35 protein-coding genes and 3 pseudogenes are annotated in these 42612 nt (G+C 73.5%); 20 read left to right on the top strand and 18 right to left on the bottom strand.

Translation table 11 applies throughout. The features are described 5' to 3' along the window. Nucleotides 1-14: 14 nt before the first annotated feature. Both ACFVFS_RS19450 and ACFVFS_RS19445 read right to left on the bottom strand, forming a co-directional pair. Complete coding sequence (locus tag ACFVFS_RS19450) at nt 15-278, bottom strand: hypothetical protein (protein ID WP_380625726.1); 264 nt, start codon at nt 276-278, stop codon at nt 15-17. Continuing rightward, nucleotides 275-805: a hypothetical protein gene (locus tag ACFVFS_RS19445; protein WP_380625725.1), complete on the bottom strand. Its 531-nt coding sequence runs from the start codon at nt 803-805 to the stop codon at nt 275-277. The genes ACFVFS_RS19450 and ACFVFS_RS19445 overlap by 4 nt, the downstream gene beginning before the upstream one ends. Before the next feature lie 526 nt (nt 806-1331). Here ACFVFS_RS19445 and ACFVFS_RS19440 point away from each other — a divergent pair. Continuing rightward, nucleotides 1332-3572 (top strand): hypothetical protein, encoded by a 2241-nt coding sequence (locus ACFVFS_RS19440; RefSeq protein ID WP_380625723.1) that lies wholly within the window; start codon nt 1332-1334, stop codon nt 3570-3572. 46 nt (nt 3573-3618) lie between these two features. Next, nucleotides 3619-4920, top strand: a complete 1302-nt coding sequence (locus tag ACFVFS_RS19435; RefSeq protein WP_380625721.1) for a hypothetical protein — start codon at nt 3619-3621, stop codon at nt 4918-4920. Nucleotides 4921-5063: 143 nt separating this feature from the next. On the opposite strand, the pseudogene ACFVFS_RS19430 reads toward ACFVFS_RS19435, so the two are convergent. Together ACFVFS_RS19430 and ACFVFS_RS19425 are read right to left on the bottom strand one after the other, a co-directional pair. Further along, nucleotides 5064-5300, bottom strand: a pseudogene (locus ACFVFS_RS19430) (oxidoreductase C-terminal domain-containing protein); the annotation flags it as partial. 528 nt (nt 5301-5828) lie between these two features. Beyond that, a complete protein-coding gene (locus ACFVFS_RS19425; RefSeq protein ID WP_380625719.1) occupies nt 5829-6101 on the bottom strand; it encodes a hypothetical protein in 273 nt (90 codons plus the stop codon). A 174-nt stretch (nt 6102-6275) separates the two neighbouring features. Here ACFVFS_RS19425 and ACFVFS_RS19420 point away from each other — a divergent pair, with 174 nt between their 5' ends. From ACFVFS_RS19420 to ACFVFS_RS19410, 3 genes and pseudogenes are all read left to right on the top strand, one after another. Continuing rightward, the gene (locus ACFVFS_RS19420; RefSeq protein WP_380625717.1) at nt 6276-6911 is read left to right on the top strand and encodes a hypothetical protein; all 636 of its coding nucleotides are present in this window, start codon (nt 6276-6278) and stop codon (nt 6909-6911) included. After that, nucleotides 6908-7899: pseudogene (locus ACFVFS_RS19415) on the top strand (IS5 family transposase). Before ACFVFS_RS19420 ends, ACFVFS_RS19415 begins: the two are co-directional and overlap by 4 nt. An 88-nt stretch (nt 7900-7987) precedes the next feature. Then, a complete protein-coding gene (locus tag ACFVFS_RS19410) occupies nt 7988-10246 on the top strand; it encodes a M48 family metalloprotease (protein WP_380625715.1) in 2259 nt (752 codons plus the stop codon). 101 nt (nt 10247-10347) lie between these two features. Here the strand turns inward: ACFVFS_RS19410 and ACFVFS_RS19405 are convergent, their stop codons facing one another. After that, complete coding sequence (locus tag ACFVFS_RS19405) at nt 10348-11709, bottom strand: tetratricopeptide repeat protein (protein ID WP_380625712.1); 1362 nt, start codon at nt 11707-11709, stop codon at nt 10348-10350. Between the two features lie 127 nt (nt 11710-11836). Between ACFVFS_RS19405 and ACFVFS_RS19400 the strand changes: the two genes are divergently transcribed. The 3 genes from ACFVFS_RS19400 to ACFVFS_RS19390 are packed head-to-tail and all read left to right on the top strand — an operon-like array spanning nt 11837 to nt 15144. Further along, on the top strand, nt 11837-12910 hold the full coding sequence (locus tag ACFVFS_RS19400; protein WP_380625709.1) for an NAD-dependent epimerase/dehydratase family protein: 1074 nt from the start codon (nt 11837-11839) through the stop codon (nt 12908-12910). Nucleotides 12911-12928: 18 nt separating this feature from the next. After that, nucleotides 12929-13984 carry an NAD-dependent epimerase/dehydratase family protein gene (locus ACFVFS_RS19395; protein ID WP_380625707.1) on the top strand — a complete coding sequence of 352 codons (1056 nt, stop codon included), beginning with the start codon at nt 12929-12931 and terminating at the stop codon, nt 13982-13984. A gap of 8 nt (nt 13985-13992) precedes the next feature. After that, on the top strand, nt 13993-15144 hold the full coding sequence (locus tag ACFVFS_RS19390) for a DegT/DnrJ/EryC1/StrS family aminotransferase (protein ID WP_380625705.1): 1152 nt from the start codon (nt 13993-13995) through the stop codon (nt 15142-15144). Between the two features lie 23 nt (nt 15145-15167). On the opposite strand, the gene ACFVFS_RS19385 is transcribed toward ACFVFS_RS19390, so the two are convergent. Continuing rightward, nucleotides 15168-16046, bottom strand: coding sequence for a glycosyltransferase family 2 protein (locus ACFVFS_RS19385; protein ID WP_380625704.1), 879 nt, complete (start codon nt 16044-16046; stop codon nt 15168-15170). A gap of 29 nt (nt 16047-16075) precedes the next feature. Between ACFVFS_RS19385 and ACFVFS_RS19380 the strand changes: the two genes are divergently transcribed. From ACFVFS_RS19380 to ACFVFS_RS19365, 4 genes and pseudogenes are all read left to right on the top strand, one after another. Beyond that, nucleotides 16076-16846: a hypothetical protein gene (locus tag ACFVFS_RS19380; protein WP_380625701.1), complete on the top strand. Its 771-nt coding sequence runs from the start codon at nt 16076-16078 to the stop codon at nt 16844-16846. Then, a complete protein-coding gene (locus tag ACFVFS_RS19375; RefSeq protein ID WP_380625699.1) occupies nt 16836-18200 on the top strand; it encodes a hypothetical protein in 1365 nt (454 codons plus the stop codon). The genes ACFVFS_RS19380 and ACFVFS_RS19375 overlap by 11 nt, the downstream gene beginning before the upstream one ends. After that, nucleotides 18170-18745 (top strand): AAA family ATPase, encoded by a 576-nt coding sequence (locus ACFVFS_RS19370; protein WP_380625697.1) that lies wholly within the window; start codon nt 18170-18172, stop codon nt 18743-18745. The genes ACFVFS_RS19375 and ACFVFS_RS19370 overlap by 31 nt, the downstream gene beginning before the upstream one ends. A gap of 48 nt (nt 18746-18793) precedes the next feature. Continuing rightward, nucleotides 18794-19060 (top strand): annotated as a pseudogene (locus tag ACFVFS_RS19365) (oxidoreductase C-terminal domain-containing protein); the annotation flags it as partial. 91 nt (nt 19061-19151) lie between these two features. Here the strand turns inward: ACFVFS_RS19365 and ACFVFS_RS19360 are convergent. Further along, nucleotides 19152-20777: an alpha/beta hydrolase gene (locus tag ACFVFS_RS19360; protein ID WP_380625695.1), complete on the bottom strand. Its 1626-nt coding sequence runs from the start codon at nt 20775-20777 to the stop codon at nt 19152-19154. Nucleotides 20778-21034: 257 nt separating this feature from the next. On the opposite strand from ACFVFS_RS19360, the gene ACFVFS_RS19355 reads away from it, so the two are divergent. Next, nucleotides 21035-21709, top strand: coding sequence for a response regulator (locus ACFVFS_RS19355; RefSeq protein WP_380625692.1), 675 nt, complete (start codon nt 21035-21037; stop codon nt 21707-21709). Between the two features lie 23 nt (nt 21710-21732). Here the strand turns inward: ACFVFS_RS19355 and ACFVFS_RS19350 are convergent, their stop codons facing one another. After that, nucleotides 21733-22935: an MFS transporter gene (locus tag ACFVFS_RS19350; RefSeq protein ID WP_380625690.1), complete on the bottom strand. Its 1203-nt coding sequence runs from the start codon at nt 22933-22935 to the stop codon at nt 21733-21735. 586 nt (nt 22936-23521) lie between these two features. Here ACFVFS_RS19350 and ACFVFS_RS19345 point away from each other — a divergent pair. Both ACFVFS_RS19345 and ACFVFS_RS19340 read left to right on the top strand, forming a co-directional pair. Then, nucleotides 23522-25801 carry a molybdopterin cofactor-binding domain-containing protein gene (locus ACFVFS_RS19345; protein WP_380625688.1) on the top strand — a complete coding sequence of 760 codons (2280 nt, stop codon included), beginning with the start codon at nt 23522-23524 and terminating at the stop codon, nt 25799-25801. 47 nt (nt 25802-25848) lie between these two features. Beyond that, nucleotides 25849-26319, top strand: coding sequence for a (2Fe-2S)-binding protein (locus ACFVFS_RS19340; protein ID WP_380625686.1), 471 nt, complete (start codon nt 25849-25851; stop codon nt 26317-26319). Nucleotides 26320-26389: 70 nt separating this feature from the next. On the opposite strand, the gene ACFVFS_RS19335 is transcribed toward ACFVFS_RS19340, so the two are convergent. After that, a complete protein-coding gene (locus tag ACFVFS_RS19335; protein ID WP_380625684.1) occupies nt 26390-26701 on the bottom strand; it encodes a hypothetical protein in 312 nt (103 codons plus the stop codon). A 59-nt stretch (nt 26702-26760) separates the two neighbouring features. Next, the gene (locus tag ACFVFS_RS19330) at nt 26761-27774 is read right to left on the bottom strand and encodes a zinc-binding dehydrogenase (protein WP_380625683.1); all 1014 of its coding nucleotides are present in this window, start codon (nt 27772-27774) and stop codon (nt 26761-26763) included. 97 nt (nt 27775-27871) lie between these two features. Here ACFVFS_RS19330 and ACFVFS_RS19325 point away from each other — a divergent pair, with 97 nt between their 5' ends. Both ACFVFS_RS19325 and ACFVFS_RS19320 read left to right on the top strand, forming a co-directional pair. Further along, nucleotides 27872-28540, top strand: coding sequence for a TetR/AcrR family transcriptional regulator (locus ACFVFS_RS19325; protein ID WP_380625681.1), 669 nt, complete (start codon nt 27872-27874; stop codon nt 28538-28540). Nucleotides 28541-28682: 142 nt separating this feature from the next. Further along, nucleotides 28683-29906, top strand: coding sequence for an alpha/beta hydrolase (locus ACFVFS_RS19320; RefSeq protein ID WP_380625679.1), 1224 nt, complete (start codon nt 28683-28685; stop codon nt 29904-29906). A gap of 25 nt (nt 29907-29931) precedes the next feature. Here ACFVFS_RS19320 and ACFVFS_RS19315 read toward each other — a convergent pair whose 3' ends face one another. From ACFVFS_RS19315 to ACFVFS_RS19290, 6 genes are all read right to left on the bottom strand, one after another. Then, complete coding sequence (locus tag ACFVFS_RS19315) at nt 29932-30561, bottom strand: TIGR03086 family metal-binding protein (protein WP_380625677.1); 630 nt, start codon at nt 30559-30561, stop codon at nt 29932-29934. A 171-nt stretch (nt 30562-30732) separates the two neighbouring features. After that, nucleotides 30733-31491, bottom strand: coding sequence for an SDR family NAD(P)-dependent oxidoreductase (locus tag ACFVFS_RS19310; RefSeq protein WP_380625675.1), 759 nt, complete (start codon nt 31489-31491; stop codon nt 30733-30735). A gap of 236 nt (nt 31492-31727) precedes the next feature. Further along, the gene (locus ACFVFS_RS19305; protein ID WP_380625673.1) at nt 31728-32534 is read right to left on the bottom strand and encodes a transglycosylase family protein; all 807 of its coding nucleotides are present in this window, start codon (nt 32532-32534) and stop codon (nt 31728-31730) included. A gap of 664 nt (nt 32535-33198) precedes the next feature. Next, entirely contained in the window at nt 33199-33867 is a 669-nt protein-coding gene (locus ACFVFS_RS19300; RefSeq protein WP_380625671.1) for a response regulator, read from the bottom strand. Nucleotides 33868-33952: 85 nt separating this feature from the next. Continuing rightward, on the bottom strand, nt 33953-35734 hold the full coding sequence (locus ACFVFS_RS19295) for a sensor histidine kinase (protein ID WP_380625669.1): 1782 nt from the start codon (nt 35732-35734) through the stop codon (nt 33953-33955). A gap of 133 nt (nt 35735-35867) precedes the next feature. Beyond that, nucleotides 35868-38333, bottom strand: coding sequence for a SpoIIE family protein phosphatase (locus tag ACFVFS_RS19290; protein ID WP_380625667.1), 2466 nt, complete (start codon nt 38331-38333; stop codon nt 35868-35870). 156 nt (nt 38334-38489) lie between these two features. Between ACFVFS_RS19290 and ACFVFS_RS19285 the strand changes: the two genes are divergently transcribed. From ACFVFS_RS19285 to ACFVFS_RS19275, 3 genes are all read left to right on the top strand, one after another. Next, complete coding sequence (locus ACFVFS_RS19285; protein WP_380625665.1) at nt 38490-38828, top strand: DUF4326 domain-containing protein; 339 nt, start codon at nt 38490-38492, stop codon at nt 38826-38828. A gap of 136 nt (nt 38829-38964) precedes the next feature. Continuing rightward, a complete protein-coding gene (locus ACFVFS_RS19280; protein WP_380625663.1) occupies nt 38965-40260 on the top strand; it encodes a hypothetical protein in 1296 nt (431 codons plus the stop codon). 61 nt (nt 40261-40321) lie between these two features. After that, nucleotides 40322-40957, top strand: a complete 636-nt coding sequence (locus ACFVFS_RS19275; protein WP_380625661.1) for a uridine kinase — start codon at nt 40322-40324, stop codon at nt 40955-40957. A gap of 43 nt (nt 40958-41000) precedes the next feature. Here ACFVFS_RS19275 and ACFVFS_RS19270 read toward each other — a convergent pair whose 3' ends face one another. Both ACFVFS_RS19270 and ACFVFS_RS19265 read right to left on the bottom strand, forming a co-directional pair. Continuing rightward, a complete protein-coding gene (locus ACFVFS_RS19270; protein WP_380625659.1) occupies nt 41001-41840 on the bottom strand; it encodes a DNA-formamidopyrimidine glycosylase family protein in 840 nt (279 codons plus the stop codon). Nucleotides 41841-41888: 48 nt separating this feature from the next. Continuing rightward, entirely contained in the window at nt 41889-42377 is a 489-nt protein-coding gene (locus ACFVFS_RS19265) for a universal stress protein (RefSeq protein WP_380625657.1), read from the bottom strand. Between the last annotated feature and the right edge of the window lie 235 nt (nt 42378-42612).

The raw sequence follows: 42612 nt of genomic DNA, 5'->3' as shown, positions 1-42612 counted from the left end.
CAGTTGCACACGGGTCACGCACCACGGTCTACCAGATCAGGGGCAACCGCGAGGGCGAAACCCGCAAATTGATCACAACCGAATACGCGCCCTAGGTAGACCAGCACCGTGGCCACCAGTAGCGCCGCAGGACCGACCAGCGACGCAAGGGCCGGGTCGACACCCGTACTCACCAGGGTCAGCCGGGACGCGAAGGAGGCACTGCCCATGGCGGCGACGGCCATCACCAGGAACCTGCTGGTCGTGGCGGTCGGGACTCCGATCGGTTTGCCGCTCACTCGGCTTCCTCGGCAGCGCCGACCACACCGTCCGCGTTGCCCTGCTGGTGCGCCAGGAGGACGGCGACGACTTCCACGATGAGCTCGTTCGCCGCATGCGGCGGCACGTCGTACCTCTCGACGAAGGCTGCGGCGATACCCCGGACCTCCTCCAGCAGTTCCGGTGTCAGGCCCGGCAGTGCGGCCGACTCGGAGGCGGGGGTGGGACGCCGACGCGTGATCCACGCCCAGATCCTGGACCCCAGGGACTCACTCGCCTTCCCGATCAGGTGATCCAGCACCTGATCGAGTAGCGCCATCGCATACGGCGACACCGCCGCCAGGACAACCGCAGCGCCGGGGTCGAAGTTGGTGGCGCCACCGCCGCGCCCCTTGGCGACGGCACCGGGGTGCGTCTTGAAGTACTCCCTGCGCTCCCCGTACCGCCTGAAGATCTGCCCGTATGTGCTCTGCTGCGCGAGTTCCCGGGGAGCCACCCGGCCGACGAGGCTGTCACTGAGAGTCCGGTGCAGTTCTTCGCGATTCATGACGCCTCACCCATGCCTTGTCGATCCGGGATGGTCGATGATGGCGCAAGCGCCAATCCCACGTCTACACAATGTACTTGACAATCCGTCAGTTATCTGATGGGTGCACAAAGGGGCCGGATGCTGCCCTCCGGCGACCGTCCCCGCACCTGACCGAGGCGGTATCATGTGCTCCTCGACCAGCCCGGGACGGCTCGTCCCTCAGTGGCTCACTGACGTGGGCGTCATGATGCCCTCGTTGCTTCGCGCATGCCGCCCGGCCGCAGCACCGGATCCGGGGCCACCGGCGCCAGCAGCTCCCCCTCCATGTGGTGACCGGACGCCGGCCTGTCACCCGCTCGCGCGGTGCGCGGTCACCACGTAAGCACCACCACGACCGATGGCACCGGATCACCGTCGCCGAAAGCCCACTGCTGGGCCTGAGCATCGTGCAAATGTCATCCGCCGCGCCCCACCGCGACGGTTTTCGGGTCGGCTGTCAGCGCCCCCGGCTAGGCTCACAAGCCGAGACTGATAGGGGAGTTACGTGCTCGACAGCCCGCTCACAGCCGACGTTCCGCTTGGCCCGTACCAGGATGCGCCCATCACCGTTCGTTCAGCCCGAAGTAAGAATGCCAAGCTCCACGCCGGTACGACCTGCACCCAGCTGCGCACCCGAGACATCACGACGACCCAGCTGCCGCTGAACACCCAGACGATCGGCCGGATGTGCTCGCGCTGCGCGGAGTTCGGACAGTGGGCACCGCCGGACAGCGGACTCGGCATCTTCCTGCGGGCGCTGGGCGGCCTGGGGCTCCTTTACCAGTTGCAGCAATTTACGGCACCGAACCCGGACGACTGCTGGGAGCAGGACGAGGTCCAAACCGCTGCCAACCTGCTGCGCGCCGAGCCCGTAGAGCCGCCCGCCGCTGCCTCTGAGGACGACGAAAAGCCGGAGGAGGACTGGGAAGCGCGCGATGAGGCGAAGCGCCTGTGGGAGAGCGTGCTGTCCACCTGGCGCGGCGCGGCTACGAGCCTCCACCTGGCCCAGGCCAGCGTTGCCCTGTTCCCCTGGTTGGTGTCGTGGGCGGAGCCGAAGCTCGCCGCGAAGCAGCAGTACCTGGAGGTCCTGCGGGCTCAGGCCGCGCTGTTCGTCGACTCCGAAGGGCTCGTTGTTGCCGCTGCCGCGGCGGCTATGGAAGAGCCCGAACTCACCGGCGAGGAAGTGGCGTTCAGGGCCATAGGGACTGGCACGGAAGTCGGTGTGCGGCTGAAGGCGCTCTGGCATGAGTGGCAGGGCGAGGCCGGGCGCGGCTGGGAGGGGCCAAGCGCACGCACCTACCTTGCCTACGGCCCCACTCATGGCATCCGCCCCAACCGGAAGGGGTACGCCGAAGCCCGCGCCGCGGTCGACGGACTTGTCGCTACCTGGGAGAACCAGGCCCGGGAGGCGGCAAGGTCCTCGGCGCACGACGCTCTGCAGTGGGTGTCCGTCCGCCTGCCCGAGGTCAAGGAAGACTCCACGCCGCCCTGGCGTGAGCACGGGTTCCTCCGGGACCTGGACGACTGGACGACCGGCGTGCTGATCACCCATCTTGCCGACGCCGACTGGGCGGCTCGCACCCTCACCCTGCGCGTACCCAAGCTCATCGCCGACCGGCTCCTGTCCCGCTCCCACCACCTCCACTGCGAAGCCCACCAGGACAGGCCCGCCCTCGCCGTGTCCGTACCCCCGGCGAGCCCGATCCGGCCCGGGATCTTCGACGACACCCCGGTCCACGGGCGCCAGCCGCTCACCGCGCAGCATCTGCGCCTGCTGCGCTCGATGCGGCCCGCAGCCGCGGACGAGCTGTACATCGTCTTTTCAACGGACGGCGGAGCCGAGGTCCTGCCACTGCCAGTGATCGAGAAGCGCCTGGCCCGCGGATGGCAGTGCTTCCTCCTCGCCGGCGCCTCGGACCTTCCCGCCGACGTGATCGAACCATGGGTCCGGGAAGTCGGTCCCAGGCCTGAAGGCCGGGAAAGCCTCTGGCCGCAGTACCCGCGCAATGCGCACGACCCGCTCTTCGGTGAGGACCTCGGCCTGGCACAGGGCGCCACACGGGCGGCCTGGCTCGGGTACGAGCACGAGAACGCGGAACGCAGCCTGCGTCTGCTCGCCATGGCCCGCGGCGTGCAGGACCTGCGGACACTGGACGGCGGGTACGACGACCACGGCCGCTCCCGCAGCCTTCCTCGCCCGGTGTGGCTGGGGCTGCTGGCCCATGCCGAGGACCTCGACCTGGAGCCGTTCGAGGCCCCGGACGCCGACCGATGGCGCAGCGGCGGCAGCGGCATCCCGCTCGGCGTCCTCGCCGACGTACAGGTCTACACGACCAACGCCAACCCCCGGATCCAGGGCAAGGGCCACTCGCCGTTCTGCCCGCACCCCAGGGAACGCGGCGTCGTCGCCGCCGACGACCTGCTGACGGTCGCCGACCTGCTCGACGACGACAGCTACGACTGGTGCAGCAAGTGCCAGGGCTACGCCATCCGCCGCCTCACAGACACCCAGCTGTCCTACTACCGCGCCGCCCACCGGCTCCACGACATCGCGCAGGAACTCGACCCCGGGCGAGGCGGCCACGACCGCCTCGACACCGAAATGATCATCCGACAGCTCCGCGAACTCGCTGACTGGCGACCGATCGGTGAAGACCACTGGTACACGAGCGGAGCGCGGCGCTGGCGGCGCATCGTCCACGAGTTGCATGCGAAGGCCGAAGCAGCCGGACGCGACACCCCGTGACAGCCACCACTCACGCGCCCGCACGCGACCGTACTGAAGGCCACCCATGAACAGCGCACCGCCCGACAACCTGTCACCGCACGCCACCGGCCTCCGGCTGCTCGCCCGACTCACCGCGCCGCTCCGCCACGCCGGCTGGACCGAGAACGAACCCTGGGACGAGAACGACGAGGACGACGAGGACGACGAGCCCGGCACCGGTCCGCTGTACCGGGAGTACTCACGCTCGAACTTCCACCTCAGCGTCAGCTGGGACCCCGCCCACGCCCAGCTCACTGTCGACGATCCGACCGAGCACTGGGACTGGTGCGACAGCCTGCCCCCGCTGTGCCAGCTCGACCAACCCCTCACCGTCGACCTGAGCTCACACCCCACCCAAGCCGCCAAGGCCGAGGCCACGCGCCGAGCCTTCGCCGAAGCCGGACTCCTCGACGCCACCCGCATCCACGTCCCCGAACAAGCCCGACCGTCGCGCCACGACCTGGTTCTGCTGTTGTGGGCGGACACCATCCACGACGCGATCGACCGGCACCGGCGCGACGGTGACGGGAGTGAGGCCATCGCAGCGCTGGGCGAGGAGTTCTCCTGGCGGATGGGCGCCGGGCTGCGCACCCACCCGCTGATCGTCCCGGACCCGGTTCCGTCGTCGGCGGCCCGCGGCATCGCCGAGTGGTGCTGGCGTCGCGAGAGCGATGTCGAGGAGTGGCACTTCAAGATCGGCGACATCACCATGGCCCGCGCCAACATCGCCGCGACCCGCGCCGTCATGCCCCACGTCCACACTGAAGGCGTCGACTGGCCGGCCGTACGACTCGCCCTCACCGCACCCGCTCGCCGGCTCGCCGACGGCCAGGCCCTCGCCGACATCTTCGAAGAGGGCTGGACACTCATCCTCGCCTCCATCCACCGCCAGATCGACCTCTGGCAGCGAGCCGACGAGACGCTTGGTCCCGAAGCCGTCCTGCGCATGCTCACCCTGCACGGCTCCCGCACCGAATCCATCGGCGAATGCTGGGGATCCGGCTGGTACGAGACCGCCACCCGCCGCGCGATCGCCCGCGCGGTGAGCAGCGGCAGCCTGCCCGCCGCGGTGACCGCCGCCTTCCCCGACACCGAGCACCTGGCCGACACGGCGGCCGGCCACCCCGACCTCCTCGACGACGACACCTTCGCCTGGATCACCGAAGCCGTCTTTAAGGAGGGATCCCTCCGGCGCCAAGCCGGACTGCCGGTCCCACCGGCCACAACCCTCCCGGACTGGGCAGCTCACGACCTCCTCGACAACCTCCGCGCGGACCTTGATCACAACGAGACCCCTGCTGACAACGCGAGGCTCGGGCGTCTCTGACTGGCGTTCCGGGCCTGCTGCTCCGGGTGCTGATCATCGCCGCAACCATCCAGGACTACGCTGCGAGCAGGCAGTTGCTCACCCAGACCGCCACCGCAGAGACCCACGGTGAACGTGACCTCAGAAGTCAGGAAGACGCCCAGTCAGGCCTCGCCGAGGGGGATGTTCGGGTTCGCCAGGCGGTCGGCGTCCACTGCGCGCTTGGAGACGATCAGGTTGCGGATCGGGTCGGTGACGTCCCAGATGTTCATGTTCATGCCGGCGAGGACCCGGCCGTCCTTGAGCCAGAACGCGATGAACTCGTTGGCCTTCACGTCGCCCCGGAACACGACCCGGTCGTAGCCGTCGGGCTCGACGTAGCCGAGGTATTCCATGCTCAGCTTGTCCCGCGAGGCCACCGGCTCGTTAGGATGCCGGGGTGTCCACTCGGCATCGGGCCAGGACCCGGGAACACCCTCGCGAGGGGACGACGTGCCTGTCGCTGGTCAGTGTCAACTCCACGACCGTGCGCGCCCACCACGACGCTGCTGGGGTGCTTACAGCGAGGACGACATGACGGCCTTGGAGGAGGCCGCGCGCGAGTAGGAGACAGAGGGCCAGCCGGTGAGCCTGCGCAGCGTCGAGCACTACTACAACGACCTCTAGGACCTGTTCCCGCTCCCCAGCTAGGAAGACCAGGAGCAGCTCCGGCCGGAGAACGCCGGGGTCTGACCCGCCCTCTACGATGACGGTCCGGCACCCGCGGGTGCCGGACCGTCATCGTAGAGGGCCGTGGCTGTTGGTGGCCGGGGACTACCGGCTCAGCTGCGCCCGGCCGGGCCGGTTGGCTGTGCTGGATCAGGGGTGGCGGATACCGCGTCACGGGTGCGCGGGGTGAGGCTTGCCGGGGCAGGCGCCCGGTTGTGGCGTCAGGCTTCGCTGGGCTGGTTGACCCCATGAAGCGGTGAGTCCTGATCCTTCGAGCTAGCGGAGACGACAGTGTGTGGCACAGGAAGGGGTCCCATGCCGGGCGAGGGGACGGAGCGGAAGGCGCGCCGGGCGGCCGCTCGGAGTTCAGCGACGGCCTTGAGCAGTGGGATGCACGCCCGGACGACCTCGGCTGCGGCAGTCGGCAACCGGGCGATGGCGCCGAGCAGAAGAACCAGGCCGCCGATGGCGGCGAGGAGGGTAGTGAGGTCCATGAAGCTGCCTCTCCTGGTGAGCGGGTGATCTGACAGGAGTCACCATGGGCCGTACTCAAGTGTCGCTTCCCGCCGCCGACTCGTTCCGCCGAAAGAGGGCCTGGTCGGGGCGATACATTTTGGTTTCCGGTCCAGATCGGGAGCGGCTGCCAGAACCATGGGGGGATTGGCTGCATGGGTGGGGTGGATCGCGATGGCGACTCGCAGCAGGACTTTGCGGCACGGCTGAAGGTCCTGCTGAGGGCCTCCGGCTTGTCGCAGACGGACGCGGCCCGGGTTGCGAGCGGCCGGTCGGTGGTGATGGGCCGGGAGCCGGTCAGGATCACGAACGGGCAGATCAGTGCCTGGGTAGCCGCCAAGAACCGGCCCGCGGACCTCGCCCTGCGACAGCTGGTACGGGTGCTGATTGAGGCTGCACGCCGGATTGACGCCCGGTTGGTGGCTGAAGGCCGACCTCCGCGGCAGTTACCTGACGGCCTGCTCGACGAGCAACGCTGGCCGGACTGGCTGAATGCGGCCAAAGGTGGGCACGGCTCGCCGCCTGCACCGACGGTGCGTGCTGCAGGACCACTGGCTCTTGGCATCCACCGCTCTGTTCTCCCCGACAGCGTCCGCGACGGCGGCCGCGCCGTGGAGCAGCGCCCGCTCCTCACCCCGTATCTGGTGCGGGCGCACGACCTTCGGCTGCGGGCGCTCGTGGCCGGTGCAGTGGGGGGTGGGCCCTCCGTACTAGGGCGCGTATTCGGTTGTGATCAATTTGCGGGTTTCGCCCTCGCGGTTGCCCCTGATCTGGTAGACCGTGGTGCGTGACCCGTGTGCAACTGACCGACAGTGAGTGGGAGTTCATCGAGCCGTACTTGCCGATCGGCAAGTACGGCCCCTATCCCGAACGGCTGCGCCAGCAGTTCGAGGGCGTGATCTGGCACTTCAGGACCGGCAGCCAGTGGCGTGAGATTCCCCGGGAGTTCGGTTCCTGGTCGGCCGTCCACAACCGTTTCCGGCAGTGGAGGGACGCCGGCGTCTTCGAAGCCCTGCTGGAGGGCGCGATCGCGGAAGCCGCCAAGCGGGGCGAGGTGGACTTGTCCCTGGTCAGCGTGGACTCCACCACCGTCCGGGCCCACCATGACGCCGCGGGGATGTACCTGGACCCCGATGCCATGGCGGCCCTGGAGAAAGCCGCCGACGAAGCGGAGAAGGTCCGGCAAAAGGGGGCGGCCGGCAGGAACAGGACGGGCAGGACAACCCGGGACGGGAAGAACGGCGACGCGTCCGACGCCGCCGCAAGCTCCGTTTGAAAGCTGCCCTGCTCGGACGCTCCAGGGGCGGGCAGACCAGCAAGGTCCACGTCGCCGGGGAGCGCAGGTGTCGCCCCTTGGCGTTCGTCCTGACCGAGGGCCAGGCCGCCGACAGCCCGCAGTTCATCACCGTGCTGGGGAAGGTCCGGGTCCCCGGACCAGTCGGACGCCCTCGCACCCGGCCCGACGCGGTCGCCGGCGATAAGGCCTACTCGTCCAGGGGAAACCGCAACCACCTGCGCAAACGCCACATCAAGGCCGTCATTCCAGAGAAGGTCGACCAAGCCGCCAACCGCAGGAAGAAGGGCAGCAAGGGCGGCAGGCCCGTCAGCCACGATGCCGAACTCTACAAAGACCGGAACACCGTCGAGCGCCTGATCAACAAGCTGAAGGCCTGGCGAGGCATCGCCACACGCTATGACAAGACCCCGGAGAGCTACCTCGCCGGCCTCCACCTTCGTGGCGCGATGATCTGGATCAAGGACCTCACCAGAGCCGCTTGATCACGACCAAATACGCGCCCTAGTGCTCCCGGCATGGGACGGCCGCGGAGCCGCGGCTCCCGACCCGGCGAAGGAGAGCGAGCTGCGGATGGCGGCCCGGGTGGCGGAGCTGGCCACCGAGTTGGATGTGCCCAGAACCCCGCGGGTCGTGCTGCGCGCGGGAACGTACGCCCAGGCGTTCGGCCGCTACCCGCGCTACAGCGTGCTGCTCATGAGCGGTGCGACGTCGGCGTACGAGACCGGGAACCTCGAGGCGTTCGACGGCGTGGTGAAGCATGAACTCGCCCACATCAAGCTGCGGGACGTCGACACCAGCCGCCTGGCGATCGCCATGGCCCTCGTCTTCGTGCCGGTCGTAGTGCTGCCCCACCTCGTTGTGGTGGGTGCGGAAGGTTTCGGCGCGTACCTTCGCGAGGACCTGGGGCGTCTGGTCGCCCTCGGCGCGGTGGTCTTCGGCCTTTTCGTGGGAGTCCAGCGGAGCCGCGAACTGGTCGCCGACTCACGAGCGCTGCTACCCGAGCACGTCTGGCCCGGGCTGGAAAGGACGAAGTTCCGCCTGCTTCATCCGAGCCCCGACCAGCGCGCTCGTGCGACGGCTGATCGGAGCATCCCGGACCGGATCAGTCCATGGCTCGGAATCATCACCGGCATTGCAGCGGGTATCGGAACGCTGCCCGTAGGAGACGCGATCCAGCTCCTGGCGGCCGGAAGCCCTTCCGCCGTCGTGATCAGGGCGGTTGCCGGCGGTCTCGTCGTCGGCACCGTGATCGCAGCGGTCATCGGCCCGGCCGCATGGCGGCTCGCCGTCCACGGCGGCCCCATCCGGAGGCGGTACTGGCGCGAGGGCCTCACCATCGCGGCCGGTGTTCCGATCGGCAACGAACTGACGCTCGAGCGCCCCATCGATCTGGAGGCGATGTTCGGCGACCGACTGGTGGTGACGGAGGTCGGGTTCGTCGCGATCCTGGCCGTCCTCCAGGTGCTTCTGTGCCGATGGAGTGTGGTGACCGCGCCCGCATGGCAGGACGGTGGGTGGTTCCGGAGCCGGGCGCACCTGGCCGGTGCCGTGATCACGGTGCTCCTGCCGACTGCCGCTGTGTGGACGTTCTACCTCTGGACGTTCCGGATGCTCACCGACGCGCCACGGTTCTTCGGAGACACGCTCCTCGCCCTGTTCGACCGTCGGGTGAGCTCCCCTCCGGGCCTGTCCGACCAGTTCGTCCTGTTCGCGGTCGCGGTGCAGGACGCCCTGGTCCTGTCGCCGACGGTTCTCGTCCCGGTGTACCTGGCCGGAGTACTGGCCGTCGTCGTACCGCTTGCCGTCGCCCCGCTGCGGGACGGTGCGGCGTGGCGGCGCGTAATGCCGGTCGTGGCAGGCGGATCGGTGGTCTTCCTGACCGCGCTGCCGTTCCTGGGGCGACTGCTGACCGACGCCGTCTCCCGGCATACGCGTGACGGAGCCTTCGCCGGGACGTCCTGGCCCGTCCTGGCCCTCTACCAGGCACCGATCGTCGCCCTCGGTGTCGCGGTGGCCGCCGTTGCCGCGACCCGGGTGGCTCGGGCCGGGCGCGCCCGGCCGATCCTGCACGCGATGGGCGCGGCCGTCCTCTGCGGGCTGGTGGTGACCGGGGCCTCGGTCCTCTATTGGTGGCCGACGACCATAGAGTTCATTGCGATGGTCGTCGCGGCGGCCCTGGTCGTCGGGCCCCTGCTCGGTCTCCTGGGGGCCCTGCCCTCGGCTTCCGTAGTCCGCGCCACGTCCCGCGGCGAAAAGCCTCCGGTCGAGCACCGCGTCGGATGGGGACCGATCGCGGCGGGCGGTGCGACGGGCGCACTGGCGGTCACGGCGAGCTTCCTCGCTGCGCCCCACCTCGTGACGGTCCAGTCCCCGCCCACGCCCGATGAACAGGCGGCCCATTGCGTGACCGGCCTGTGGCAGGTTCAGCAGCAGTCCCTCACCGTCAACGTGGCCGACCAGAAGGGCGAGGCGATCGGAGGGGAGGGCATCACCTGGGCCTTCCTCGCCGACGGGCGGTACCGGAGGCAGAACCACTCCGCCGCATTCGACGTGCAGCTCGGATCGAAGTTCCTCCGCATGGTGTACGAGGGCACCACCGAGGGGGACTGGCGCATCCAGGACGGTGAACTGGTGATAATCGACATCACCCGGAGCGACGAGATCCGCACGCTCTACATCACCCCGGACCAGCCGCTGCGCGACCAGATCCACATCGAGACCACCTCCCGGCCCTCGCACCTCGCCCTCGCCTGCGCGAACCCTCTGATGAGTCTCCGGATCGGTGACAACACCCAGGTACTCGAGAAGAGCACCTCGGATCCGCAGTGAGACTGCCGGACAGAACTCAGTCCCCGGCCTGGTCGAGGGCGCAGAGGACCGCCTCGGCCAGGTACAGGGGGGCGGCCGCCGGAGAGCTGGGTGTGCATAGTTCAGTCCGCGCGGAGCAGTTGGGCTCGGCGGGCGAGCTCGGCGGCGCCGTGGACTCCTCGCCTGGCGTAGAGGTCGAGGGCGGAGTGCATGGTGTCCAGTTCTGTGCGGTTGCGGCGGGAGGCGACGCCGTCCATCAGGTCGAGGCTCTGGCCCCACAGTCCGACTGCTTCCTCGTAGCGCCCTTGGGCTGCGACGGCCTTGGCGATGTTCGCGAAGGTGGTGCCGCGCAGGCGGTGGTAGGTCTCTGGTCGGCGGCTGTCCAGGGCGGTGCGGTAATGACGTTCGGCGGCCTTGTTGTCCTTCATCGCGGTCAGGGTCCGGCCGGTGTGGGAGGCCACGGTGGCCGCGGCGGGGCCGGCGGCCGTGGCGTAGGTGGGGATGGTGTCGGCGCCGCCTGCGAGCATGGCGTCCTCGGCGGCGAGGATGAGCTTGGCGGCGGTCGCGCTGTCGCCGTCCGTCCCGTGGGCGCGGGCCGCCGTGATCAGCAGCAGTGCCTCTGTCTGACGGTCGACCTTTCCATGCGCCCGCTCCAGGGCAGCGTGAGCCAGGTCGACGCAGCCGGCGGGCTGTTTCAGGTCGAGAGCCTGGTGGACGAGGGCGCGCATCGTCCATGCCGCGTGTCCGGCAGGGTCGCCCTCGCAGGCGAGCTGGTGAGCGAGCAGGTAGAACTTCTGCGCGGCGCCCTCCCGGCCGGCATCGTGACACTTCCAGCCGATCAGGGTGGCCAGCTCGGCGGCCGCACCGAAGGCACCGCAACGAATCCGTTCGTTCGGGAAGGCGCCCGCGTGAAGCATCGGGATGACGACGTCGTCGAGGTAGGTGGTGATAGCGGCCAGGCCGTGGCCGCCGCCGTGCCGCTCGTCGGCGGTGCGGAACATCCCGGTGAACTGCCGTACGGTCTCCAGTTCCCCGGCCCCGATCCGGCGGCCGTTGGCGACGGCGCGGAGCATGGCGGCGGTGGCTTGGTGGTCGTAGGTGAGCGGGAGCGCGACGGCGGCGGTGGAGAAAGCGAGCGCGAGAAAGTCCCGGCGGCGGTGCACGATGAGCCTCCTGAGATCGGCGGCGGCGGCCAGCGGGTCGGGGTACATGGCGTCCTCGACCGGGTCGCAGCCTAGGGCGAGTTCGGCCGGCGTCACCTTGCGCTGGAGCTTCCGGCCGAGGGCTTCGGCGAGGTAGCCCGGCGTCCGGCCGGTCGGCGTGCCGCCAGCCACCCAGTAGTGGACGGCCGAACGGGAGGTGCGCAGTGGCTCTCCCGCTTCGGCCGCGACCGTGCGGATCGCCTTGGCGAGCGCTTCGTACGTGCACCCGGATTCTTGGATGACTGCGGCAAGTTGCTGGTTGCGTTGCTGTCCTTCAGTCAATTCAACTTCCCTAGAACGATCTTGAACAGATTGAACGGGGTCGGTGAGCCGCCACCGTACCGCTGCCGGGTGATCCGGCGTTTCACTGGCGGAACCCAACCACACCCCCTCAGGAGGTTCATTCCTCATGGCTGACGTGTCCTCCGATCCGCGGTTGCGGCAGCTGGACGGCGCCACGGTGCTGGTCACCGGTGGCGGCGGCCTGGTCGGCAGCCGCATCGTCGCGCAGCTCGCCGCCGCCGGGGCCAGCTCGCTTGTGCTCGACCGCTTCGACGCCTACCCGCACCCGGTGCGTGACCGTTTCGAGGTGGACCGGCATGCGGCCGAGGTCGTCCTCGGCGACGTGCGGGAGCGGGCCACCGTGAACTGGCTGGCCCGACGGGCGGACTTCGTGGTCCACGCGGCGGCGTACGCGGACGTCGCGGCCTGCACCCGCCGCCCCGACATCGCGTTCGCCTCCAACGTGCACGGCACGCAGGTCCTGCTGGACGCCGTCGCCGGGGCCGCGGTGAAGCGGCTGGTCTTCGTCTCCTCCGCCTCCGTGTACGGCAACGGCCTCCCGGTCGGGGACGGCCCGTCCCGGTTCGCCGAGGACCAGCCGCTCGACCCGATCTCCGTCTACGCCAACACCAAGGTCTGGGCGGAGCACCAGGTGCGGCTACTGCTCTCCGGCACCGGGACGGAGCACGCGATCGTGCGGTACTTCTCCGTCTACGGCGAGCCGCAGGTGCCCAAGCCCGAGTCGCACTCGTGGATGGTGCCGTGGATGGCCATGTCCGCCCACACCGGGCGGCCGATCCGGCTCAACGGCGGCGGCCGTCAGGTGCGGGACATGGTGCACGTCGAGGACGTCGCCCGCGCCACCGTCCTCGCCCTGGTCACCGACCGGATGACCGGGCGGACGGTCAACGTGGGCACCGGCGTGGCCACGACGGTCCGGCAGATCGGCGAGCTGATCGCCGGCCACTACTCGGGCGCGGAGTTCATCACGACGCCCATGCCCGCGGGCGACCCGCGCGGCGGCTGCGCCGACACCCGCCTGGCCACCGACCTCCTCGGCTGGCAGCCCGGCATCACCCTGGCCGACGGCATCAGCCGCTACGTCGCCTGGCTGAAGGTCACCCCCGGAGCGATCCCGGACTGGTTCACCACTCCTCCCGCTCTTACCCCCGCCACGACCTCGGCCGCGCTGGCCGCCTGAACGAAGGGATCACCCCTGATGCATGTCGTACTGCTCGGCGGAGCCGGCTACCTGGGCACCGCCGCCTCCCACCACCTGGCTGCCCTCGGCCACGACGTCACCGTGGTGGACGGGCTGATCTACCACCGCGAGGACGACCCCGCCTCGGTGCTTCCCCGTACCGCCCGCTTGTTGCACGGGGACCTGCGCGACGCCGCCCTGCTGGCCCGCGTGAGCGCGGACGCGGACGCCGTGGTGCACTTGGGCGGGATCGTCGGCGAGCCGGCCAGCCAGCTGGACGAGCAGCTGGCGGTCGAGCTCAACTACGCCTCCCCGATGATCGCCGCCGAGGCCGCCACCGCGGCCGGGGTCGGGCACTACGTCTTCTTCTCCTCGTGCAGCGTCTACGGGCTGCACGAGGGCACCGTGGACGAGGACACCGATCCCAACCCGCTGGGCATCTACGCCCGCACCAAGGTGCTGGCGGAGCGGCGGCTCCCGGACGTCCTCGGCTCGCCGAGCGCGCTGACGTGCCTTCGCCTGGCCACGGTGCACGGCGCCTCGCCCCGCCAGCGCCTGGACTCGGTGGTCAACAAGATGGCGTCCCACGCGGCCTCCAGCGGCCGCATCCCCCTCAACGGTGGCTCCCAGCGCCGGCCGCTCGTACACGTCGGCGACGTGGCGCGGGTCCTGGCCGGGGTACTGGAGCAGCGGCTGACCGGTGCCTGGAACGTGGGCAGCGACCCGGAGAACCACACCATCGGCGACATCGCCGCCACGGTGGCCGAGGTCGTGCCCGGCGCGGTGATCGACCGGGGACCTGAGCGGAACGAAGCCGACGCCCGCGACTACCGGGTGAGCTTCGCCCGGATCGAGCGGGCGCTGCCCGGCGCGTGCGCCACGACGCTCAAGGACGGGGTGCGGGAGATCGCCGACCTGGTGCTGACCGGCGCCGTCACCGACCCCGGGCAGGCGCAGTACGACAACCACCGTGGGCTGCTCGGCGCGGTCACCTCCGGGAAGGTCGGCCGTTTGGAGAGCGCCGACTGCCGCCGGTACGGCCCCGAGTACACCAGCGCGTGGGCGGCGTCATGACCGTCGACGTGTCAGCCACGCCAGCCACCACCGCGCCGTTTCTGCCGTGGAACCGGCCCTCGATCGGACCGGAAGAGGAGACGGAGGTTCTCGACACCCTGCGCTCGGGCTGGCTGACCCACGGACCGAAGGCAGCCCGGTTCGAGGAGGCCGTGCGGGACGCGCTCGGCGTTCAAGACGCGTTCGCGGTCTCGTCCTGCACCACGGCCGTGCACCTGGCGCTGCTCGCGGCCGGGATCGGGCCCGGGGACGAGGTGATCACGCCGAGTCTGACGTTCTGCGCGGTGCCGAACACCGTCGTCCAGTGCGGCGCGCGCCCGGTGTTCGCCGACGTCGACCCGGTGACCTTCAATCTCGACCCTGCGGCGGCCGAGGCGGCGATCACCCCGCGGACGAAGGCGATCGCCGTCATGCACTACGCCGGCCAGCCCTGCGACATGGCCGCGTTCCGCAAGCTGTCCGACGACCACGGGCTTCTGCTGATCGAGGACGCCGCCCACGCGCTGCACGCCTGGCGCGACGGCGCGCGGGCCGGCTCCGTCGGAGACCTGGCCGTCTTCTCCTTCTACGCCAACAAGGTCATCACCACCGGCGAAGGCGGCATGCTCGCCGGGCGCGGCGACCTCGTCCGGAAGGCGCGGCTGCTGGGCCGGCACGGCATCGACTCCTCCGCCTGGCGGCGGCACGGCGAGCGGCACACGGCCGACTACGAGGTCACCGTCCCCGGCCTCAAGAGTGTGATGCCGGACATCACGGCGGCGGTCGGCATCCGGCAGTGGGAGAAGTTGGAGGACTTCACCGCCGCCCGGGCCCGGATCGCCGCTTCCTACGACCGGTCTCTGACCGGCCTTCCGGGGATGCGCCTGCCGACCGTCCTCAACCGGGTCCGGCACGGCTGGTTTCTGTACCCGGTGCTGATCGAACCGGCCCTCGGCCGGTCGCGGGACACGGTGGCCGAGGCGCTGAGGAATGTGCACGGGATCGGCACCAGCGTTCACTTCACGCCGGTGCACCGGCTCGCGGCGTACCGGCAGCTGGAGTGCCACCTGCCGATCACCGAGCAGGTCGCTGCCCGGCAGCTGTCCCTGCCGTGCTACCCAGCCATGACCGCTGCCGACGTGCAACGGGTCATCGACGCAATGCACGCCATCTGGGCCTGACCCGACCCTGGCTGGGGCGCCCGTCAGAAGATCGGCGGCCGCCCCAGCTGGGCCATCCGTCGCACCGTGCTCCACCGCATCGGCCGACGCGGCGGGCATGCCACCCGCACGCCCTCGAAGAAGCCGCCCCACCACGCCTTCAAGCCCTCCATCGGCGGGCGGCGCAGCAGGGTGTAGCCGATCCAGGAGGCGAGGTAGATAGGCACGAGCAGGGCGGGAAGGTGGCGCTTGGCGAGCCAGACGCGGTTGCGGGCGGTCATGCGGTAGTAGGCGGCGTGGCGGGCCGGGTCGGTGCGGGGGTGCTGGAGCACCATGTCGGCGCGGTAGTCGATGCCCCAGCCGGCGTCCAGGGCGCGCCAGGCGAAGTCGGTCTCCTCGTGGGCGTAGAAGAACGGTGCGGGGAACAGGCCGACCTCGTCGATCACGGTCATGCGGATAGCGTGGCCGCCGCCGAGGAACGTCGTGACCGGCCCGGACTGCATCGGGTCCGAGGCGCCGAGGCGGGGAACGTGGCGGCGCTGAGTGAACCCGGTCTCGTCCGCGATCCGGAAGGAAACGATGCCCAGCTTCGGGTCCTGCTCGAAGGCCTCCCGGATCAGCCGGAAAGTGTCCGTGCGCGGCAGCAGTCCGTCGTCGTCCAGCACCACCAGCACATCCGTGCCGCCAAGCTCGCGCAGCCGCTCCACGCCGGCGTTGCGGCCCCCGGGGATGCCCAGGTTCTCCGGCAGCTCCACCGCGTCCACCCACTGGGGCAGCTCCGGCAGCTTGACGCCCTGCCCGAGGACCACCGTGCGCACCCCGGTATCGGCACCGTCCTGAGCCTGCACCGACTCCAGCAGCGCCGCCAGCTCGGCGGGCCGATTGCCCATCGTCAGCACCACCACGCCCAGCGTGACGCCCATGCGAACCGACCTGACCCTTCGAGGACTCGATGAACTCTCCGACACCCACCGCCGACGCCCGTCGGCCGCTGCACGAGCTGGCGGCCGCGGGCCGCTTGCCCGACCACCAGGTGATGGACCGGCCGACGCTGGCGTGGATCGCCGGCCAGCGGCCGGGCGGTCCGGGTGCGCGGCCCAGACTGCCACACCCCGCGACGGTCGTGGTACCCGATCGGTCCTGGTTCGCCCGCACGGAAACCACCACCTCCATCCACGGCGTCCTGCACGGTGCCCGGGTCGCCGTCCTCGTCCAGTTGGTCGCCGTCGGCCACCGCCTCGCACCCGGCCGGGCGCTCGCGCTCGCCGCGGCAGCGGCCTGTCACGACTGCCGCCGCCTCAACGACCGGACCGACCCCGGCCACGGCCGGCGCGCCGCCGACTGGCTCACCCAGCACCCCGCCAACCTCCACACGGCGTTCGGCCACGCCCCCAGTCCGGAGGCGATCACCGCGGTCGCACTCCACGACGTCCCCCATCACGCTTTCACCCCCGAGCAGCAGGCCGCCTACCGGCGCCACCGGCTGGCCGTCGACCTGCTCAAGGCCGCCGATGCCCTCGACCGCTACCGCCTCCCCGCCACCCGCTGGTGGCCCGACCTCCACCAGTTGCGCCTCCAGGTCCCCGCCTGGGCACCCGTCCTCGCCCACGAGCTGGTGGTGCTCACCGAACAGGCCCGCCTCGACGGTGCCACCGATACCCACGCCGTCCACCTGGCGCTCCGCGGCCTGTCGACCGAAGAGGAGACGCCCTGTGCCATCTGACTGGGCCCTCGCCCACACTGGCCTCGACTCCCCGACCGGCACGCACCTGCCCGCCGGCCTCGCCGCCACCCCGGACCACTGGCGCCAATACCTCCAGCACACCCCCAACGGGCACCTGCTACGGCCCGACGGCAACGCCATGCTCACCGCCCTCGCCTCGGGCCGCCCCCTGCACCTGCTGCACCTGACCCGTTCCCTGGACGCCGTCCGCACCAGCGGCCACCTGCTCGCCTCCACCGGCTGCCTCGTCGGCGCGATCTACGGCTCCCCCCTCACCCCGCTGCCCGACGGCGCGCTGCGACCGCACAACCTCGGCGCCCACCTCCTCGGCACCCGCCCCGAGCTGCACAGCAGGCGCGGCAGCACCCCCCTGGTCATCGAGATCACCCCCGACCGTCCGGCCGAGACGGCGGGTCTGGACTACCTGCGCCTGGGCTCCGTTCACCTGCGCGCCTTCGACCGCCACTGCCATGCCCTGACGCCCGCCGAGGACGAGAAGGTGGCTCGGTCGGTGGCCGACCGGGTGCGTTCCGCCGCGCCGCTGCTCGACCTGATGCTCGGCCTCTCCGCCGGCCGCACGCGCCCGGAAGCCGGGCACTTCCTCCACCGGGTGGCCGCCGCGGTGCCGGTGATGCCCTACCTCGGCTACCTCTACTTCGAGACCGTCGCCGAGTACCTGATGCTCCACTCCACCAGCACCGCGACGAAGTCCTACGCCGAGCTGGGCGAGATGAACAACCACCTCTACAAGCAGCTCGCCCTCACCGCCGTCGACGGCATGGGCACCCTCTTCGACCTCGGCCGCTTCCACCCCGGCCACCGTCGACTGCTCGAGCTCGTCGACACCATCGAGCCCGGGCTGTCCGAGACGGCCGCCGGCTTCGTTCGCGACCGCCTTTCTCACCGCTTCACGGCCACCGCCCTCACACCAGCCGCCGACGCCTCCACGTTCACCTTCACCGCGGCGACCGCTGACGAGCTGCGGACGTCGGCCACCCCGCTGCTCGGCCAGCTCCTGTTCCGCGAGGTCCGCCTCCTGGACCGGTACCCGCAGCTCTACCACCTCTTCGAGCACGAGAAGGCCGCGGAAGCGTGGACGTACTGGAACCGCCAGAACGTCGCCGCGCCGTTCAACAGCACCTGCGGCCCGAAGGGAGAGCTCGGCGTGAACCCGGCCGCTCCGCTGACCCGGGTGACCGTCTGGACAGCCGAGCAGTGCTCCCTCGGCCTCCTTCACCCGACCGAACAGGTGGCGGCCGTGGCGGCCCCGCGGCTGGTGCCCTGGCTCGTCGCGCCCCTGCGCGACAGGACGGAGGAGGAGCGGTGGAACAACCGGTCATCCGCTCAGGCGTGAGCCGGCCAGCCCTGATCGTCCTGCGGGGCAACTCTGCGTCGGGGAAAACGAGTACAGCCTGGCGCCTGCGGTCCCTTGTCGGTGAAAGCTTGGCGATCATCTCGCAGGACACCGTGTGCATCAACATGCTTGGGGAGCCCGACGTCGAGAACGGCGCCAGCATCGAGATGATCTGCAGAATGGCCCGCATCGCCCTCCGCCGGGGCTTCCACGTCGTCCTGGAAGGCATCCTCGTGTCCGAGCGCTACGGCACGATGCTTCGCGGGCTGCACCGCGACCACGCTGGCCGGACCTGCTTCTTCTACTTTGATCTTCCCTGGCCGGAACTACTCGCCCGTCACGCCACCCGCAAGAAGTCGCAGGAGTTCGGGCTGGCCGAGATGCAAAGGTGGTTCATCCCTCACGATCACCTCCCCGGAGTCGGAGAGGTTCTCATCGGTCCGGGCAGCAGCCTGGACAGCTCCGCACAGATGATCTTGGAAGCGGCGGCGCTACCGCCTGCTCACCTGGCCTCGCTGCCGGCCTCGCGCCCGCCGGGGTGCTGACTTCGGGTGGCGCCGTGCGCGATACCGCCCGCGCCCTTCGGGCCCCTCGTTCCCCACTCCTGGACTGACCAGTTCGACCTCGGCATGGAGTACGTCGGCTGGGTCGAGCCCGGCGGCTACGACCGCGTGGTCTTCCGCGGCGACCCCGCCACCCGCGAGTTCATCGCCTTCTGGCTGGCCGAGGGCCGCGTCCTGGCCGGAATGAACGTCAACGTCTGGGACGTCACCGACCCCATCCGCGACCTGATCCGCTCCGCCCGCCCCGTGGACCCCAAGGCCCTCGCCGACCCCGCCGTCCCCCTCACCGACCTCTGACCCCGCCCCGCTGCGGAGAAGGCCGAACGGCCCGTTCCCGGAAGGCTGTTTCCGGGAGCGGGCCGTTCGGCGTTCGGGTGGTTCCGGGGTGTCAGGCGACCGGGGGGAAGGCCTCGACGTCGGGCTTCAGGAGCTGGCCGGGGGCCGGGGCCTTCTGGTTCACCAGGTAGTCGGTGACCAGCTTGCCCAGTTCCTTGCTGCGGCCGACGGCGCAGTGCTCGACCACGTCGACCGAGACCAGGACCGCGTTGCCCAGCTGGCGCTGCATGCGCTGCGAGAAGGTGTAGTTGGTGGCGGGGTCGTAGAGGTTGCCGATGACCATCACCGGGGTGGCGGTCTTCTTGCTCCACGGGCCGGTGAAGCGCTCGGCGTCGCGGGCCGGGGCCGGCCAGGTGGAGCAGGTCGGGCCGTCGAAGGCCTGGTAGCGGCCGAAGGTCGGCGACTCCTTCTCCCAGTTCTTCGCCAGGTTGACGAAGGACCACGGGTTGGACGGGTACGGCTTGTCCTGGCAGTTGACGCCGTAGTAGGAGTCGTCGGCCGAGTACGGGGTCTCCGGCAGCGCCTCGCGCAGCGCGTTCGGCACCTCGGTGGCGAGCACCTTGGCGTCCTCGACGGCGGCCGGGTCGACCGGGGCGGCGGCGGCCAGGCCCTGGGCGCCGGCGGCCGGGGCCTGGAGCACCTGGTGCAGCGCCTGGAGGGACTTGGCGAGCGGCGCCTGGCGGCTCTGCGCGTAGAGCGCGTTGGCGACCTGGCTGGTGAAGCTGGAGAGGGTGACCTGGGTGCCGTCCGGCAGGGTGGCCGGGGCGGTGCGCAGCTTGTCGCGGATGGCGTCGAACTTGACGCGGGTGTCGCCGTCGCCGAAGGCGCAGCGCGGGGCGCCGGCGGTCTGGCAGCGCTTGAGGTACTCGGTGAGGGCGACCTCGAAGCCGGTGGCGCGCTGGCGGTCGTACTCGACGCCGTTGTGCATCCGGAGGTTGGGGTCGACGTTGCCGTCGACGATCAGCGCGCGGACCTTGTTCGGGTACATGCCGGCGTAGGTGGCGCCGATCAGGGTGCCGTAGGAGAAGCCGGCGAAGGTCAGCTTGGCGTCCCCGACGGCGCGGCGCATGCGGTCGAGGTCGCGGACCACGTTGATGGTCGACATGTGCTCGATGAGCGGGCCGGCGTTGCGCGAGCAGGCGTCGGTGTAGTCCTCGGTGGCGTCCATGGTCTGGGCTATCTCGGCCTTGGTCACCGGGACGCCGGTCATCCGGTCGTTGACGCCGGCGGCCTCCTCGTCGGTGGTGAAGCACTTGAGCGGGTTGCTGCGGGCCACGCCGCGCGGGTCGAAGCCGACCAGGTCGAAGCGGTCCTGGACGTCCTTGCCGAAGCGGGTGGTGGTGGCCCAGAGGTAGCCGCTGCCGCCCGGACCGCCGGGGTTGAGGAACAGCGAGCCGATCCGCTTGGCCGGGTCGGCGGCGCGACGGCGCATCATCGCGATGCCGACGGTCTCGCCGTCGGGGTGGTCGTAGTCGAGCGGCACCTGGTAGACGGCGCAGTCGTAGATCTTCGGGTCCGGCTGGCTCGGATCCGGGTTGCACGGCTTCCAGTCGACCGGTGCCACCTTGGCCTCGGCGGCCGGGCCGGGGTCCGGTGCGGCGACGGCCGCGGCGGCCGAGCCGGCGACGAGGGCGAGGGCACTGGTGACCGCCAGTGCCGCGCTGGTGATACGGGACACGAAACCTCCTCCGGTTCTGCAAACCCGGACAGCCTGTCAGGCCTCGATCAACAGGGGAAGATGTGTGCGACAGGAGATTCTTGCGAGGGTGACCCGAACGGGCGTCAATCCCCTTTCACGGGCCCGGAATGACGGGAAACAGTGCGGCCGGTGGCCGAAGATCATCATTCACCGTATGGTCTGGCAGGCCGCTCGGCGGCGGTCGACGGGGGTCCACGGGGGGGGACGGCGGTCGACGGGGGCCGACGGGGGTTGGGATGACACGCGTACTCATCGTGGACGACCAGGTGTTGATCCGGGCGGGCCTGGCCGCCCTGGTCCGGGCGGCGCCGGGGCTGGACCTGGTCGGCGAGGCCGTCGACGGGGAGGAGGCCGTCGCGCTCGCCGCGCGCCTGCGGCCGGACGTCGTGGTGATGGACCTCCGGATGCCGGGCGTCGACGGGGTCGCCGCCACCCGGCGGATCCTGTCCGCCGCCGAGGAGCCCCGGCCCCGGGTCCTGGTGCTCACCGTGCTCGACCTCGACGAGTACGTCTACGGGGCGCTGCGCGCCGGGGCCAGCGGGTTCCTGTTGAAGGAGACGCCGCCCGAGCGGCTGCTGCGGGCCATCACGGCGGTCGGCGACGGCGAGATGCCGCTCGCGCCGAGCGTCACCTGCCGGCTGGTCGAGGCGTACGCGCACCGCGCCGGGACGGCGGCCGAGCCGCTGCCGGAGCTGTCACCGCTCACCGGGCGGGAGCGGGACGTGCTGGCGCTGGTCGGCCGGGGGCTGACCAACGCGGAGATCGCCGACCGGCTGGTGGTGAGCGTGGCCACGGTGAAGACCCATCTCAACCGGCTGATGGGCAAGTTGGACCTGTCCAGCCGGGCGCAGGCGGTGGTGCTGGCCTACGAGAGCGGACTGGTGACCCCGCGCCGCTCCGAGCCGGGCTGAGCCGGCGTCCGGGGGGCGGCCCGTCAGGTTCGTGGTCGACAGGCCTCGGTGAGCGCCCCGGTGGTGACCGGGGCGTGCCACGGGCGGTCGCGCTCGGCCCTGCGCACGGCCGGGCCCATCGCGCAGCCGGCGGCCAGGAAGAGCCCGCCGAGCAGCAGCCAGCCCGGCCCGCCGCCGTCCAGCAGCAGGGTAGTCAGCAGCAGCGGCCCCGCGGTGCGGGCCACCGCCACGCCGGTGCCGAAGAAGCCCTGGTACTGGCCGAGCCGGTCGGCCGGGGCGAGGTCGAAGGCGATCTGCCAGGATCCGGCGGACTGCTTCATCTCGCCGACCACCTGGAGCACCGCGCCGGCGACCAGCAGCGCGCCCGTCGCCCAGAGCGGAACGGACGCCGCCGAGAGCGCGAAGACCGCGCAGGAGGCGAGCAGCACCGCCCCGGCCTGCCGGACGGTCCGGGCGGCCGACCGCAGGCCGGTGACGGCGCGGGCGGTGCGGACCTGGAACAGCGTCACGCCGAGGGTGTTGAGGACGAACAGCGCGGAGCCGAGCCAGCCAAGCTGCGGGGCCCGCTCGGCTGTCCAGAGCGGGATCACCAGGCTGAGCAGCGGCATCCGCAGCAGCAGGACGGTGTTGACCAGGGCCACCACGGCGTAGCGACGGTCCGTCAGCACCTCGAACCCGCCCCTCGGCGGGGAGGCGGCCACCGCCGCGGGCGCCACCGCCGGCAGCCGGAGCAGCAGCAGCCCGGTCGCCAGGAAGCCGGTGGCGGTCAGCGCGAACGCGGCGAGGAAGGCCGTCCTCGTCCCGACCGTCAGCGCGACGCCGCCGAGCGCGGCGCCCACCGCCAGCCCGGCGTTGAGGGTGGCCTGCAGCCGGGCCAGCGCCGCCGTCCGCTCCCCCTCCGGGACGAGCCCGCCGACCAGGGCCTGCCGGGCCGCGCCCAGCCCGGACTGGGCGGTCGCGTAGAGGCAGGCGGCGGCCAGGAACGGCAGGAAGGAACGGACCACCAGGAAGGAGGCCACCACGACCGCCGTGCCGAGGGCGAGCGCCGCCGCGGTGCCGCGCGCTCCGCGCCGGTCGGCGAGGTGGCCGAGCGGGACCCCGGCGAGCGAGCCGATCGCCCAGGCCACCGCGAGGCCGAGGCCGAGCCGGGCGGGCGAGAGGCCGACGATCCGGGTGAAGTACAGCGCCGAGCTGGTGTAGTACGCGCCGTCGCCGATCGCGCTCACCAACTGGGCTGCGGCAAGGGTGCGTCGGGCCGATGAGGCGGGACGGGGGCGGAACGGCACGGGACTCCCTGGGGGCTGCGGGCTGGGGGCCGGTCGCGGGCCGGGCGGCGGAGTCGGCGACCGGCGCGCCCCGTGATCACCGACCCCCAGTGTGGATCATCGGCGGACCAGCGGACAGGGCCATTGACACTCGGTGATCTTGGGCCACTTCACCGGCTCGGGGCGCCCGGAACCCCCGCGACCGCCGGGCCGCGCCCCCGTCCGCCCCCCGTCCCGGGCGCACGCCCCCGGGCCCCCCGTCACCCGGACGGCGGTACCTCGCGCGGCGCCCGGCGCCTCCCGCGCTCTCCGTGCCCGTCCCGTCCGACAACCGCTCAGCTGTCCGATCCCGCCCCGGAAAGCCGTGTTGACCGGCCAGTAGGGCACTCCTATGCTCATCCGCGTTCTCGTTCGCGATCGTGGACACGGCCGAAGACGTGATCACCCCGCGCGAGCGCCGTCCGGCACCGGGACGGGACCGTAGCGACTCCCGCCCGGCGGGAATCGTCACCCGGCGAGAAGGGCTCTCCCCATCAGCACCTCCACCATGCCCTCGGGCGGCCCCGGCGGCCCCGCCGCCGAGCAGCGGCCCGCCGCCACGGCCCGCCGCCGCTTCCTGACCTACCTGATCGCCGCGCCGACCCTCACCGTCGCCGCCCGCGCGGGCCTGGACGCCGCCGCACCCACCGCCGCCCGCGCCGCCGAGGCCACCGGGGCCGCGACCTCCGGGACCACGGCCTCCGCAGGTCAGGCCGCCGCCCCCACCCCGCTGCTCGGCCTACCCGGCATCCCCGACATCGTCGACCTCGGCCAGGCGCTCCGGATCGCCGGCCTGCCCACCGCGCACCTGCTCGTCCTGGAGATCACCGCCGCCGGCCGCGCCGTCCTCCACCTGCCCCGCGTGGAGGTCGGGCAGGGCCTCACCACCACGGTCGCCATGATGGTCGCCGAGGAACTGGACGCCCGGCTGGCCGACGTCGACGTCCCGCTCTCCGACAGCCGCCCCGACCTGCTGTTCAACCAGCTCACCGGCGCCTCCAACTCGGTCCGCACGCTCTACGACCCGGTGCGCGCCGTGGCCGCCGCCGCCCGCGCCCGGCTGGTCACCGCGGCCGCCCGGCACTGGTCGCTGCCGGCCGGCACCCTGCGCACCGCCGACTCCGCCGTGCTCGCCCCCGACGGCCGCCGGGTCGGCTACGGCGAACTCGCCGCCGCGGCCGCCGGCATCGCGGTGCCCGCCGTGCCCACCACCCCCAAGCCGGCCGAGCAGCGCCGCGTGGTCGGACGCCCGACCGGCCGGATCGACGCCCGCGACATCGTCACCGGCCGCGCCAAGTACGCCGGCGACCTCGCCGTGCCCGGAGCGGTGCCGACCGTCGTCGCCCGCCCCACCACCATCAACGGCACCCTGGCCACCCTGGACGCCTCCGCCGCCCGGGCGATGCCCGGCGTGCTCGCCGTGGTGACGATCCCGAGCGGCGTCGCCGTCCTCGCGGAAACGTTCGACCAGGCACTCAGGGCCCGCGACGCGCTGCGCACCAGCTGGCACCCCGGCCCGGTCGCCGCGCTCTCCGACAGCGACATCCGGCAGCGGCTGCGCGCCGCGCACGCGCCGTTCCTGGTCCCCCCGCTGCTCACCCAGTACGTGGACGGCGAGTTCGACTTCGCCTTCGTCAACCACGCGCCGATGGAGGTCCTGACCGCGATCGCCGACGTCCGCCCGAACCGCGCCGAGCTGTGGTTCGCCGCACAGACCCCGATCGTCGCGCAGCAGACCATCGCCGCCGAACTCGGCCTGCCGCAGGACGCGGTGACGGTCCACGTGGTGCGCGGCGGCGGATCGTTCGGCCGGCGGCTGTTCTACGACGCCGCGCTGGAGGCCGCCCGGATCTCCCGCGCGGCCGGCCGGCCGGTCAAGCTGATGTGGACCCGCAACGACGACATGCGGCACGGCCGGATGCGCCCCGCCACCCACCACCGGATCCGCGCCACCTACGGGCTCGGCCAGGTGATCGGCTACGAGCACCGCGCCGCCACCGTGACCACCGACTTCGGCCACGGCCTCGGCGAGGCGCTCACCGCCGCCGGCTTCCAGCTCCAGGCCGCCGGGCTCTCGGTCGCCCAGGCGTTCTTCCTGCTCAGCCAGAGCAACCCGTACGACGTCGGCGTCCCGACCCAGGTGCTCTCCGAGGTGCCGCTGAGGATCCCGACCGGCAGCTGGCGCTCCGTCTACTCCGGCACCGTCCGGGTGGCCGACGAGATCATGATGGACGAGCTGGCCCGGCGCTTCGGCCAGGACCCGGTGGCCTTCCGCCGCGCCCGGCTGCGCGACACGGCCGGCCGGGCCGTCCTCGACACCGTCGCCCGGGCCGGCCGCTGGGGGCGCGCCATGCCGCCCGGCCGGGCCCAGGGCATCGGCTACCACGCGGAGAACGGCGGCCGCACCGCCTACCTGGTCGAACTCGACGCCTCCGAGCCCGCCCAGCCCCGGGTGACCAAGGCCGTGATCGCCGCCGACCTCGGCACGGTGATCAACCCGACCGGTCTGGAGGCCCAGCTGACCGGCGCGCTGATCGACGGCATCTCGGTGATCCTCCAGGCCGGCAACCACATCGACCACGGCGCGGTGCGTGAGGGCAGCTACGGCGACTTCCACTACGCGCGGCAGAAGCACAGCCCGCCGGAGGTCGAGATCCACCTGCTGCCGCCGAGCGGACCACCGGGCGGCGCGGGCGAACTGGGCGTCCCGGCGGCCTCCGCCGCGGTGGCCAACGCCTACGCCCGGGCGACCGGCACCGGCCCGCGCTCCTTCCCGATCAACTTCTGATCCCGCACCACACCCCGCCCGTCGACCCCGAGGAAACGTGCCTCCCCATGCCCAGCCACACCTTCGTCCTCAACGGCCGGCCGGTCACCGTCGAGGCACCGGACGACATGCCGCTGCTCTGGGTGCTGCGCGACAAGCTCGGCGTCACCGGCCCCAAGTACGGCTGCGGGGTCGGCGTCTGCCGCGCCTGCACCAGCCACCTGGACGGCGAGGAGATGCAGCCCTGCATCGTCCCGGTCAAGGACTGCGCGGACCGCCGGGTCACCACGATCGAGGGCCTCGCCGACGGCGACACCCTGCACCCGGTCCAGGAGGCCTGGCTGGAGTGCGACGTCGCCCAGTGCGGCTTCTGCCAGCCCGGCCAGATCATGACGGCGGTCGCCCTGCTGCGCCGCACCCCAGCGCCCACCGACGCCGACATCGACCGGATCCAGAACGTCTGCCGCTGCGGCAGCTACCCCCGGATCCGCGAGGCGATCAAGCGCGCCGCCGCCCGCTCGGCCGCCGCGGGCGGCTGAGCGGGCAGACGGACGGGCGCCTGAGCGGACGGGCGGGCGGACGCCTGAGCGGACGGCCGAGACGGGCCGGTCAGGACTGGTCCCAGGCGTCGACGGTCAGCACCGCCTCCGGCGGACACCCGGCCACCCGCTCGAAGTGCACCTCGTGCGGCTGGTGGCCGGCGCCGAACACCGAGCCGTCGGCCAGCAGCGGCAGCACCTCCGCCGCCCGGACGGTGTACCGCAGCGGGTAGCCGTCGAACCGCAGCTGTTCGGCCCGGCCGGCCGCGGCCAGGGCGGCGATCCAGTCGAGACCGCCGAGACCCGTCTCCCACTTGGCGAGGACCTCGCCCTCGCCGTCCCCCTCGGCCGGAGCCGTGACCACGAACCACCATCCGAGCATGCGACGCCCTCCCCGTCCCGTACGCGGCACTGCACCGCGAGGCTACGGCACCCGGCCGCTCAGGGGGTGAGCACCAGCCGGATCGGGTTGCCCTTCTTCTGCTCCAGAGCCTCGACCGCCTCGGCGGCCCGGGCCAGCGGGAAGGTGCCGCTCACCGAGCGGGAGAAGTCCAGCCGGCCGCCGCGCACCAGGTCGACCAGGTCGACGACGTCCTTGCCCTCCGAGCCGTAGTGGCCGCGGATCTGCTGGCGCAGGTAGCTGACCAGGGTGCCGTTGGTGATGGTCAGCGGCTGGTTGGTGAGGCCGACCAGCACCAGGCGGCCGTGCTCGCCGAGGGTGGCCATCGCCTGCTCGCGGACCGGGGCCACCCCGGCGAAGTCGAACGCGGCGGCCAGCGGACGGCCCCGGGTGGCGGCGCGCAGCCGGTCGGCGAACTCCGGGTCGCCCGGGTCCAGCGCCGCGTCGGCGCCGAAGGCCAGTGCCCGCTCGCGAGCGGCGGGCAGCGGATCGACCGCCACGATCGGGTGGGCGCCGACGGCGCGCAGCAGCTGGACGCCGTGGGCGCCGAGGCCTCCCACGCCCCAGACGCCGACGGCCTCGGCCGGGCGGACGGCGCCGGTGCCGGTGATCGCGGCCCACGGTGTGGAGACCGCGTCGGGGATGAAGCAGGCCTGCTCGAAGGGCAGCTCGTCGGGGAGCGGCACCAGGGTCTCCACGGTGGCCAGCGCGTACTCGGCCCAGCCGCCGTCGTAGTCGACGCCCCGGGTGAGGACGACGCCGTCGCGGCTCTCGCCGGCCTGGAGCAGCACGCGGTCGCCGACCGCGGCGGTGGTGACGCCCTCGCCCAGGGTGTGCACGGTGCCCGCGACCTCGTGGCCGAGGGTGACCTTGTCGCCCTTCAGGTGCAGCGGCTTGAGCATGCCCTCGATCAGGTGGACGTCCGAGAGGCAGACGCCGGCGGCGCCGACCTCGATGAGGACCTGTCCCGGCCCCGGCGTGGGCACGGGCACCTCCTCGACGGCGAAGGCGCCCTTCGCGACGTCGAGCCGGCCGGCGAGCATCGTGGCGGTCATCCGGGTTCCCTTCCACAGCGGTGGCGCGGTCGGCGGCGGCCGCCCCATCCGAACTTACTTGTTGTTCAACAAGCAAGTTCCACCCTAGCATGGTGGTATGCCCACGCACGCGTCCCCGACGGACCCCTCCCCCGCACCGGCCGACCAGCCCGAGCCGGCGCGCCGCACCCAGGCCGAACGGCGCGCGCGGGCCGAGCACGCGCTGCTCGCCGCCGCCGCGCGCCTGGTCGCCGAGCACGGCAGCGCCGGCGTGACCCTCGCCCGGGTCGGCGAGGAGGCCGGTTTCAGCCGCGGCCTGGCCTCGCACTACTTCGGCTCCAAGGGCGCCCTGCTGGCCCGGCTCCAGGAGGAGGCGCTGGCCGAGGCGATGGCCGCCGCCGCGCCGGAGCGCAGCGGCGCGCGCGCCGTCGAGGAACTGTGCGCCTTCGCCCGGGCCGCCTGCCTCGACGGGGTGCGGCACCCGACCGACCTCGGCCGGGCCTTCGTCGTGCTGGGCGCCGAGGCGCTCGCCGGCTCCTCCGAGCTCACCGACGCCGTCGCCCGCCTGGACGCCCGGATGCGCGACTGGGTGGCCGACGTGATCCGCCAGGGCGCGGCCGACGGCGAGGTGCGCCCGGAGGTCGACCCGGAGGCGGCCGCGACGGCGGTGGTCGCCCTGCTCAAGGGCCTGATCGTCCAGGCCGCCACCGCGCCCGGAGCGCTCGCCCTCGACCGCGCCACCGCCGAGGCCCAGCGCTGGATCCGCCTCGCCCTCACCGCCGGCTGACCCGGCCGCCCGACCCCGCGCCCCCGCCCGGCCCCGCGCCCCGCTCAGCGCCCCGCGCGACCCGAACCGCCACCCCCCTATCGCCCGCGCGCCTCCGCCGCCTAGGGTGAGGAGGCGTCAAGGCTGTTGGTCCGGAGGGTGGATGACCATGATCGGGCGCCGTTCACTGCTGACGTTCGCGGGATTGGGCGGCGCGGCGCTCACCCTGCCGGGCGCGACGGCGCACGCCGCGCCCGCCCCGGCGCCGTCCGCCCCCGTACGACCCGCTCCCGCGCAGCCCGCCGCCGCACGACCCGCCGCGCCGATCGACCTCCCGGCGCCGACCGCGCGGCGGACCGTCGGCACGGTGTCGCTGCACCTCGTCGACGAGGACCGGCCGGACCCGTTCGCCCCCGTGCCCGCGCCCCGCGAGCTGATGGTGCAGCTCTGGTACCCGGCCCTCGGCGCCGCCGGGCGCCCGCGCGCCCCGTACACCACGGCGCGCGTGGCGGCCGAGCTGGACCGCAGCGCCTTCCTGGACCCGGGCACCTTCGCCCGGCTGCGCCCGACGGCGCGGCTCGGCGCGCCGGCCGCCCCCGGGGCGCTGCCGCTGCTGCTGCTCGGCCACGGCCGCAAGGGCGGGCGCAGCAACTGCACCGCGCTGGCCGAGGAGTTGGCGGCGCACGGCTACCTCGTCGCGGCGCTCGACCACCCCTACGACGCCGCCGCCGTGGAGTTTCCGGACGGCCGGCTGGTGCGCAGCGTCCTGGAGGACGATCCGGCCGACTGGCCGGCCACCGAGCGCAAGGAGATCAGCACCCGGGCGGCCGATCTGCGCTTCGTCGCCACCGAGTTGACCACCGGCCGGACGCCCCGCCGGCACGCCGGACTGCCCTGCGCCGACCCGGAGCGGATCGGCGTGCTCGGCCATTCGATGGGCGGCTCGGCCGCCGCCGAGGCGGTCCGGCAGGACCGGCGGTTCGCGGCGGGGCTCAACCTGGACGGCGGCTTCTTCGGCTCGCCGGTGCCGGACGAGGGGCTGGACCGGCCGTTCCTGCTGCTCACCACGATGGAGGACCACGAGACCTGGCAGCGCTGGCGCGAGCACCAGCGCGGCTGGGGGCGCCAGTTGCTGCAGCACGACTCCGGCCACCTGAGCCCCACCGACCTGCCGTTCGTCGCCGGCCCCGGCCGCCTCGCCGAGAACACCTCCCCGGACACCGCCGCCCGGCTGCTCGGCACCATCGCCCCGGCGCGGGCCGCCGAGCTGACCCGCGCCTACGCCCGCGCGTACTTCGACCGCTTTCTGCGCGGCCGCCCCTCGCCGCTGCTGGACGCGCCGGCGCCGCGCTACCCGGAGATCTCCTTCGTCTGGAGCCGCGGCTGAGCCGGGCGCCCGGCACGGCCCGGTGCTACTCGACGGCTCCGGGGTCGCGGCCGAAGAAGGCGGCGAGCCGGTCGTACACCGGCGCGTCCCCGGCGATCGCGACCTCCGGGCCGAAGGCGTGCTGCTCCTCCTCGCTCCCCCGGTACTCCGGCCGCAGCGCGCCGCGCCCCCAGGCGAGCGAGGCCTCGGCCACCTCGTGGTCCAGCCCGGCGGTGGACTGACCGGTGGCGCGGGCGAGGTCCCAGGCGTGCACGGCGAACTCGGCGGTCTGCTGGTCCACCGGGAAGCGGGCGGGCAGCGCGCCCGCGCCGGGGATCTCGATGACGCCGTCGAGGTCCCCGGCCTTCCGCCAGGCGGCCACCAGCCGTTCGGCCCCGGCCTCGAAGCGGTGCAGCCAGTCGTCCTCGACCGACTCGAAGGGCTCCGACCAGTCGGGCGTACCGCCCTCCGCCCGGATGGTGAACTGCCGCAGGTCGTGCAGCAGATGGCTGATCAGCTGTCCGACGTCCCAGGAGCGGCAGGCGGTCGGGTGGCCGGACTGCTCGGCACCGACGCCGTCGACCAGACCGGCGGTCTGCGCGAGGGCGCGGGCGAGCAGCTCGATCGGGTCCTCCGCTCCGCCGACGTCCACTCCGCTGTCTTCCACTCCGGGCATGACGCACCTCTCCGTCGTCGGGGCCGCACCGGCCCCTCACTCGGGACCACGTGCACCGGCGCGCGCCGCGGACGCGCGCCGGTGCACGTGGTCGGACCGGCCGATCGTAAACGGGGGCACTGACAGCCGGCCCGGAGCAACACCCCGGGCCGGCCGCCGGCGCAGCGCGGGTCAGACGGCGAAGCCGCCGTCCACGGCGATCTCGGCGCCGGTGATGTAGCGGCCCTCGGCGCCCGCGAGGTGCGCGACGGTCGCGGCGACGTCGGCCGGCCGGCCGAAGCCGCCGAGCGCGGTGAAGCCGGACTGGAACCCGGCCGACGGGCCGTCCGCCGGGTTCATGTCGGTGTCGATCGGGCCGGGGTGGACCAGGTTGACGGTGATCCCGCGCGGACCCAACTCGCGGGCCAGCGCCTTGGTGAGCCCGATCACGGCGGCCTTGCTGGTGGCGTAGAGGCTGCCACCGGGGAAGGCGGCCCGCTTGGCCATGCAGCTGCCGATGGTCACGATCCGGCCGCCCTCGGCCAGGTGGGCGACGGCGGCCTGGGCGTACAGGTACGGCGCCCGGACGTTGACCTCCAGCACCCGGTCGACATCGGCCAGGCCGGTCTCCTCGATCGGGGCCACGAAGCCCGCCCCGGCGTTGTTGACCAGGATGTCGAGCCGCCCGAACCGCTCGGCGACCGCCGCGACGGCGGCGCGCACCTCCTCCGGGTCCGCGCTGTCGGCCCGGATCGCCCAGCCGCGCCGGCCCATCGCGGTGATCTTGGCCGCGACCGCCTCGGCCCGTTCGGCGCTGCCCAGGTAGGTCACCGCCACATCGGCGCCCTCCTCGGCGAGCCGCAGTGCCACGGCCTCCCCGATGCCCCGGCTGCCGCCGGTCACCAGGGCCGCCTTGCCGTCGAGCTTCGCGAGCGTGGTGGTCGTCGTCATATCGTCAGAACTCCTCAGGTCGTTCGCGGACATGACTCGATCCTCGGCCCGCGCGACCCGGGGGTCCGGCGGTATTCGGACGTCGCGTTCAACGTTCAACTACCGCCGGTGGAAGCACCTCGCAGCGCCCGCGGCACGCCGTACGGCCACCCCCGGGGAAGGGGGTGGCCGTACGGGCCCCGGGCAGGGGGTGCCGGGGCGGTGGTGCGTCAGGGGGACGGGGTCACCGGGCGGTGTCAGACCGACAGGGTCTGGCCCGGGAAGATCAGGTTGGGGTTGGTGCCGATCGCCTTGAGGTTCCTGGCGTGCAGTCCGGCCGTGTCGAGGCCGAACTTGGCCGCGATGCCGCTCAGCGTGTCACCGCTCTTGACGGTGTAGCTGCCGCCCGCGGCGTTCCGGTCGGGAGCGGCGGGCGCGGCGGGCCTCCCGGCGGGCGCGGCCGCCTTCGGAGCGGGGGCGGCAGGCTTCGCCGCACCCTGCGACGGGGCCTGGGACGGGGCCGCCGGGGCCTTGCGGGGGGTCGACTTCTGACCCTGGGCCGGGGCCTGCTTCGCCGGAGCCTGCTTGGCCGGCGGCTGCGCCTTGGGCGCCGGAGCGGGCGCGTCGCCGGTGTCGGCCGGCGCGGCGCCCTTGCGGAGGCCCGCCTTCGCGGAGCAGACCGGCCAGGCGCCGGGGCCCTGCTTCGCGAGGACCTTCTCGGCGACCGAGATCTGCTGCTCCCGGCTCGCCTGGTGGGCCTGGGGAGCGTACGCGGTGCCGCCGTACGACCGCCAGGTGGAGGGGGTGAACTGGAGTCCGCCGTAGAAGCCGTTGCCGGTGCTGATGCCCCAGTTGCCGCCGCTCTCGCACTTGGCGACGGCGTCCCAGGACGAGGCGGGGGCGGCGGCGGCCGAGGTGGCCGTGACGAGGCCGGCCACCGGAAGCGCCGCCACGGCGGCGCCCGCCACGACAGCCATCCGGACCCGGTTGCGCCTGGCGGTGCTGTTGGTGCCGGTGGAGCTGTCGACGGTGGTGGAAGCGGCGGTCTCGTGACGGGGATCCATGGAATTCCTCTCGACAAGCCCCGGGCAGGCGTGCGGAACCAGGCCCCTGCCGGGGCCGGCTGTCGCTCCCTCACTCGACGGGCGGCCGGGCACGTGTCCGACGTGCCGTACCGCCCCAGCCACCCTCCGCTCGCCGACGGCCTGTCCGAGCCGGTCGCGTCGACGGGCACGGCCCTCGCGCCGGTGGTCAGTCGGCGGGCCGTGCATCGGGGGTGAACCCGGGTGGTGCTCGCTGCACCGCCAAAGAAGCTACGGGCGGCCGGGCTGCCGCATCAAGCAATTCTTGGACGCCGCAGGTCAGTTGACCGTTACCGGCGGTATTGATCATGTAGTCGACCGGGAAACGACCGGCTTTGACCGCATTTCCCGGCCCAAACGGTCGTTTGCCGTGCCGTCACTCACACTCGACCGGCCGTTATGCCACTCGTTTCATCGACAAATCGCTACGTTCACCTGACACCCCGTCACCGAGTGAACCGGAGTTCCCGATTCCCTCCGCCGCCGATGTGGCCTTCGCCACTCCCGCTACCGAGCGTGACCGCGAAATCGCCCAGCGCATGGCACACGACCCGTCCGCGTACGGAGTGAACGGGCCGTCAGCGGGCCCTCCACGGACCGCCGACGGGCCTCCGGCAGACCGTCGGCGGTCCCCCGGTCCCGCCCCTCAGCCGACGCCGTCCAGCCCCGCGTCCCGGGCCAGCAGCGCCGCCTGCACCCGGTTGTCGCAGCCCAGCTTGGCCAGGATCCGGCTGACGTACGTCTTCACGGTCGCCTCGCTCATGTGGATCCGGGCCCCGGCGTCCGCGTTGGACAGGCCCTCGCCGAGCAGCGCCAGCACCTCCAGCTCCCGCCCGGTGAGCACCTCCAACCGCCGCCGGGCCTGCGCCCCGCGCGCCGCAGCCGGCCCGGCCTGCCCGCCCGCCATCGAGTCGACGATGTGCCGGGTCGCCGCGGGCGACAGGAAGGCCTGCCCGGTGGCGGCCGCCCGGACGGCCTGGATCAGCTCGCCCGGCGCGGTGTCCTTCAGCAGGAACCCCGCACCGCCGTCGCTCACGGCGCGCAACACGTTCTCGCGCTCACCGAAGGTGGTGAGGATCAGCGCCCGCGCGCCGGGGGCGGCCTTCGGCAGCTCGGCGAGCGCCGTCAGGCCGTCCATCACCGGCATCTGGATGTCCAGCAGGACGACGTCCGCCCGGTGCGCGCGGGCCAGTTCCAGCGCCTGCCGGCCGTCGCCGGCCTCCGCCACCACGTCGATGTCCTCGGCGGAGGACAGGATCATCCTGATCCCGGCCCGGATGAGCGGCTCGTCGTCGGCGACGAGGACTCGTATCACTGGCGGTCATCCCCTTGTCCTGGTCCTGGCGGCGCGCCGCCGGAGCGGACGGCGGCGCCGGGGACCATCCTCACACCCCTCCCGGTCACTGATTGACCCGGTAGCGCTGCTTGTCGACCAGCACGCCGTCCTTGAAGCAGAACCGGACGGCGTTCTGGTCGTCCCAACCGCCCGAGGAGTCGTCGGACAGGAAGTAGCGGCAGACCGACCCGACCGGCGGCGTGGGCCCGGTGCCCCGCAGGTTCTGGGTGAAGAAGTCGCTGCCGGACGGCAGCCTCCGCTTCACCTCCTCCTCCGGGTCGCCGACCCGCACCGCCTCGAACACCGGCCGCCCGACCGTGGAGTTCTCGGCGGACCGGATGAACCCGACCAGGCCCCAGACCAGCAGCCCGAGGACCGTCAGCGCCACCACCGCGCCCCCGACCGCGCAGCCGAGCGCCGGGCTCCGCCGCTTCGCCGGCGCGGCCGCGACCGGCGGCAGGCCTTCGAGCGCCCAGGCCGGCACTGCCTCCGCGCCCGACGCGCCGAGCGCACCCGGCCCACCTGGCACAGCCCGCGCCCCCGGCGCGCCGTCCGCGCCGGCGCCGGCAGCCGCGCTCCCGGCGCCGGCGTTCGGCTCCGCGCCCGCGTAGGGCAGCACGGCCGCCAGGCGGAACCCCGCCTCGACCGTCGGCCCGGCGTGCACCATCCCGCCGACCAGTCGCGCCCGCTCGCGCAGACCGGTGAGCCCCTGGCCGCCGCTGACCGCCGGAGCGCCGTCGGAGCGCACCCCCACCGGCTCGGGCGCCGCCGGATTCACCACCTCCACCACCAGCGCGTCCGGCTCGTACCGGAGTGCGACCGTGATCGGTGCGCCCGGGGCGTGCTTGTGCGCATTGGTGAGCGCCTCCTGCACGACCCGGTACGCCGCGTGACCGGCGGACGCGGTCAGCGCACGGCGCTCGCCGTCCCGGACCAGGGCGACCTCGGTGCCCGCCGCCCGGGAGGAGGCGACCAGCCCGTCGATCCCGTCCACCCCGCCCGTCCCGGCGCCCCCGGCCCCGGCCCCGGCGGCCGGGGACTCGACGACCGCCGCCGCGGCACCCGGCGCGGACGGCACCGCCGTCGACTCGTCGTGCAGCACCCCGACCACCTCGCGCAGCTCGCGCATCGCCGTGACCGCCGCCAGCCGCAGCACCCCGACCGCCTCCCGCTGCCGGTCGGTGAGGGTGCGGTCGACCTCCAGCGCCCCGGTGTGCACCGAGATCAGGGCCAGCTGGTGACCCAGGCTGTCGTGCATGTCCTGGGCGATCCGGTGCCGCTCGCGCAGCCGCGCCTGGTGCGCCACCATCGCGCGCTCGCGCAGCAGCTGCTCGTTGCGCTCGTGCAGCGCGTCCATCAGCTCCCGGCGCTGCGCCCGGTAGCGGCCCCAGAGCGCGGGCAGCACCGCGAACAGCAGGTAGCCGCCCAGCGAGAACCCGACGATGAGCTTGACCGGCAGCTCCCCCGCGTCCTTGGCCACACCCAGGACCGTCGTCAGCACCCAGCCGACGGCGAAGGACCCGACCAGTACGGCGACCCGGCGCACCCGGGCACCGGCCGACCAGCCGGCGCAGACCATCAGCAGCAGCGGTCCGCCGCCGAGCCCGCTGGCCGCCGCGGTGAGCACCAGCACGGTCGCGGGCAGGCCGCGGCGCAGGAGGAAGAGGACGGCGACCGCCGGCCCCATCAGCAGCGCCAGCCCGGAGCGGCTGGCCACCTCGATCAGCACGGCGAGCCCGCCGAGCAGCAGCGCGCCCACCACCTCCCGCGCCACGGTCCCGAACCCCCAGGGCCCGGGCAGTGCCGTCCGTACCGCCTTCGACCAGGCCCTCGCTATCGCGTCCACCCGTCGAGGCTAACCAGGCGGCCGCGCCGACCGCGGCCACCGTTCGTCGCTGCGCGGGCCGACGAAAGTCGCTCCGCACGGCGACCGGGGCCGTACCGCGGCGGCGCGCCGCCTCAGCGGTACGCCGCCGGCCTCAGCGGTACGCGGTCAGCATCAACGCGATGTCGTCCACCCGGTGGGTGGAGCCGAGCTCGTCCAGCACCCGATCGGCCAGCCCCTCCGGCCCCTCCGTCGCCGTCCACCCGGCGTCCGGGCCCGTCAGGGCGGCGCAGAGCCGCTCCACGCCCTCGTCGATCGCCGCCGCCGGGTCCTCGACCAGGCCGTCGGTGTACAGCGCCAGCACCGAGCCGGGCTCCAGCACCAGCGGGCTGACGGGGTAGGCGGCCGCCCGGTCCACGCCGAGCAGCGGGCCGCCCGGCACCTCCAGCGCCTCCGCCCGCCCGTCCGGGTACCGCAGCACCGGCGGCACGTGGCCCGCCCTGGCGACCAGCGCGGTGCCCTCCCCGGGGGTGAGCCGCACCAGGCAGCAGCTGGCGAGCAGCCCCGGATCGAGGTCGAGCAGCAGCTGGTTGGTGCGGGCCAGCACCTCGTCCGGCGAGTGGCCGCCGGTGGCGAAGGCGCGCACCGCGCTGCGCAGCTGGCCCATGGTGGCGGCCGCGCCCACGCTGTGGCCCTCGACGTCGCCGATGACCAGGCAGAGGTCCCGGCCGGTGACGACGGCGTCGTACCAGTCGCCGCCGATCTCCATGCCCTGGGTGCCGGGCAGGTAGCGGGCCGCGATCCGGACCTCCTCCAGGTGCGGCAGCCGGTGCGGCAGCAGGGCCTGCTGCAGGCCCCTGGCCAGGGTGAACTCGGCGTCGTACAGCCGGGCGCGCTCCAGCGCCTGGGCGATGAAGCCGGCCAGCGCGGTGAGCAGGCCGCGCTCCTCCAGGGTGAAGACGCGGGGCCGGTCGAAGCCGAGGATGCAGCTGCCGACCGGGTGGCCGGAGGCGATCAGCGGCAGGAACGCCCACGCCCCCATGTCGTCCAGGGTGAGGTCGGGGTAGGCGGCGGCCAGCTCGTCGACCGACTCGAAGAAGATCGGGGTGCCGCTGCTGAGCGTCTCCGCGCCGGGGACCCGGGTGTCGACCGGGATGCCCTCGAAGCGGTCGAGGAAGCCGTCGGGGTAGCCGCTCTGCGCGACCAGGTGCAGCCGCTTGTCCCGGACGGCGTAGATGGCGAGTTCCTGTCCGCCGAGCGCCGGGAGGATCTCGTCGGCCACCGCCCGGCACACCTCGCGGGCGGTGACCGCCTCGCTCAGCGCGCTGGCCAGCTGGAGCAGGTGGTACATGGCGCCGAGGCCGGCCCAGGCGCCGGGCGGGGCGGGTTCGGCGGGCGGCGCGGCGGCGTCCGGCGGCGGTTCGGCGGCGACCACGCGGCCGGTGACGCCGTGCGCGTCGGGGTAGAGCGAGAAGGCCAGCCAGCTGTCCGGCGGGCGCAGGGCGAGGAACGCGGTCGGCTGCTGGGAGAGCAGCGCGGCCCGGTAGCGGTTCTCGTACACCGGGTCGGAGAGCCAGGACAGCACCTGCCAGGGGTGGTGGCCGACCAGGTCCTCGCGGCGGGCCTGGAGCAGCAGCTCGACGCTGTGGTTGGCGTAGGTGATCCGGCCGTCCGGGTCCAGCGAGAAGACGCCGTCGCGCAGGCGCTCCACGGCGGCCGCCGCGGCGGTGCCGGTCCGGGTGTCGAGCACGGCGCCGACCAGCCGGCCCCACTGCTCCTGGCCGTCGTGCGGCACCCGGGCCCAGAGTTCGACGGGATAGGGGTGGCCGTCGCGGTCCAGCACCCGCAGCCGGGCGGCGAGCACCCGGTCCCCGTCGAGGGCGCCGCGCACGGCGGCCCGGAACTCGGGCAGGTCGCCGGGGGCGATCCGGGCGGACAGGGTGTCGGCGCGGCCGTCGAAGTCGCCGGGGGCGAGGCCGAAGATCTCGCAGAACTGGTCGTCGGCGGCGACCGAGCCGGCCAGCACGTCCCAGTCGAACAGGCCCACCCGGGTGGTGGGCGCGGACGGCGGGGTGAGTTCCACGACCGTGGTCTCGCCGTTCGGCTCCACCGGGTGGCCGTCCGCCTCCAGTCCGGCGAGGCCGGCGGCCAGCCGGTCGGCGACCGCGCGCAGGTGGCGGCGCGCTCCCTCGGGCACGCCGTCGCCGGTGGCCGGCCACAGCACGCCCAGCACCCCGTAGGTCTCCGCGCCCGCCCGGACCGGGACCCAGGCGGAGGCGAAGTCGTACGGCAGGCCGAGGGCCAGCTGGGGGAAGCGGCGCATGGTGTCCTCGGTGTCGGCGAGCAGCACCGTGCGGCCGGTGCGGTAGCCGACCGCGACCGGCAGCGGCCCGGCGGCGGCGATCCGCCGGAACGGGCCGAGGACGGACAGCGGCACACCGGCGACGGCGCACAGCACCAGCGAGCGGCGGTCCCGGGAGCGCAGGTGGAGGGTCGCGCCGTGCGCGTCCGTCCCGCCCAGCACCGTGCGCACGGCCGAGGTCAGCAGGGCGTCCCGGTCGCGGGCCGCCTGCTCCTCCGGGGGCAGCGCGACGCGGAGGCGGTGCGGTTCGGGTCGCACCGCCCGGGCACCGCCGCCGCTCGGTCGCGGACCGGGCGGGTCCGCCGGCACACCCTCGCGCATCCTCTCTTGCTACGCCGGGCCCCGGGGGCTGTCAAGGCGGGCCCCACCCGTCCCGGGGTGCCCGGCCGCCCCGGCTGCGCCACCATCGACCCCATGACGCCCCGCACCCCCGGCCCCGGTCCGACCACCGTGGTCAACCTCAAGGGCCACCGCGACGACCCCGCGTTCGCCGACGTGGTCTACGTCGGCCGGGCGATGCACCGGGGCGGCTGGCACCTCGCCGAGTCCCCGCTGCACTGCCCCTACCGCCCCGGCCCGGACCTCTCCCGCGAGGAGATGCTGGTCAGGTACCGCGCCCACCTGCTCGCCCGCCCCGGGCTCCTCTCCCTCGTCCCGGACCTGCGCGGCCGCCGCCTCGGCTGCTGGTGCGCGCCCCTGCCCTGCCACGCCGACGTCCTCGCGGACCTCGCCGACCACGGCCTCCCCTCCTGACCCGCGCCCCGGACCGGCGGACGGCCGTGCGGGCGGGCGGGGCCGTCCGGAGGGGTCGGCGGTGGGGGCGGTGTGGGTATTCTCCCTGGACAGCGCAGCACGAAACGGCTGCCCCGGGGGAGACGAGTACCGACGTATGGGGTCCACACCGTCCGATCGTTCGGCGGACGAGGCGTCCTGGCAGTGGGACGGGGAGGACGAGGGCCGCGCCGCCGGTGCGCCCGGCGACGTGGTGAGCGGGGGCTCGGACGGTGACGGGCCCCGGCTGAGCCGGCGCCGGCTGCTGACCGGAGCGGGGGTGCTCGCCGCGGGCGCCGCCCTCTGGGGGGTGTCCCGGGCGGTGGACGGGTCGGAGCCCGCGCCGCCGAAGCCGCGGCCGGTGCCCACCCGGGTGTCCGGCCCGGAGCCGACCTGGGTCCACCGGGGCACCGAGCCGATGACGCCGGGCCGGCTGAACGGCCGGCTGTTCGCGCCCTCCTACGTCACCCGCGGCAGCATCCGCCTGCTCGACCCGGAGAACGGCGCCGTGACCGGCACCGTCGAGGCCGCCACACCGAAGGGCTTTCCGGACGACACCCCGCTGATCGTCGGGGCGGGCCGGCTGTTCACCGCCTCGACCGGCCACGTCGACGCCAAGACGCTGGTGGGCCCGGCCGCGAGCTGGAGCGTGCCGCTGCCCTCGGAGCTGGGCGACTGGATCACCCTGCTCGGCTGCGACGGAAACCAGGTGTACGGCCGCGTCGGACACCGGTCCGACCCGCGCGGCAGCCTGTTCGCGATGGACGTCATCGGCAAGGACCCGACCTGGGCGCGCCCGCCGGCCGAGCGCGGCGAGGGCTCGATCGCCGTGCTCGACACCGGCATCGGCCGGCTGCTCACCTGGGACTCCGACCCGACCGCCGGCCTCGCGCTGCTGGACGGCGCCACCGGCCGCCGGCTCTGGTCCACGGCGAACACCGGTACCTCCTGGGCCACCGCCGACACCCGGCACGTCTACCTCCCGGCCGGTTCGGGCGGCGTCCGGGCGCTGCGGCTGGACGACGGCACGCCCCGCTGGTCGGTACTCCCCCTGCCCGGCGAGGAGTGGCGCGCCCTGCCGCCGGTGAGCGACGACTTCCAGGTCTACGTGCTGCGTGACGACGGGCTGGTCACCGCGCACGCGGCGGACGGCGGCGAGCAGCTCTGGCGGCTCCAGCTGCCGTTCCGGCTCGACCGGCGCTGCCGCCCGCTGCTGACCAGCACGACCCTGGCGGTCCCGGGCCCGGCCGACGGGGGCGTCCAGTTCGTCGCGACGGACTCCGGCCGGGTGTTCACCACCTTCGCGGACTCCGGTCCCGGGATCGACGTCTGGTCGGTGTCCAGCGACGGCAGCCGGCTGTTCGCGGGCCACGACAGCACGCTCTACTGCCTGGGCGCCCTGCCCGTGCCCTGAACGTCCGCGGCGTTCGACGACGAGCGACGCCCCACCCGTTCCTCCGACGCAGGATGATGCCGTGCCGATTCGCCCGATCTCGCCCGACCGGCTGGTCGAGCTGCTCACCGACCGGATCGCCGCGCTGCCCGGAGCCGGCGAGCGCCGGCTGCGGGTGGCCGTGGACGGTGCCGCGGCCGCCGCCCCGGGGGCGCTCGCGGACGCCCTGGTCGAACCGCTGCGGCTGCGCGGCCTGCCGACGCTGCGGGTCCCGGCGGCCGGGTTCCTGCGCCCGGCCTCGATCCGGATGGAGTACGGCCGGCACGACCCGGACGCCTTCCACGACCTCTGGCTCGACGACGGCGCGCTGGCGCGCGAGGTGCTGGACCCGCTGGAGCCGGGCGGCACCGGCCGGGTGCTGCCCTCGCTGCGGGATCCGGTGACGGACCGCGCCACCCGCGCGCCCTACACCGCGCTGGCGCCCGGCGGGGTGCTGCTGCTGGACGGCGCGCTGCTGCTGGGCCGGTGGCTGCCGCTGGAGCTGACGGTGCACCTGGCGCTCTCCCCCGCGGCGCTGGCCCGGCGGACGCCGCCGGAGGAGCGGTGGACGCTGCCCGCGTTCGCCCGCTACGAGGCCGAGACCGTCCCCGCCGAGGCGGCCGACCTCACCGTCCGCTTCGACGACCCGCGCCACCCGGCCCTGGTCGAACCCGGCTGACCTCCCCAGGAGCGCCCCGCGGCCCCGGCTGCCCGAACGGTCCTCAGCGCCGACGCCGTCCGGGCGGCCCCGAGCGCCCGGAGCGGACCGCGGGGGCCGGTCCGCGCTGGCAGGACGGGCACCAGTAGGCGGGCCGCTGCTGCGGGGGCGTGCCGTGCTCGGCCGTCAGCACCGTGGTGCCGCAGCGCGCGCAGGGCCGTCCGACCCGGTCGTAGACCCAGTGCTGGTGGCCGCGCCGGGTGTCGCCGGTGGTGATGTGGCCGGAGCGCAGCCGGTTGGCGTCGAGGAGCTGGTGCGCGCGGGCCACCAGGCGGTCGGCGCTCGGGAGTTCGCCGACCGGCGTCCACGGGGTGACGCCGGCCAGGTAGCAGAGCTCGTTGGCGTACACGTTGCCGATGCCGGCCAGGTTGCGCTGGTCGAGGAGGGCTTCGGCGACCGGCCGGCCGGGGTGGGCGAGCAGCCGGCGGACGGCCTCGGCCTGGTCCCAGTCGGGCCCGAGCAGGTCCGGTCCGAGGTGGCCGACGGCGCGCTGCTCGTCGCCGGTGCGCAGCAGTTCGACGACCGGCAGCCGGTAGCCGACGGCGGTGCCCTGCTCGGTGCCGAGGACGGCGCGGATCTGGTGCAGCGGCGCGCCGGTCCAGCGCTCGCCGGGGCGGAAGAGCACCCAGCGGCCGTCCATCCGCAGATGGGTGTGCAGGGTGAGGCCGCCTTCGAGGCGGGTGAGCAGGTGCTTGCCGCGCGGGACCACCTCCAGCACCCGGCGGCCGGCGAGGTCGGCGGTGGCGTGGGCGGGCACCCGCAGCTCGCCGGTGGTCAGCACCTGCCCGGCGAGGGCGGCGTGCAGGCGGGCCGCCGCGCGGAAGACGGAGTCACCTTCTGGCATGCCTCCATCCTGCCTCCGCGCGGCGGCCCGCCGCAGCCGGTCGGCCGGTTACTCCACGTCGCCGCCGCTCGCGGCGCCGGCGGCCTCGTCGCCGGCCAGGCCGTGGCGGATCACGACCACCGGGCAGGGGGCGTGCTCGGTGAGGTGGCGGCTGACCGAGCCGAGCAGGGCGCCGGTGAATCCGCCGAGGCCGCGGCTGCCGACCACGACCAGCGCGGCGCCGCGGGCCGCGTCCAGCAGCGCCTGGGCGGCGTTGCCGGGGACCACCGACTCGGTGATCCGTACGTCGGGCTCGGCGCCGACGGTCTTGGCGACGGTGTCGGAGAGGGTCTTGCCGGCGAGTTCCTCGGGGTTGAACTCGGGGGCGGGCACGCTCGCCCCGGCCCATCCGTAGAACGCCGGGTACTCCCAGGCGGCGACGGCGTGGACGGTGCCACCGGTCAGCCGGGCGTAGTCGACCGCCCAGCGCAGCGCCCGTTCCGAGGCGGGCGAACCGTCGACACCGACCACGATCCTGGGGTTCGCGCTGTTGGCCATGTCGCTCCTCCTTGCTCGACGTGCTCCCTTGCCCTCCAAACATAGATCAACAGGTACATGTGTTCGCCAATTGCCACGCCAATCGGTTCGCACACCTCTGAAACCGGCACTGGCGGGGGGGGGGGGGGGGCCCCCCCCCCCCCCCCCCGGGGGGGGGGGGGGGCCCCGGGGCCGGCGGCCCCCGGGGGGGGGCCCGCGGTGGGGCACCCGGGGGCCCGAACCCCGGGGGAAATGC

Source organism: Kitasatospora sp. NPDC057692 (assembly GCF_042799475.1).
Taxonomy (GTDB): Bacteria; Actinomycetota; Actinomycetes; order Streptomycetales; family Streptomycetaceae; genus Kitasatospora.
The sequence above is the reverse complement of the archived record's forward strand: the minus strand, read 5'-3'. Positions and strand labels throughout refer to the sequence as shown.

Excerpts from the sequence above, each read along its gene's own strand:
- ACFVFS_RS19270 (WP_380625659.1), bottom strand. The coding sequence starts at position 41,840 with ATGCCAGAAGGTGACTCCGTCTTCCGCGCGGCGGCCCGCCTGCACGCC.
- ACFVFS_RS19280 (WP_380625663.1), top strand. The coding sequence starts at position 38,965 with ATGGGGTCCACACCGTCCGATCGTTCGGCGGACGAGGCGTCCTGGCAG.
- ACFVFS_RS19335 (WP_380625684.1), bottom strand. The coding sequence starts at position 26,701 with ATGCTCGGATGGTGGTTCGTGGTCACGGCTCCGGCCGAGGGGGACGGC.
- ACFVFS_RS19395 (WP_380625707.1), top strand. The coding sequence starts at position 12,929 with ATGCATGTCGTACTGCTCGGCGGAGCCGGCTACCTGGGCACCGCCGCC.
- ACFVFS_RS19400 (WP_380625709.1), top strand. The coding sequence starts at position 11,837 with ATGGCTGACGTGTCCTCCGATCCGCGGTTGCGGCAGCTGGACGGCGCC.
- ACFVFS_RS19425 (WP_380625719.1), bottom strand. The coding sequence starts at position 6,101 with ATGGACCTCACTACCCTCCTCGCCGCCATCGGCGGCCTGGTTCTTCTG.
- ACFVFS_RS19330 (WP_380625683.1), bottom strand. The coding sequence starts at position 27,774 with ATGACCGCCACGATGCTCGCCGGCCGGCTCGACGTCGCGAAGGGCGCC.
- ACFVFS_RS19310 (WP_380625675.1), bottom strand. The coding sequence starts at position 31,491 with ATGACGACGACCACCACGCTCGCGAAGCTCGACGGCAAGGCGGCCCTG.
- ACFVFS_RS19315 (WP_380625677.1), bottom strand. The coding sequence starts at position 30,561 with ATGCCCGGAGTGGAAGACAGCGGAGTGGACGTCGGCGGAGCGGAGGAC.
- ACFVFS_RS19345 (WP_380625688.1), top strand. The coding sequence starts at position 23,522 with ATGCCCTCGGGCGGCCCCGGCGGCCCCGCCGCCGAGCAGCGGCCCGCC.
- ACFVFS_RS19435 (WP_380625721.1), top strand. The coding sequence starts at position 3,619 with ATGAACAGCGCACCGCCCGACAACCTGTCACCGCACGCCACCGGCCTC.
- ACFVFS_RS19385 (WP_380625704.1), bottom strand. The coding sequence starts at position 16,046 with ATGGGCGTCACGCTGGGCGTGGTGGTGCTGACGATGGGCAATCGGCCC.
- ACFVFS_RS19410 (WP_380625715.1), top strand. The coding sequence starts at position 7,988 with ATGGCGGCCCGGGTGGCGGAGCTGGCCACCGAGTTGGATGTGCCCAGA.
- ACFVFS_RS19445 (WP_380625725.1), bottom strand. The coding sequence starts at position 805 with ATGAATCGCGAAGAACTGCACCGGACTCTCAGTGACAGCCTCGTCGGC.
- ACFVFS_RS19420 (WP_380625717.1), top strand. The coding sequence starts at position 6,276 with ATGGGTGGGGTGGATCGCGATGGCGACTCGCAGCAGGACTTTGCGGCA.
- ACFVFS_RS19340 (WP_380625686.1), top strand. The coding sequence starts at position 25,849 with ATGCCCAGCCACACCTTCGTCCTCAACGGCCGGCCGGTCACCGTCGAG.
- ACFVFS_RS19285 (WP_380625665.1), top strand. The coding sequence starts at position 38,490 with ATGACGCCCCGCACCCCCGGCCCCGGTCCGACCACCGTGGTCAACCTC.
- ACFVFS_RS19265 (WP_380625657.1), bottom strand. The coding sequence starts at position 42,377 with ATGGCCAACAGCGCGAACCCCAGGATCGTGGTCGGTGTCGACGGTTCG.
- ACFVFS_RS19325 (WP_380625681.1), top strand. The coding sequence starts at position 27,872 with ATGCCCACGCACGCGTCCCCGACGGACCCCTCCCCCGCACCGGCCGAC.
- ACFVFS_RS19380 (WP_380625701.1), top strand. The coding sequence starts at position 16,076 with ATGAACTCTCCGACACCCACCGCCGACGCCCGTCGGCCGCTGCACGAG.
- ACFVFS_RS19355 (WP_380625692.1), top strand. The coding sequence starts at position 21,035 with ATGACACGCGTACTCATCGTGGACGACCAGGTGTTGATCCGGGCGGGC.
- ACFVFS_RS19305 (WP_380625673.1), bottom strand. The coding sequence starts at position 32,534 with ATGGATCCCCGTCACGAGACCGCCGCTTCCACCACCGTCGACAGCTCC.
- ACFVFS_RS19320 (WP_380625679.1), top strand. The coding sequence starts at position 28,683 with ATGACCATGATCGGGCGCCGTTCACTGCTGACGTTCGCGGGATTGGGC.